At 45.8% G+C, this 57,671-nt stretch carries 52 protein-coding genes and 1 tRNA gene (2 of these 53 cut by a window edge); 9 read left to right on the top strand and 44 right to left on the bottom strand.

The genetic code is table 11. From position 1 onward, the window contains the following. The 4 genes from NC238_07200 to NC238_07185 form a co-directional block, all read right to left on the bottom strand. A protein-coding gene (locus tag NC238_07200) for a DnaA/Hda family protein (GenBank protein ID MCM1565726.1) crosses the window boundary here: on the bottom strand, positions 1–529 show its 5' portion. 446 nt of this gene lie to the left of the window's left edge; only the first 529 of its 975 coding nucleotides appear in the window; its start codon is at positions 527–529; the stop codon falls past the left edge of the window. Between the two features lie 363 nt (positions 530–892). Continuing rightward, positions 893–2,221, bottom strand: a complete 1,329-nt coding sequence (gene glnA / locus NC238_07195; GenBank protein MCM1565725.1) for a type I glutamate--ammonia ligase — start codon at positions 2,219–2,221, stop codon at positions 893–895. Between the two features lie 78 nt (positions 2,222–2,299). Next, the gene (locus tag NC238_07190; GenBank protein MCM1565724.1) at positions 2,300–2,833 is read right to left on the bottom strand and encodes a hypothetical protein; all 534 of its coding nucleotides are present in this window, start codon (positions 2,831–2,833) and stop codon (positions 2,300–2,302) included. Positions 2,834–2,952: 119 nt separating this feature from the next. Continuing rightward, the gene (locus tag NC238_07185; protein MCM1565723.1) at positions 2,953–4,233 is read right to left on the bottom strand and encodes a tetratricopeptide repeat protein; all 1,281 of its coding nucleotides are present in this window, start codon (positions 4,231–4,233) and stop codon (positions 2,953–2,955) included. Between the two features lie 194 nt (positions 4,234–4,427). On the opposite strand from NC238_07185, the gene NC238_07180 reads away from it, so the two are divergent. Together NC238_07180 and pdaB are read left to right on the top strand one after the other, a co-directional pair. Next, positions 4,428–4,679, top strand: a complete 252-nt coding sequence (locus NC238_07180; protein ID MCM1565722.1) for a hypothetical protein — start codon at positions 4,428–4,430, stop codon at positions 4,677–4,679. Positions 4,680–4,821: 142 nt separating this feature from the next. Then, positions 4,822–5,586 carry a polysaccharide deacetylase family sporulation protein PdaB gene (gene pdaB / locus NC238_07175; GenBank protein ID MCM1565721.1) on the top strand — a complete coding sequence of 255 codons (765 nt, stop codon included), beginning with the start codon at positions 4,822–4,824 and terminating at the stop codon, positions 5,584–5,586. 584 nt (positions 5,587–6,170) lie between these two features. On the opposite strand, the gene NC238_07170 is transcribed toward pdaB, so the two are convergent. Further along, a complete protein-coding gene (locus NC238_07170; GenBank protein ID MCM1565720.1) occupies positions 6,171–7,028 on the bottom strand; it encodes a YitT family protein in 858 nt (285 codons plus the stop codon). A gap of 131 nt (positions 7,029–7,159) precedes the next feature. On the opposite strand from NC238_07170, the gene NC238_07165 reads away from it, so the two are divergent. Further along, positions 7,160–7,235 (top strand) — tRNA-Arg (locus NC238_07165). A gap of 132 nt (positions 7,236–7,367) precedes the next feature. Then, the gene (locus tag NC238_07160; GenBank protein MCM1565719.1) at positions 7,368–7,904 is read left to right on the top strand and encodes a spore coat protein; all 537 of its coding nucleotides are present in this window, start codon (positions 7,368–7,370) and stop codon (positions 7,902–7,904) included. 107 nt (positions 7,905–8,011) lie between these two features. On the opposite strand, the gene tmk is transcribed toward NC238_07160, so the two are convergent. From tmk to NC238_07130, 6 genes are all read right to left on the bottom strand, one after another. Then, entirely contained in the window at positions 8,012–8,632 is a 621-nt protein-coding gene (tmk, locus tag NC238_07155; GenBank protein MCM1565718.1) for a dTMP kinase, read from the bottom strand. Positions 8,633–8,734: 102 nt separating this feature from the next. Then, positions 8,735–9,529, bottom strand: coding sequence for a sporulation transcription factor Spo0A (spo0A, locus tag NC238_07150; GenBank protein MCM1565717.1), 795 nt, complete (start codon positions 9,527–9,529; stop codon positions 8,735–8,737). 291 nt (positions 9,530–9,820) lie between these two features. Next, positions 9,821–10,009 carry a ferredoxin gene (locus NC238_07145; protein MCM1565716.1) on the bottom strand — a complete coding sequence of 63 codons (189 nt, stop codon included), beginning with the start codon at positions 10,007–10,009 and terminating at the stop codon, positions 9,821–9,823. 74 nt (positions 10,010–10,083) lie between these two features. Continuing rightward, positions 10,084–10,503, bottom strand: coding sequence for a hypothetical protein (locus tag NC238_07140; GenBank protein MCM1565715.1), 420 nt, complete (start codon positions 10,501–10,503; stop codon positions 10,084–10,086). A 193-nt stretch (positions 10,504–10,696) separates the two neighbouring features. Then, positions 10,697–11,050 carry a recombinase gene (locus NC238_07135; protein MCM1565714.1) on the bottom strand — a complete coding sequence of 118 codons (354 nt, stop codon included), beginning with the start codon at positions 11,048–11,050 and terminating at the stop codon, positions 10,697–10,699. An 83-nt stretch (positions 11,051–11,133) separates the two neighbouring features. After that, positions 11,134–13,851 (bottom strand): DEAD/DEAH box helicase, encoded by a 2,718-nt coding sequence (locus NC238_07130; protein MCM1565713.1) that lies wholly within the window; start codon positions 13,849–13,851, stop codon positions 11,134–11,136. A 141-nt stretch (positions 13,852–13,992) separates the two neighbouring features. Between NC238_07130 and NC238_07125 the strand changes: the two genes are divergently transcribed. Then, positions 13,993–14,307: a hypothetical protein gene (locus NC238_07125; GenBank protein ID MCM1565712.1), complete on the top strand. Its 315-nt coding sequence runs from the start codon at positions 13,993–13,995 to the stop codon at positions 14,305–14,307. Here NC238_07125 and NC238_07120 read toward each other — a convergent pair. After that, on the bottom strand, positions 14,304–14,606 hold the full coding sequence (locus NC238_07120; GenBank protein MCM1565711.1) for an EscU/YscU/HrcU family type III secretion system export apparatus switch protein: 303 nt from the start codon (positions 14,604–14,606) through the stop codon (positions 14,304–14,306). The genes NC238_07125 and NC238_07120 overlap by 4 nt on opposite strands. After that, positions 14,603–16,033: a hypothetical protein gene (locus tag NC238_07115; GenBank protein MCM1565710.1), complete on the bottom strand. Its 1,431-nt coding sequence runs from the start codon at positions 16,031–16,033 to the stop codon at positions 14,603–14,605. The genes NC238_07120 and NC238_07115 overlap by 4 nt, the downstream gene beginning before the upstream one ends. A gap of 82 nt (positions 16,034–16,115) precedes the next feature. On the opposite strand from NC238_07115, the gene NC238_07110 reads away from it, so the two are divergent. Beyond that, the gene (locus NC238_07110; GenBank protein MCM1565709.1) at positions 16,116–16,388 is read left to right on the top strand and encodes a hypothetical protein; all 273 of its coding nucleotides are present in this window, start codon (positions 16,116–16,118) and stop codon (positions 16,386–16,388) included. Positions 16,389–16,637: 249 nt separating this feature from the next. Then, complete coding sequence (locus tag NC238_07105; GenBank protein MCM1565708.1) at positions 16,638–17,150, top strand: flavin reductase family protein; 513 nt, start codon at positions 16,638–16,640, stop codon at positions 17,148–17,150. A 356-nt stretch (positions 17,151–17,506) separates the two neighbouring features. Here NC238_07105 and trxA read toward each other — a convergent pair whose 3' ends face one another. From trxA to NC238_06965, 28 genes are all read right to left on the bottom strand, one after another. Further along, entirely contained in the window at positions 17,507–17,836 is a 330-nt protein-coding gene (gene trxA / locus NC238_07100) for a thioredoxin (protein ID MCM1565707.1), read from the bottom strand. Between the two features lie 59 nt (positions 17,837–17,895). Further along, entirely contained in the window at positions 17,896–18,171 is a 276-nt protein-coding gene (locus NC238_07095; protein ID MCM1565706.1) for a metal-sensitive transcriptional regulator, read from the bottom strand. A gap of 256 nt (positions 18,172–18,427) precedes the next feature. Then, a complete protein-coding gene (gene aspS, locus NC238_07090) occupies positions 18,428–20,215 on the bottom strand; it encodes an aspartate--tRNA ligase (protein MCM1565705.1) in 1,788 nt (595 codons plus the stop codon). Between the two features lie 10 nt (positions 20,216–20,225). Next, complete coding sequence (gene hisS, locus NC238_07085; protein ID MCM1565704.1) at positions 20,226–21,497, bottom strand: histidine--tRNA ligase; 1,272 nt, start codon at positions 21,495–21,497, stop codon at positions 20,226–20,228. A gap of 118 nt (positions 21,498–21,615) precedes the next feature. Then, on the bottom strand, positions 21,616–23,244 hold the full coding sequence (hemZ, locus tag NC238_07080) for a coproporphyrinogen dehydrogenase HemZ (protein ID MCM1565703.1): 1,629 nt from the start codon (positions 23,242–23,244) through the stop codon (positions 21,616–21,618). Then, entirely contained in the window at positions 23,244–23,873 is a 630-nt protein-coding gene (locus NC238_07075) for an MBL fold metallo-hydrolase (protein ID MCM1565702.1), read from the bottom strand. Before NC238_07075 ends, hemZ begins: the two co-directional genes overlap by 1 nt. Before the next feature lie 27 nt (positions 23,874–23,900). After that, entirely contained in the window at positions 23,901–26,069 is a 2,169-nt protein-coding gene (locus NC238_07070; protein MCM1565701.1) for a bifunctional (p)ppGpp synthetase/guanosine-3',5'-bis(diphosphate) 3'-pyrophosphohydrolase, read from the bottom strand. Between the two features lie 18 nt (positions 26,070–26,087). Beyond that, positions 26,088–28,145, bottom strand: coding sequence for a single-stranded-DNA-specific exonuclease RecJ (gene recJ / locus NC238_07065; protein ID MCM1565700.1), 2,058 nt, complete (start codon positions 28,143–28,145; stop codon positions 26,088–26,090). Positions 28,146–28,155: 10 nt separating this feature from the next. After that, positions 28,156–28,503 carry a lipopolysaccharide assembly protein LapA domain-containing protein gene (locus NC238_07060; protein MCM1565699.1) on the bottom strand — a complete coding sequence of 116 codons (348 nt, stop codon included), beginning with the start codon at positions 28,501–28,503 and terminating at the stop codon, positions 28,156–28,158. A 34-nt stretch (positions 28,504–28,537) separates the two neighbouring features. Next, entirely contained in the window at positions 28,538–29,125 is a 588-nt protein-coding gene (locus NC238_07055; protein MCM1565698.1) for a hypothetical protein, read from the bottom strand. A 282-nt stretch (positions 29,126–29,407) separates the two neighbouring features. Continuing rightward, positions 29,408–31,279: a DUF4153 domain-containing protein gene (locus NC238_07050; GenBank protein MCM1565697.1), complete on the bottom strand. Its 1,872-nt coding sequence runs from the start codon at positions 31,277–31,279 to the stop codon at positions 29,408–29,410. Between the two features lie 177 nt (positions 31,280–31,456). After that, positions 31,457–31,954, bottom strand: a complete 498-nt coding sequence (gene ilvN, locus NC238_07045) for an acetolactate synthase small subunit (protein MCM1565696.1) — start codon at positions 31,952–31,954, stop codon at positions 31,457–31,459. Positions 31,955–31,956: 2 nt separating this feature from the next. Next, entirely contained in the window at positions 31,957–33,648 is a 1,692-nt protein-coding gene (ilvB, locus tag NC238_07040; GenBank protein MCM1565695.1) for a biosynthetic-type acetolactate synthase large subunit, read from the bottom strand. Between the two features lie 150 nt (positions 33,649–33,798). Further along, positions 33,799–34,530 carry an MBL fold metallo-hydrolase gene (locus tag NC238_07035; GenBank protein MCM1565694.1) on the bottom strand — a complete coding sequence of 244 codons (732 nt, stop codon included), beginning with the start codon at positions 34,528–34,530 and terminating at the stop codon, positions 33,799–33,801. Between the two features lie 188 nt (positions 34,531–34,718). Beyond that, positions 34,719–35,717, bottom strand: coding sequence for a protein translocase subunit SecF (gene secF, locus NC238_07030; GenBank protein ID MCM1565693.1), 999 nt, complete (start codon positions 35,715–35,717; stop codon positions 34,719–34,721). After that, on the bottom strand, positions 35,718–36,959 hold the full coding sequence (gene secD, locus NC238_07025) for a protein translocase subunit SecD (GenBank protein MCM1565692.1): 1,242 nt from the start codon (positions 36,957–36,959) through the stop codon (positions 35,718–35,720). It lies immediately after the preceding gene. A 195-nt stretch (positions 36,960–37,154) separates the two neighbouring features. After that, on the bottom strand, positions 37,155–37,529 hold the full coding sequence (gene yajC / locus NC238_07020) for a preprotein translocase subunit YajC (GenBank protein ID MCM1565691.1): 375 nt from the start codon (positions 37,527–37,529) through the stop codon (positions 37,155–37,157). A 186-nt stretch (positions 37,530–37,715) separates the two neighbouring features. Next, positions 37,716–38,837 carry a tRNA guanosine(34) transglycosylase Tgt gene (gene tgt, locus NC238_07015; protein ID MCM1565690.1) on the bottom strand — a complete coding sequence of 374 codons (1,122 nt, stop codon included), beginning with the start codon at positions 38,835–38,837 and terminating at the stop codon, positions 37,716–37,718. A gap of 93 nt (positions 38,838–38,930) precedes the next feature. Continuing rightward, the gene (gene queA, locus NC238_07010) at positions 38,931–39,971 is read right to left on the bottom strand and encodes a tRNA preQ1(34) S-adenosylmethionine ribosyltransferase-isomerase QueA (protein MCM1565689.1); all 1,041 of its coding nucleotides are present in this window, start codon (positions 39,969–39,971) and stop codon (positions 38,931–38,933) included. A 6-nt stretch (positions 39,972–39,977) separates the two neighbouring features. Continuing rightward, positions 39,978–41,327, bottom strand: coding sequence for a SpoIID/LytB domain-containing protein (locus tag NC238_07005; GenBank protein ID MCM1565688.1), 1,350 nt, complete (start codon positions 41,325–41,327; stop codon positions 39,978–39,980). A 147-nt stretch (positions 41,328–41,474) separates the two neighbouring features. Beyond that, positions 41,475–42,506 carry a Holliday junction branch migration DNA helicase RuvB gene (gene ruvB / locus NC238_07000; protein ID MCM1565687.1) on the bottom strand — a complete coding sequence of 344 codons (1,032 nt, stop codon included), beginning with the start codon at positions 42,504–42,506 and terminating at the stop codon, positions 41,475–41,477. A 477-nt stretch (positions 42,507–42,983) separates the two neighbouring features. Beyond that, positions 42,984–43,583, bottom strand: coding sequence for a Holliday junction branch migration protein RuvA (ruvA, locus tag NC238_06995; GenBank protein MCM1565686.1), 600 nt, complete (start codon positions 43,581–43,583; stop codon positions 42,984–42,986). Next, positions 43,580–44,077, bottom strand: a complete 498-nt coding sequence (gene ruvC, locus NC238_06990; protein MCM1565685.1) for a crossover junction endodeoxyribonuclease RuvC — start codon at positions 44,075–44,077, stop codon at positions 43,580–43,582. Before ruvC ends, ruvA begins: the two co-directional genes overlap by 4 nt. A gap of 116 nt (positions 44,078–44,193) precedes the next feature. Beyond that, positions 44,194–44,949: a YebC/PmpR family DNA-binding transcriptional regulator gene (locus tag NC238_06985; GenBank protein MCM1565684.1), complete on the bottom strand. Its 756-nt coding sequence runs from the start codon at positions 44,947–44,949 to the stop codon at positions 44,194–44,196. A gap of 402 nt (positions 44,950–45,351) precedes the next feature. Continuing rightward, positions 45,352–46,641 carry a methyl-accepting chemotaxis protein gene (locus NC238_06980; GenBank protein ID MCM1565683.1) on the bottom strand — a complete coding sequence of 430 codons (1,290 nt, stop codon included), beginning with the start codon at positions 46,639–46,641 and terminating at the stop codon, positions 45,352–45,354. Positions 46,642–46,874: 233 nt separating this feature from the next. After that, complete coding sequence (locus NC238_06975; protein ID MCM1565682.1) at positions 46,875–47,543, bottom strand: Crp/Fnr family transcriptional regulator; 669 nt, start codon at positions 47,541–47,543, stop codon at positions 46,875–46,877. Between the two features lie 70 nt (positions 47,544–47,613). Next, positions 47,614–48,450, bottom strand: coding sequence for a (4Fe-4S)-binding protein (locus NC238_06970; protein MCM1565681.1), 837 nt, complete (start codon positions 48,448–48,450; stop codon positions 47,614–47,616). Beyond that, positions 48,447–51,443 carry a molybdopterin-dependent oxidoreductase gene (locus tag NC238_06965; protein ID MCM1565680.1) on the bottom strand — a complete coding sequence of 999 codons (2,997 nt, stop codon included), beginning with the start codon at positions 51,441–51,443 and terminating at the stop codon, positions 48,447–48,449. The genes NC238_06970 and NC238_06965 overlap by 4 nt, the downstream gene beginning before the upstream one ends. A gap of 291 nt (positions 51,444–51,734) precedes the next feature. Between NC238_06965 and NC238_06960 the strand changes: the two genes are divergently transcribed. Together NC238_06960 and NC238_06955 are read left to right on the top strand one after the other, a co-directional pair. Continuing rightward, a complete protein-coding gene (locus NC238_06960) occupies positions 51,735–52,949 on the top strand; it encodes an MFS transporter (GenBank protein MCM1565679.1) in 1,215 nt (404 codons plus the stop codon). Between the two features lie 223 nt (positions 52,950–53,172). After that, positions 53,173–53,835, top strand: coding sequence for a Crp/Fnr family transcriptional regulator (locus tag NC238_06955; protein ID MCM1565678.1), 663 nt, complete (start codon positions 53,173–53,175; stop codon positions 53,833–53,835). Between the two features lie 82 nt (positions 53,836–53,917). Here the strand turns inward: NC238_06955 and nrfD are convergent, their stop codons facing one another. The 3 genes in view from nrfD to NC238_06940 are tightly spaced (at most 18 nt apart) and all read right to left on the bottom strand, a layout consistent with a single transcriptional unit that may run on beyond the window. Further along, positions 53,918–54,997, bottom strand: a complete 1,080-nt coding sequence (gene nrfD, locus NC238_06950) for a polysulfide reductase NrfD (GenBank protein MCM1565677.1) — start codon at positions 54,995–54,997, stop codon at positions 53,918–53,920. A gap of 18 nt (positions 54,998–55,015) precedes the next feature. Next, positions 55,016–55,624: a 4Fe-4S dicluster domain-containing protein gene (locus tag NC238_06945; GenBank protein ID MCM1565676.1), complete on the bottom strand. Its 609-nt coding sequence runs from the start codon at positions 55,622–55,624 to the stop codon at positions 55,016–55,018. A 14-nt stretch (positions 55,625–55,638) separates the two neighbouring features. Continuing rightward, a protein-coding gene (locus NC238_06940) for a molybdopterin-dependent oxidoreductase (protein MCM1565675.1) crosses the window boundary here: on the bottom strand, positions 55,639–57,671 show its 3' portion. The gene runs 652 nt beyond the window's last position; only the last 2,033 of its 2,685 coding nucleotides appear in the window; its start codon lies off the right edge, out of view; its stop codon occupies positions 55,639–55,641.

The raw sequence follows: 57,671 nt of genomic DNA, 5'->3' as shown, positions 1-57,671 counted from the left end.
AGGGCAGGATCTCCTGAAACAAATCTCCGGTAAGACGATACGCGATGAAATGCTCGATCTCCTCGGCTGCCGGGTCCTTTAAATAGAGGAAAAATCCGCTTTTAAGCCTTGATGCAAACCGCTGGTTCAAAAAGTCAAAGTTGGGTGTACTGCCCTGATATGTAATGACCGTCTTTCCGCCTTGTGCCAGAATGGTATCTACGGTATGGAACAGTTCTTCAAGTGTTTTCTTTTTCCCTTGCAGCACATTAATATTATCAAGCAGGAAAAGGTCATTAGAACGCACAGAGCGACGAAAGCTGTTAAGGCTGCCATTTTGGGCCGCAAACGCAAATTTCTTTGAAAATTTATCTGCATCGATCAGGACAGTCTTCACCTTTTGCGGCTTCATCTTTTGCAGGATACAATTCAGTAGCTGGGTCTTGCCCAGTCCTTCCTGGCCGGCAATTATCGTAACCGGGGGCGCCTTTTGTACTTCATAATTCTCTATGTATTGAAAAGCTAATTGGTTGAACTGGCTGATAAACACTGTTTAGAATACCCCCTGCGAGAAAACTTACTCACCGATTTTTTATGTTAATGTCATGGAGGGCCACAGTTCCGCTGTGGGCGGAGCAGGATAGCTAACATAATTCAACGCGGTACCAGGGAAGAATAAGGGTTAAGGAATATATCCCTAACCCTTGCCTAGTACCATGTCAACCCTAAATCTATATATCCTGGCGGCAGATTTCTGTTAATACTGCGTTGTCGTCAATCACCATACGCTCGGTATGCCTCAATCCTCCGCCTTGTCTTAAAAGAAATCTGCTCCCCATTATATTACAGTTTTAAAGTTGACAAGGTACTAGGTTGACAATTTTAGCCATCTATCATTACGCGTGCTCTGCGGCTAATATATTTCGAGATATCTGTCGATTTCCCATTTATGCACGGCGATGCGGAAGCTGTCATATTCTTCGGTCTTTGCTGCAACAAATCGGGAATAGATGTGCTCGCCGAGGGCATCTTTGATGACTTCATCATTGCTTAATAGCGTTAAAGCCTCTTTGAGATCTCCGGGAAGCGAGTCAATCCCCATCTCTTTTCTTTGCCTGTCATCCATGGCAAAAATATTCAAATCAACGGCTTCGGGCGGGTTAAGTTTCCGTTTGATCCCATCCAGTCCGGCCTTAATCTGGACCGCTAAAGCCAGATAAGGATTGCAGGAGGGATCCGGGCTTCTTAACTCAATACGGGTTGAAGAACCCCTCTTGGCCGGAATACGTATCAGCGGACTCCGGTTGCGGCCCGACCAGGCAATATAGCAGGGCGCTTCATAGCCCGGAACGAGCCTTTTATACGAATTGACCGTAGGATTGGTAATCGCTGTGAAAGCCTTCGCATGCTCCATAATGCCGGCAATATAATGATACGCTTCGCTCGAAAGGTTCATCGGTCCTTCCTGATCATAGAAAACGTTTTTGCCATTTTTGAATAAAGACTGGTTGACATGCATTCCGGAGCCATTGATCCCAAAGATCGGTTTTGGCATAAATGTCGCATGCAGTCCGTGCCGCTGGGCAATCGTCCGGACGACAAATCTGAAGGTGACCATTTTATCAGCCATTTCCAAGGCATCGGCATATTTGAAGTCAATCTCATGCTGTCCGGGAGCAACTTCATGATGGGAGGCTTCAATTTCAAAATTCATCTGTTCCAGCGCCAGAACCATATCTCTTCTGGCACTCTCCCCTAAATCAACCGGTGTCATGTCAAAATAACCGGCTTTATCATGGGTAATCAGGGTCGGTCTGCCCTCAGTGTCGACATGGAACAGGAAAAATTCCAGCTCCGGTCCTATGTAGCATTTGAAACCCATTTCTGAGGCTTCTGCCAGTACTTTTTTTAGTGTATTGCGGGGGCAACCGTTGAATGGCGTCCCGTCAGGATTATAGACATCACAGATGAGTCTCGCTACCCCGCCTTCAGCAGGCCTCCACGGGAAGACGACAAATGTGTCAGGGTCGGGTCTTAGGTACATGTCCGACTCCTCAATACGCACAAAGCCTTCAATGGAAGAACCGTCAAACATCATTTCTCCGTCCAGGGCTTTCTCAAGTTGTTCTACCGGAATAGAGACATTCTTTAATACTCCGAAAATATCGGTAAACTGAAGTCTCATGAATTTTACGCCCTTTTCATACGCCTCTCGCAAGACATCTTCTTTCGTATAATTCAATTCTCAGCGCTCCCTTCAATTGTTTAAAACTTTTACTCCTACAGTACCATGTCAACCATAAATCTTATATTTAAAATTTTAGGATTGACATGGTTCTAAATACTTTTTCAATGCTGGGTGAATATATAACAACTGACGGCTTTCCGTAACCGCAGAAAATCTTTGAATATCCTTCCCGTCAAATTGCTGGGAAAAGAACAGTTTAATCGTCGTCCTTTCGTCGTTTGTCCGCAATTCCACCTTATCAGGATAAAATAAGTAATTATACAGTTCATCGCGCCAGCTAAGCTGTAAGTTTCCAGTGGAGATTTTGATAATGCCGAATTTTTCCACACGGATGTCCCCTATTCCAGAAAAACCCTGGGTGATATTCTCAGCTTCCACTGCCATCTGACCGGACTTAAATTTCAGGGACAGGATATGCTCAAGAATAAACCTGGCCGGAACGGAGATTTCCTCTATCATCATCGCATACGCTTTGATCTCATCCTCCCACTGGCGAATTTTTTCAGCATAAGCCGATTTGATCTCCGTTAAATTTTGGGTTTCTTTTTCTAAAAGACAATAAATCCGTTCAAAGCTTTCAAGCAGAACCTGATCATGTTGATTCAAGTGAACATCTCCACCTTATTTTGGCTTATAATCTATTCTAACCTATTCCCAATTTTTTTCACAGTCCTTTTTCGGTATATCAGAAAGTATAATTACATTCTGAAAGTTCTAAGACGATTTTACCGATAAAGTCGGGAGGTCTTTTTCTGATATCTGATAGTCTGGGACAAATCCTGAATCAGCAGCTCAATTTCTTTTGTTTCATCCTGCAGCGACCTGGCGTACACCAGCGCGATCCAGCCGCAGCGCAGCGCTTCCATATTTTTGCCTTTCTTCATCAAAAGATTGGCAAGCTTTAACATCGCTTCTCCTTTCGGCAGTTCCGGCTCGTCATAAAACCTTTTGCCGAGCAGTTTGTACAGATTCTCCTGAAACAAAGTATCCTCGTAGCGGATAAGATATGTTAATTCTTCGCTGATTTCGCCGATCTTGGAGCTGTCACCAAAGAACTGGAAATACTTCAGAGCTTCCAGATACTGTTTCTTCGCCTCCGAGTAATCCTGTTTCATAATCAACAGGATGGCCAGACTGTAATAACGCACAGCAAAGCCGAATTCGCTTCCTTGATGGTATTGAATGGACAACTCAAGGCTGCTGATTGCTTCATCCAGCAATTTCGAACATTGAAGAAGATTACTTAACATGAAATAACTTTCACTGACTTCATGATCACGGCCGTTTTTCAAATACAGCGCAACAACTCTCTGCTGCAAAAGCAGGGCTTCCGGCAGCCTGTCTTTTTCAAAGTACAAGAAGGCGATATATTGCAGCGCATTAGCCAGAGAAACCTGTTCGCCTAACCTGGCATAGATCTTCGCGGCATGATAAAATCTTTCCTGCGCCGCAATTCTCTGCCCCTGACTGTAATACATTTCTCCCAAACAGAGGCTGATCTCTGCCTCCCCACTCAGATAACCATGTTTCCGGCAGAGATTCTCGGCATGCAGAAAAGTCTCTTCTGCAGCCTGCCACTCTTTAATTTTTATATAAACCTGGCCCAGATCGGAGTACAAGGCCGCTAAACGCGGGGATGATGCTTCTCTCGGATAGTCCCTGATAGCCTGCTTATATAAATAAATGGCTTTGGCATTCTTCCCCTGGCTGAAATAAACGCTGGCCAATCCGGCCCTGGCTTCAGCAATCCCCTTATTGTTATGCAGCTGTTTGCAGCAGGCCAGTGCCCTTCGGAATCCGGCTTCGGCATCATTCAATTTGTTATTTTTCACCTGGACCGCTGCGAGCAAGCGCTGGGAAAAAGCAATAATCACCGGTATTTCCAGTGTTTCAGCCTCGATAAGGCTTATCTGCAGACTTTTTTCAGCTTCTTCAGTGTTTCCGTCACCCAAGCATTTGATTCCATTTTCCAGATACTTCCTCCATACTTCCAGTGTGGTCTCCATGGTATCCCTCCTGAATTTTCTTCAAAATATGTGAATTTTCTTCACAATACCTGAATTTTCTTTACAATATATGAGTTGGGGCAACTTCATTTGGTCTATAATATGCTATACTGAATCTAAGGGAGCAAACCGGCGCTATGAATGTTTTTGCTCTTGAAAACAATGAAGTAAATCATCCTGCAGGAGGGATTGTAATGAGCACAAAAAGCCCATCTTCAAAAAATATTCTCTGGATCATCGCCAAAGCCCTGATTTTCATACTCTGCCTTTATCTGGCCTACCTGGTTTTAAAACCGCTGCTCGGCATCATCCTGAGTATCGGCTTTTGGATTATCAAGGTTGCCGTGGTCGTTTTCATTTCTTTATTGGTATTACACCTGCTCCTCAGAATCATTTTCAAGATCGATCTGCTGGAAATCATTTTTGGGGTTCGCTGGCCAAAATAATGCCACCGCGATACACGGTGGATCATACCGGACATTTAAACTTTAAATGCTGAAAGGAGGCGTCTTTATAGACACCTCCTTTTTATATTTAACATGATTTACGGCTCCCCGGAATAAGCATGGTTCTAAGGGGGGATAAACAATGAGCGTCTTTGTGGTGAACAGAAAAAAGCTGGCGGTGGGGACCGTGATCCTGATGCTGATTGCGGTTTTGGCCGTAAACAAAGAACAGGTTGTATCCGTTGTTACCGGAAATTTAAAGCCCATTTACTCCGTCAAGACCGAAACAAAGCTGGTTGCGCTTACTTTTGATATCAGCTGGGGTGAAGAAAATGTGCAGCCGATTTTGGATATCCTAGAAAAAGAAAATATCAAGGCCACTTTCTTTCTCTCATCTCCGTGGGCCGAAACAAAACCGGAGCTAGTCAAGCGCATTGCCGCGGACGGCCACGAAATTGGCTCCCACGGGCGGCGTCATGTTGATTTAAACACCTTGACAGCTGATTCCCTCATGAAAGAGCTCGATACTTCCAAAGAAACCCTGGAACGTTTAAGCGGCCAGAAAATCAACCTGCTGCGTGCTCCGAACGGGGCCTATGACAACCAGGTCATCTTGATCGCAAACGAGAGGGGCTACAAAGTCATCCAATGGAGCGTTGATTCCCTGGATTGGAAAAGACCCGGAGCCGACGCCATCGTCAATTATGTGATGAACGGACGCTCCAAAAATAAAGGAGCCTCCCCCGGCGACGTTATCCTCTTCCACGCTTCTGATTCCGCGCCGGATACGCCCGAGGCACTCCCCACTGTTCTGAAGATGCTCAAAGCGAAGGACTATGAAATTGTGACGGTCGGCAAGCTGCTCAGCAATGCCCAAGAGAGCTGGCCGCCCGGTTCGAGCCTGTAATGAGCACTTGTATCGCGTTCTCAATTTACTCGCTAAATCTGTCGACATAACCCTCTTTACATTACAAGACTAGTATGTTAGGACTAGTCTGCGTGCCACAATACCGCTTTCGGCCGTTGTGTCCTCCTGACACAAAAGGCCGCGCTGCGCCATCCAGGCTTCGCTCGTCGCGGAACTGTGGCACGCAGACTAATCATAGGATTATTAGGAGTATCTGTGGCCCCCAGACTGATCATAGGATTATTCAAGCAGGTCTGCATGCAATAATGTAGCCCATTATTTGAGCGGGCTATTTTAAGAACGTTTTACTAGAATAACGATCCGAAATTGATGCTAGCTCCAAAAGACACTTCCATGACTCCAGATTAGATCTCCGTAATGGATGGCCGGCGCCAAGCGGAGCATGGATTGCGCAGCACGGCTTTTTGACGGCCACGGATGGCCTAATGTCGTGATGCCATGGATGGCAAGGAGCGACGTGCCACGGATGGCACAACAGCCGAAAGCGGCCATCCATTATGGAGACTAACCCGAGTAAACTAATATCTACCTTTATTCGAAAACGGGATGTACGAATCGATCTATTAATGCCCTTTCCAGCTCTGGAACCCTTCGCCGACGACCTCTGAAACATCGCCGATGGCCACAAAAGCGTCCGGGTCATATTTGTGGACAATTTCTTTGACCTGGGTCAGCTGTGCTCTATTTACGATACTGTAGACCACTCTTTTTTGAAAACGTGAATAAGCCCCTTCGGCCTGAAGATACGTTACGCCTCTGCCGACAATATTGATGATATCCTCAGCAATCTCGTCCGGCTTTTCTGTGACGACCATAACGCTCTTGGAATAGTCCAACCCGACCTGGACGAGATCGATCACTTTGGTAGCGATAAACATATAAATCATTGCATACATGGCCATTTCCGGGCTAAAGATCAGTGCAGCTCCGATAAAGACAACCGCATCGAGTATTAAGATGATCTGCCCGACACTAAATTGGATTCTTTTATTCAACACGATCGCCAGGATATCGGTACCGCCTAATGAGCCGCGACAGCGAAAGATGATGCCCATCCCGATACCGGATATAACGCCCCCGAAAATAGAGGCCAGCAGCGTATCTGTTGTTATCGGAGCCAAAACATCTGTAAACTTCAGAGCAGCAGATAATGTCCCTACGCCTAGGATACTCCAATAAAACAGCTGTCTGCCGACTGACTTGTAGCCGAGAATGAATAACGGAATATTCAGAAGGGCCACCAGAATGCTTATATTCCATTGAAACAGATAATGCAGCAGAATCGCGATTCCTGTGACTCCCCCGTCAGCAATCTGGTTGGGCAGGATCAATGTATTAATGCTGACAGCTACAATCACTGCGCCTATAATGATTCCAAAAAATCTTTTGAGAAAATGCCATGGTATTTTTTTTAGGTTCATGTTTTACCTCAAATTAATCTAGTCATCCAAGCTTTCTCCGACAATTTGCTCTAAGCTCTCTTCAACACTCTCTTCAACATTATTCTTGACAAAAAGAATTCTATTTAGTAAAGTAATGTAGCAGTTTTATTGCGCTCGTAGCTCAGGGGATAGAGTGACGGTTTCCGAGGCCGCAGGTCGTTGGTTCGAATCCAACCGGGCGCACCATTAGAAAAAATAGACATTGCAAGTGCTTGCAGTGTTTTTTTAGTATCATATATATTTTACGGCATTTTATTGTTTTCAAGCATAAAAACAGATAAATCGTTAAACCTACTATATAAAAAGGAGGATTTAACGATGAATATTCTAGAAAAAGCGACCGCCAAGAGCAATTCTATTGTTCAAAATATAATTGATCACGAACCTGCTAATTATATTGAGGCGGGTTTGCAATATCAGATTGTCTTGATGGGTCGTTTTCAAGCCTCAATTATTACCACCCTGTATAATCATGCCGAAGATCCGGAGCTCAGAGTACTGCTTAAAGATGCACGCGATGCACTGGTAGAAAGAACTGTCGAAATGAGTGAAGATTTTTTACAATCCGAGGACGTCAAGCTGCCAACCATACAGTTTCCCGAACGGTCCCTGGAAAAATACCAGGATATACCAGACCACTTGCACTTCAGTGATATGGAAATTGCGTTGCTGCTGCTGGAAATGAACAGTTCCAGCCAAATGGCCTTATTGACAGCCATTAATCAAAGCTATCACCTGGAAATTGGGAATCGTCTCCGCAAGGAGCTGAACATGGGATTTGATTGGGCTTACCGGCTGGAGCAGCTGATGCTCCAAAGAAACTGGCTTCCCAAAATTGCAAAAATCGTTCATTAACAATAACGTAAAATTCATTTTTTAGTATTCCATATACATTTAATATGCCAGCCTCAAAGAGACTGGCATTCCTTATACTTTGTGTCCTTTTCAGAATTTAATAACACTTACTCCGGAAAATATAATCGGAAAGCCGCAATGATGTCTTGCTGAACCAGCTCCGGCTCCTTTTCCCCATTGATTTCAACAACCGGTTCCCCATTTTTTTGCCACTGTTTGTACAGCTTTTGGTAATTATCAGCAACGTGCCGCAGCGTCTCGCTGTTTTCAAATATTTCGGTCTGGAATCTGCCTGCTGCTATTCTCTTGAGCGATGTTTCCGGGCTTACCTTTATGAAAAGTGTAAGGTCCGGTTTCACCGCATATTGATTGATTTCTCCAATCCAGGATTCATCATTTTTCATTCCCTGATACGCAAACGAAGACCATATATATCTGTCACAGATCACATAGTTTCCCTGCTCCAGGGCAGGAATGACCAGATTGTTGTTGTGATCAAGCCGGTCGGCAGCAAACAGCAACGCCAGACAGCTGTCATTCACGCCGTTGATCCGGCCTGAAAGTACCTGGCGGATCGTTGTCCCGAGCGGACCCTGGCTTGGTTCTCTGGTTAGAATGGTTTTTACTCCGCGTACTGTTTCAAGATATACCTTCAGACGCTCAATCTGCGTTCCTTTGCCTGATCCATCGATGCCTTCGAGCACAATGAACTTTCCTTTCACCTGCACGATCTTCAACTCCTTCAGGATTCATTGTAATCTATTTCAGCGCAAATAAAAAGATGCCTCCTCTCTGAGACATCTTTATACACTGACTGTTCGTTCGTTCATTTATCCAACCTTACTCATCACCCGAAGCTTATCAGCGAGCAGTGCAATGAATTCAGAATTGGTAGGTTTTTGACGTTCTATGTTCATCGAATATCCGAAGATCCGCTTCAGCGTTTCCATATGTCCGCGTTCCCAGGCCAGCTCAATGGCATGTCTGATGCCTCTTTCCACCCTGCTGGGAGCCGTATTGTATTTCTTAGCAATTGCCGGGTACAGTTCTTTGGTTACAGCCCCGAGTAAAGAAACATCTTCGATTACCATGAGTATTGCATCTCTGATGTATTGATATCCTTTGACATGAGCCGGAATACCGAGCTGGTGCATCATTGTCGTTACTTCTACGTTGATATTGACCCCTCTTCCGACCGACGCAACAGAGGAACAAGTCTGCAGCAGCGGTGGATTTGTGATTTCCAGATCCTGCGTCAGCGTCCTGATGCGTTTTCCCAGAATTTCCAGATCAAATGGTTTCAGGATAAAATAATCAACCCCCATGACCATGGCCTGATGCGTCAGTGTTTCATGCCCGAAAGCCGTTAATAATATGACTTTGGGTTTCCTGACTGATGTTCTAGCATTGATTCTTTCCAGGACTTCCAAACCATCAAGATTCGGCATCACAAGATCCATAATGACGAGATCCGGGTCATGTTTTTGAATCAAATCCCAAGCTTCAAGTCCATTGTAGGCTACGCCAGCAAGCTCAAAGCTATCATCCTTTGAAATATAATCCTGAAGGATCTGACATAGATTTCGATTATCCTCGGCTACAATAATCTTTACCTTTTTTGACATCTCTACATTTCCCCGCTTTATCATATTTTTCCCGGTTCGTTTTTCCGGTAGTATCATTATAAATCAGCGGAGATGTCGAATTCTTAAAAAATAAGGAACACTTTCTAATTTTGGCATTTATTGCAAAGGCCTGTCCCATCTGCAAAAAACGATATTTGAGAATTATTTTTTTTCGTTAAAATAAGCCAATTTATTTTTCGTCCTACATATTATCCCGAACTTCAAGAGAATTTCAGTGTAAATATTAAAGTTTTGTCTTGTTCTGACGAGTTACCGTATCTGCATGATGTTTCAGCTGATGATAATTGCTTCCGTCGGACAACCGTCGGCTGCTTCCTGCGCTGATTCTTCAAGAGTCTCCGGAACCTGTTCCTGACGCGTTACAGCCAATCCGTCATCATCCATTTCAAAAATGTCCGGGCAAATTGCAGGACATACTCCACATCCGATACAGGCTTCTTTTTCTACATAAGCAATCATGATGTTCACCCCAAATTATTTTTGTCAATCGTCGATTGTATTGTTCCCAAGGTGACTAAAGATATGCAAATTTTCTATTCGGGACTCATCTCTACGATTTTCAGACCATCGTCTTGTTGTTCTACTATAATCTGGTATGTAAGTACTTTTCTTTGATCAATGGATGACCCCGTCGTAATTTCAACCAAATAACTATTTTGCGCAGAAGTGTTTTGAATCTCCACGTTTTGAACACTTAAAAATGGATTATCCTGAAACATCTGCTGCAGTATGCTATTCGTAGCTTCGGCCTGTCCTGATGCCAGAGCCGAAGCAAGATCAAATTGCCTGTAATCAAGCTTTTCCCAATAATCTTCAATCACTGCCTTCGGATTTGCATAACTTTGCCCATTGGCTATTGCTGAAACTGCAGTATTCGGATTCTGCCACCATACAATGACGCCAATAAAAAAAATACTGCAGACAAGTATAAAAAAATGACGGTTCAATAACATAATTTCCCTCCTAAACCTTTTACTATAATATAGGAGGGAAATTGGAAATTCATGACACCCGGCAATTATTTGTTGAAGATTTTTTTCAGAAGATTAAGTACGGACTGAGGCAGCTTGATATAGTACATTTTCATAGGATTTTTCCTCCTTCCAGCACTGCTGTCTTGAGAATAATTTATGCGGCAGCCTGATTTTATACGACGTGGTAATTTTTGACAGCATCTTCAAGCTGTTTGACTAGTTCGATTTCCTCCGCAGTTTTTGCCGTGAAATAAAGTTTTCCTACGATTGACGTCAGCATTTTCAAAACATCTTCAAAGGTCAGTTTATCTGTGAGCGCCAATTTTTCACTTGTTTCAATCATGGCAATTCCAAATTGATGTCCGACACCGTCTTTCATCATCTTCGTACAGGATTTTCCCAACAGTTTCATGACAAGTGCAGCTTCCTGCGTATCGAGCTGCCGTACGGCATCAATGGTGGTATAAAATCCCTGGACGATCCTGACGCCAACATTGGACCAATCTACCGGCTGAACCATTTCCATTCCTCCTCAAAAAAATAACCTGTGCCTTACTATATGCACAGGTTAGATGAGGGGTGAAATCAGTTCCCGAATATTCTGCGTCTTTACGCTCTTGAATTGCCGATTACGGGTACCTGAACCGATGAAACCTTTTGGAGGACGCGCTCCGAACTTCCCTGATAGAAAGAAGTAATCGGCAGGGCCTGCAGAAAATATCGGCCATACCTTTTTTTGATAATCCGGTCATCCAGAACAATCACGACTCCTTTATCCTCTCTCGTTCGAATCAAACGTCCAAAACCCTGCTTGAAGCGGATAATTGCTTCAGGCAAATTTAACGCATAAAACGGATCAAGTCCCTGACTTTCCAACAGGCGGGCCTTCGCTTCCAGAATGGGCGTATCCGGCGGCCAAAACGGCAGTCTGACCATGATGACACAGCGCAGCATGTCCCCGGGAAGATCGATGCCTTCCCAAAAGCTGTTCGTTCCAAGCAGGACACTGCTGTTGTTCTGCATAAACTCCTGCAGAAGGTCTTCCCTGGTGCCGTCAATCCCCTGGGCCAGCACATTCAGGTACTGGCAGCATTCTTCATCCCCCAACAAGTGGTATACCCGCTGCAAATACCGGTGGGAAGTAAATAATACCAGTGTACCTCCATTCATCTCTTCGGCAATTCTCCCAATAAATGAAGCAGTCTTTTCTGCGAGCCTATCCTCCGGTAGATTTACAGATAAATCATTGACGACACAGAAAACCATTTGTTTTTCATAATCAAACGGTGAATCCAGCTTCAGGCTGATATAGTCCTCTACTCCGATATCCCTGGTCAAATACGTAAAATCCTCACCGACACTTAAGGTGGCAGAAGTTAAAATCGTACAATTATTTTTACTGAATATTTTTTTATTTAATACCGGAGCAACATTGATCAGCGTGTTTTTCAAATAGACTGTGTTGCTTTTTTCGAGATAGGTTACACGTTCCTCCTCACCTTTACTAACGATCTTGCCAAATCCGTCAACGATTTGGGCAATATCACTTTTTATTCTGCTAATCTCATATCTGGTTTCTTCTAGCTGCTCACTTTCAAGAGCCAGAAAGGCATTAATTCTATCCAGCACCTCCACAATGCCTTTGAACCTGATGATCAGATTTTCCGAGGCCAGCAGGATCATCTGCAGGATATCTTCGCCGACCTTCTCTGGGTCTAAGCGAAGACTGAACTGTCGGCCAAGCACGCTTTGCAGCATGCTGAAAAGTTCCTGGGCCTGATCCGCAGCCGCCCTGCAGCGATCCGGAATCTCTTCAAGATTGCTTTTGAAATAGGTCCAGTTGAAGGCAGGGAAGACCTCTGCCCAAACAGCATGATTTCTTTTCAGATAAGCGAATAGATTGCCTTTCCCACCATAGATACTGTCCGTCAGCCGCAGCATCTGTTCGAGGCAAATTTCAAATCCAAGTTGCTTGAGCGCAGTCTGGTAAATATTATGCGCTTCATCAATGATAAGATTGCTGTATTCCGGCAGAATCTTATAATTCGTTTTGATGTCGGCAAGGAGCAAGGAGTGATTAATCACAAGAACATCAGCAGCCTCGGCTCTCTTCCTGGCATTATAAAGGTAACAACGTGAAGTAAAGGAACACTCTCCGGGTTGACAGGCCGGATTATCCGCGCCAAATTTTCGATAAGTCGGAACGAAGCTTTGATTATTCGGCAGTTCTCCAAAATCCCCGGTTTTCGTTTCAGAAGCCCAGGAAAAGAATGCGGCCTGCCGGAGTTGTTCATCATGGGTTGTATCATCCGTAAACAGCGATTCCTGATAAAGGCATTTCAGACATAAATAATTGCTCTTACCCTTAAGCAGTGCTGTTTCAAATGGGAAAGGCAGGATCTTCTGCAGCAGCGGAAGGTCTTTGCTGAAGAGCTGCTCCTGCAAAGTGATGGTGTGGGTCGCAACAATCACCTTCTGCTGATGCCTTTTGGACCACCAGAGTGCCGGAATCAGATAGGCAAGCGTTTTCCCTGTTCCTGTACCGGCTTCAATCACAACATCTGTCGCTTCGGTAAACCCTTTCAGGATCTCAGCGGCCATGACGGTTTGAATCTCTCTGTTTTCAAACCCCGGAATATTGCTGGCGAGTAAGCCGTCCTGGCCGAAACACTGCACAGCCCAAGCCGGCGAATCAGGAATTTCAGCCAAATCATCCGTACCGGGGCTAAAAAGATTTTGTGTCGTCTCTCCCTGATAAGGTGCAGTACGGATGGGTCTGTCCGGATACGTCCGCACGATTTCTTTTTTCAATTCGGTTAGTACAGGCTGACAAGAAAGGCCTTTTGTATATTCTTCCAGCTTGCTCAAGAAGCCCAGATCAGCCTTCAGCCCCTTTTCCCAGCACTGCAGAAGCAGGTCATGGGTCAGCCGGACTCTTTTCTGGGCCGTAGATATAAACATGTAATGTTTCTTTGTCTTAAGTTTATCGGTTATTTCCTCTAAACTTTGCTGGCTGACTGCCGGGAAAAACACTGCGGCAAGTTCCTGAACCTCAATCACGTTCTGGTTCAGATTAATTTCAAAATATTTTTTCAAATCCGGCAGGATTTTCTTATGCTCATAAACGAATATAAGGGCATCATGGGTAAAATCTTCAAGACTTTTTTTATGCTGCTCCATTCTGCTTGGGGCTTCACCTTCGCCTTGGAACGAAAATACCAGATACTTTGGGAATACCCCTTTTCCCAAGCGCAGAGCTGCCAGGTACCCACGTTCTGAGGGAGTACCCGGACGTATTAGAGATAGGATTACACAAGCCTGATTCAATCAGCCAAGCTCCCTTCAAAAAAAATATACGCACTTAACAATAAATCATAACATTCCTAATAAACTAAATACAGAGAAGATCATAAAGAAACTTGATTGGTGCCAAATCAATCAAATCATACGAATTTCAGGAGGAAAAGGATGAAGCCAATCTATTTGCGAACGGATTTCCCCGACGGCCGCTCTCACATCCTGATCAGGGATCTCACCTCAGCGAATACGGAACTGCATCACTTTATTTTATTTTTGACCAATAAGGGGAAGCTCTGGATCGATGTTTTTTGGCCGTATGACGAGGAATCCGAAAAGTATACGGTCAGTATCTCCGAAGAAAAATTCTGGCATACTTTCCGGGAATGGCGTCTGCATGGACTTGTGCTGGGCAGCAATGAACGCGTGGCTGAAATATTTGCCCAGAGGCATTTGAATAAAAGGACTAAACCAAAATCAGTTTAAGGCGTATCCTTCTTCGTCCCCTTCATTTTATCCAAGCGATAAATAAAAGCCAGTACTTCAGCAACCGCCTGATAGAGCTCAGGCGGTATTTCCTTGGACATCTCTACCTGCATCAAGGCTTCTACAAGGGTGTCGTCATTTTGGACCGGAATGCCCTGCTCTTCCGCCAATTCGATTATTTTTTGGGCCATATGCCCTTCCCCTTTGGCGACAATCCTCGGAGCACCAACATGATCATAGGCCAGGGCAGCAGCTTTTTTCATATTTTGTTTTTTACTATTTGGACTTTCCCTTTTCATCCTTTGATATCCACCCCTGAAAAGTTTTTTCCGGCCAGGAAATGCGCAAACTGGGGGAATTCATCGTAGGTCTTCAGTGATAGTTTTTCTAAAGATAAGCCAATATCCGCGAAGTTCTGCTTGATTTGATCATAGAGATCTTCAATGAGCGGATTCAACTCCTCGGGATGATCGTTTAAGAGGCAGATATGCAGTTTGTTGTCGTAAAGCGTAAGGTCGGCTCCGAGCAGGTCAAGATGTTCCGTCTCGACCTGCAGCGCCAGATGGCAGTGTTCAATATCCACTTTATGGCCTTTGCGGGAACTCTCCACTGCAAGCGAACAATCATAGATTTCACTGTTATTCTGCAGCGGGATATGCATAAGCAAATAGGCGGCATTTTCTTTATTCCCGGTCTGGATCCAGATCTGCTGTCCGGTAATCTCATCCAGAAAACCCTTCAGCGCGCTTCTTTCCGGAGAGGCAGAATCTTCAGCCAGCGCGTTTAAGAGCATTGTTTTTACATTTTCCGTTTGTTCTGCTTCCTGACCGGCATTATTCTTTAATTTGAGCAGCAGCTGATTCTCGTGCTCAAGACCGAGGCTTTTGAAATAATGCAGGATATTTTCAAACTGCTCGCCACTGGTATCCTCCCACTTCGGGATGATCTTCCAGAGCAGGTCTGCAAGCGTACTGAGCGGAGATTTCTGATCTACTGGACTTTGACTCGTTGAACTTTGATTTGTTAAGTCCTGATTTGCAGCATTCTGATCCGCTAGCATCGTTTTAAGAACACCGCTGTTTTGCTGATTCAGATATTTCGCCAGGATGACGGATATCTCTGGAGTCAGGTTGATTCCCCTGTTTAGAATCGTTGTGATCTGCTCCGAGGTCAACCGAAGAGCTTGTCCGGCTGCCTGGCTGGATACCCGCCCTGCGCCGGCATTTGTCTCCTGCGGCGCTGTTCCGAAAGCTGTCTTGCTTAATAAATTACCCTGGCTTTTTCCTTCCCGTAAAATCGTCCACAGCTTATCAGCGGCCTGGTATAGTATTTCAGGCGGAGCACTCTTGCTGCCTGCTGCCGTGTTCTGATTGACCATGCTGTTGACCAGAAAGTCCGCTTCCTCGGCTGAAAGGCCAAATCCTTTGGTTATCATTGAAGACAGTTGTTCCGCAGACAAGCTGCTCAACTGGCCGTTGCTCTGACTAACCCGGCTCAAAACAATGCCTTCCGTATTGACCTCTTTGACAACCGCCAGAAATCTTTCACCTTCCAGAAACTGCGGTTCCAGCTGGGCTTTAATTTTTTGCCCGGAAATGGAGATCAGTCCCTCCTGATTTCCATTTCTGCTGATGATTTCCACCGGAAGAAGCTGTCCGGTTTTCAATTGTGTAAAATCTATCAAAGGAGAAATCTTGCCAATACTCTGGATATTGTTTATGATCATTAGAGACTCCCTCGCAGAAAAAATCTACCAAATAAAATGATAACAAAAATTATCGTAGTCTAGAATTAAAGGAATGATTGTGTTGAGTATTTTTGAAATGATTATGCTGCTATGTTTTGGTTCGGCCTGGCCTTTTTCGATCTACTCGTCCTACAAGGCCAGAACAGCGAAAGGAAAAAGTCTGTTTTTCCTGGTTGTATTACTTATCGGCTATTTATCCGGCATCCTGCACAAGATGATTTATTCGTTCGATTATGTCATTATACTATATATCCTGAATTTTTGCCTGATCGCAGTTGATACGGGGCTTTATTTTAGGAATAAACGGTTGGATACTTTAAGAAATATTGAATAATCCGGGGGAAGTCTGCATGCCACAATACCCGCGTGCCATGGATGGCACAATCCTTAAAAAGTCCGCGCTTCTACATCGTGCTCCGCTCGCAGCGGAACTGTGGCACGCAGACTGATCTCATGCTTAAAGCACGTTTGTTATGTAATATCCCGTTCATTTATGTAGTAGAATATTGAATGTCTTAATTGTAGGTTAAAAACATCTTATTTGGATATAAGACAAAAATAAATATTAATAGGAGATATTGTGATGAATAATGAATTTAAGCTAGTGAAACCTGAGCAGTTAACGGATAACCCCTTTAAACTGGTCGGAAAGGACTGGATGCTGATCACAGCGGGAAATATGGAAAAGTATAATATGATGACAGCCAGTTGGGGTGGATTCGGTGTTTTGTGGAATAAGAAGGTATGCTTTTGTTTCGTCCGGCCTTCGCGTTATACCTATCAGTTTATGGAAGAAAATGATACTTTTACGCTTTCGTTTTTTGAAGAAGACTATCGAAAGGCTTTATCTTTCTGCGGAGCAAATTCCGGAAGAGATGTGAACAAAGCTTCCGCTACGGGGATTACACCCGTTGAAAGCCCATTTGGATCCGTCTATTTTAAGGAAGCTAGACTGGTTATGGAATGTAAAAAACTCTATTATCAGGATTTGGACCCGAGCCATTTTCTTGATCCGGCAATTGAAAGCAACTATAAGCAGGACGATTATCACCGTGTTTATATAGGTGAAATCATCCAATGTTATGCTAAAAATTGAATTTAACTCAATGAGGCGCTTCAATTATCAGGGGCGTCATATCTTTTTCTGGGGTGTTGTAGCCTCGTACAGCGCGAAATGCGCCGCTCACACGTGAGTCGTTAAACAATCCAGTGGAATATTTAACAACTCACCATCTCGCAAACAAGAATCCTCGCTAACATGTCAAAAACTCTGGGCTTTACAATAAGTCATCGCGCCTTGCCATCCATGGCACCGCGACAGTAGGCCATCCGTGGCCTGAAACCGTTGACATGTCTTAACGCGAGGATTCCTTTATGTCTTACATAAAAGGCCTATCCCAAAATCGCCACCGGTGGCGATTTTGGGATAGGCCTGGCCGTATATCTTTCTAATTACAATTTCGCTTCAATAGCCTTTACAAGATCTGGTTTCCCTCTGAAGCCAACGATCTTATCAACGATTTCACCGTTTTTAATCAGCAGCAGTGTCGGGATACTCATTACGCCGTATTTCTGGGAGATTTCCCCCTGCTCATCGACGTTTAATTTGCCGACGGTTACTTTTCCGGCATATTCATCTGCCAGTTCTTCCACCACAGGAGCTATCATTCTGCAAGGTCCGCACCAGGCAGCCCAAAAATCGACCAATACCAGCTGGCTTGAACTGAGTACGTCACTCTGCCAATTCTCAGCAGTAAATGTTTTGACATTAACACCTGCCATCTTAAATCCCTCCGTTTCTTAACGTCACCATAGAAAAAGACTTTTGTTTGTCCGCAAGATTAATGGACAAACCGATTCAACAGAACAATCAGATCATCCAGGGCTTTATCATTTTCCGTTTCGAGCGCATCTTTCAAGCAGGTTCTGGAGTGCTCTTCAAAAATCATAATGCCAACTTTATTGATTGCTGCCTTGACTGCCGCAACTTGAACCAGAATATCAGAACAGCATTTTTCTTCATCAAGCATACGCTGCAATCCTTTGACCTGTCCCTCAATCCGTTTCAATCGGATCATAATATCGTTTCCCGGCCCACTTTTTTTCTTTGGTTCCATCTTACCCCTCGCCTCTATACCCCACAGGGGTATTCTCCAAGATTATTATATGGTCAGTCTGGTTATTCTGTCAAGAGGCTTTGCAGGATATTTCGGTATATCTCAGGATATTCAAGATATTGCATACACTTTGCCGGATATGAAATATATTATGCCTGTTTTTTATGAATAATAAACCGGCAAAGCCCTTATCGAAAGTTCTATTAATGAGATAAGATGAATTAAATTGAATTGATGGGGAATTATTGATGAATGATTAATTAGAAGGCTGTTTTGCTTTCAAGTCCAGTTTAATATGAAGCTCTTTGAGTTGGCTGTCCACGACCGGTGAAGGCGCCTGAGTCAGCAGACATGAAGCACTCTGGGTCTTCGGAAATGCGATGACATCGCGGATGTTGTCCCGTCCGGAAAGAATCATCGTAATTCTATCCAGCCCAAACGCAATTCCCCCATGGGGCGGTGTGCCATATTCGAACGCTTCAAGCAGATAGCCAAATTTTTCTTTAGCCTCTTCACTGCTCAAACCAATCAGGTCAAAGATTTTTTCCTGAACATCCCTTTGGTGAATCCGGATGCTTCCTCCACCGAGTTCCATTCCGTTCAGGACCATGTCATAAGCCTTTGCTCTTACCTTCAGCGGATCGGAATCCAGGAGGGCAATATCTTCATTCATCGGACTGGTAAACATATGGTGAATCGCCACATAGCGTTTTTCTTCTTCATCATATTCAAAGAGCGGGAATTCCGTAACCCAAAGACAGTTAATCACATCTTCCCGAATAAGCTCCATTCGTTTGGCCAGCTCTAGTCTTAAGTTTCCAAGCGCATTATGAACGACGGATTCCTTATCGGCAACGAAGAATAGGATATCTCCGGTTTCTGCTCCCATCGCGGCCAACAGCGCGTTAATTTCCTGTTCGGTGAAGAACTTCAGAATCGGTGATTTCATTCCTTCGGGATCCATCACGATGTAGGCAAGTCCTTTCGCGCCGTAAATGCTGACAAATTTGGTTAGCGCGTCAATTTCTCTCCGCGGCATGCCGGCACAGCCTTTGGCGCAGATCCCCTTAACCCTGCCTCCCTTCGCGATAACGTCGGCAAATACTTTAAATCCGGAATCTTTGACAACCGGAGCCACGTCAATCAGTTCCATGGCAAAGCGGGTATCCGGTTTGTCCGAACCATAGCGTTCCATCGCCTCCTGATAGGTCAGCCGCGGAATGGGAAGCGTAATCTCAATACCTTTGACTTCCCTGAATATCTTGGCAATCAGGTTCTCCATCATCGGCAGAAGGTCTTCAATCTCAATAAAGGACATCTCCAAATCGAGCTGGGTAAATTCCGGCTGGCGGTCCGCGCGCAAGTCTTCATCGCGGAAACAGCGGGCGATCTGAAAATATTTTTCCATGCCAGCGACCATCAACAACTGTTTAAAGATCTGCGGTGATTGGGGCAGCCCATAAAATGTTCCCTGATTCACGCGGCTGGGCACGAGATAGTCTCTGGCCCCTTCCGGCGTTGACTTAGCTAAAATCGGCGTTTCAATTTCCAGGAACCCCTCACTGTCCAGAAAATCACGCATGATTTTCGTGACCCTGTGTCTGATCTTAAAGATGTTCTGCATTTCGGTCCGGCGGAGATCGAGATAGCGGTGTTTCAGCCTGACACTTTCATCGACATCCACATTGTCCTGGATATAGAAAGGCGGAGTTTTCGCTTTATTGAGTATTTCCAGGTTTTCGATCACAACTTCAATTTCTCCGGTAACCATATTCGGATTTTCTGAACCTTCAGGTCTCACCCGGACGAGACCTTCGGCCTTTATCACATACTCCGAGCGGAGCTTCTCAGCCTGATTAAAAGCGTTTGCAGGCATATCCGGATTGAAGACAATCTGGACAATGCCGGACCTGTCGCGCAAATCAACAAAAATGACGCCTCCATGGTCTCTTCTGGTTTGAATCCAACCCAACAATTTGACTTTTTCACCTGCGTTTTTCCTGTTCAGCGTACCCGCTCCGATTCTTTCTGCTAACATGGACATCCTCCTACTTTTACATTTCGCATTTCGTATGATTCAACAAAAAAGCTTTGATTTGATCCAGCGGGATTTCCTGTTGATCTCCCAGCCGCATATCGCGGACAATCACCATTTTTTGGGACAGTTCATCGTCACCCAATATTAATACATAGCGGGCCTGTTCCCTGTCTGCATATTTAAGCTGACCTTTAAGTCCTTTTCCAAGAAGGTCCATAACTGCCGGCAGCCCGGCCTGCCGAAGATCACCTAAAAGCCTGAACCCTTCCTGTCTGGCCGCCTCACCCAGAGCTGCAATCACGACCGGCGCTTCAATCTCAGGCATCATCTCAACATTCTGCTTTTCCATGACGCTCAGGATACGTTCCAGTCCCATGGCAAAACCAATTCCCGGTGTGGCCGGCCCGCCAATTTCCTGGACAAGTCCGTCATAACGCCCGCCTCCGCAAATCGCGTTCTGGGCGCCGATACCTTCAGCCGTGATTTCAAAGGCCGTTTTTTGATAATAATCCAGCCCGCGAACCATTCTGGGATTAATCTGATACGCAACCCCAGCGATTTTTAAATATTCCTGAATCTTCGCGAAATGTTCCGCACAGTCTACACAGAGCGTATCCAGGGTCGTCGGAGCATTCTCCGTCAGCTTTTGACAGGAACTGTTCTTACAGTCTAAAATCCGCATCGGATTTTTGGTAAAGCGGTTTTGGCAATCCGGACAAAGATCATCCTTGCGTTCCTGCAGAAACTCCTGCAGCCTAATCCTGTGCTCAGCCCGGCACGTCGGACAACCCACGGAATTGATCTCAACGACGAGTCCCTTAAGGCCGATTCTGCCAAAAAAATCCCAGATCAGACAGATGATTTCGGCATCGACAAGCGGATCCTCTCCACCGAGCACCTCTGCTCCGAACTGGTGGAATTGCCGGAAGCGTCCGGCTTGGGACTTCTCATAGCGGAACATCGGGCCGAGGTAATACATTTTGACGGGCTGCTGCAGCGCATAAAGCTTGTCCTCGGTATACGCCCTGCAGACGGAAGCCGTCCCTTCCGGACGCAGCGTGATGGATCTCTGCCCTTTATCCATAAAGGTATACATTTCTTTATTGACAATATCCGTTGTCTCTCCGACGCCGCGCTGAAAAAGTTCGGTCGCCTCAAAGACCGGTGTTCTGATTTCTTTATATCCATACTCGGAACAAATCTTCCGGATTTGTTCTTCGAGAAACTGCCACTTTTCTACGGTACCCGGAATGATATCCTGTGTACCTTTCGGCCGTTGAATCGACATGATACTTCCTCCTGCACAACGGTAGATCACCAGATCATCCGGCGTGTCCAATCTAAAAAATAAGCTTATCTATTATAACACAATTATCCTTCAGTCTCATCAGGATTCCTGTATTTTTTCATAAAACAGGCAAAAAATCTGTTAATGATTGCTTTATTTTTTGGTGGGCCTGCATCAGTTGGTCCTCATAACACTGCAGGTCCAGCGGATGATAGATATTCTCATGGCCGGAACCCTTCTTCCGTATTTTGCTGACGCTGCCTGTGCCAAGACCAATGATGTTTTGCTGCTCTTCGATCACCGCGATATTATAGTGGCATTCTTTGCCCTGAAGGGCATAGCCGATATTCTCAAGGTTACCGGCAATATACTTTTGTCGGTACAGATAATACGGAATATATCCGCGCTGTTGAATCCTGCGGTGGACTTCGCGCTGAATATCCTGCCAGTCTATAGACTCTTCGCGGTTTGAAGCTGAATGGTTTTCCCAGGCCGCAGAACCTCGTTTCAGCGCCAGGGCATGGACAGTAATGTTATCCGGTTGCAAAGCCAGTACTTTTTCCACACTGTCCAGGACTTCCTCAGATCCTTCACCCGGCAGTCCAAGGATCAAATCCATATTGATCACCCAGTCGGAAATATCTCTGGCTAGAAGAAAACATTCCCGGATATCGGCGGCCGTATGCCTGCGTCCAATCACGGGCAGCGTTGCCTCCTGCATGGTCTGAGGGTTAATACTTATCCGGTTCACCCCAAAATTCTTCATGACTGTCAGTTTTGTATGATCAATTGTATCTGGTCTGCCGGCCTCAACAGAATATTCACACCGCTCAGCCTGTGGAATCCCGTCACGGATGGTTTCCAGCAGCATCTGCAGGTCGGCGGCGCTTAGCACCGTCGGTGTACCACCGCCGATATAAAGGCTGTCGGCCTTCATACCCAGTCCCCGCATCATTTCCCCGGTTAGTTTGACTTCCTTCTTCAGAGCTTCCAGATAGCGGCAAAGCTGTCCGGTTTGTTTACCGGTCAGGGTATTGGACGGAAACGAGCAGTAGAAACAGCGGGACGGACAAAAAGGTATCGCAAGATAAACGCCGGCAAAATGCTCGGCTTCTTTCATCATTTGACGGAAAGGCTGCTGAACCTGTTCGATCTGGTGAAGCAGGCTCACCTTTTCCTGGTCAACGAGGTAAAGTTCTCGCAAGACTTTATTCTTTTGTTCTTCGTCATATCCGAGATCGGTCATTTTGCCAATGATTTTACCAGGCCGTATCCCGGTCAGACTTCCCCACGGAAGCTTTTTTCCGGTATATTCGGATAAAAATGTACATAATCCTCTCTTTAAAATGATCTGGGACAGCGGTTCTTTGCCGGGAAGCTTCAGTCTGTAGAAATCATCCGCTGATCCCGTCTGCACTGTCTTCGCATATTTTTTTCCGGTCGTTCTGTCGGTTAGGCAGATTTCATAAACCTTTCCCGAGACAGTATTCACGGATTCGATGTCCATGCAAAAACCTTTAGCATCAGACCGTCCATTATCAGCGGCACACCGTATTATTCCAGCATCCGATCGAACGGCGGCTGATCGCATGTCATCCGGTAGTACGTCGGAAGATAACTCTCCTGGCATGAGATTTCTGCCTGTTCTAAACTTTTTACCCGGAAAAAAAGCTGCTATAATTTGTGAGCAGCTGGCCAGCATTTTCGGATCGATTGTGGAACTGCAAAGAAGAATACTTTCCTCCATCAGGCCAGGTCTCCACTGATATATGGATTTCTGACCCTTTCCCGGCCAATGGATGTAAAGGATTCATGTCCGGGATAGACCAGGATTTGGTCGTCCAAAATCATCAGCTTATCATGGATGCTGCTGAGCAGTTTATGAAAATCTCCCCCTGGAAAATCCGCTCTGCCGATGGAGCAGTCAAAGAGCGTGTCCCCGCTGAACAGCACACCGTCCGTCAGCAGGCAGATGCCGCCCGGTGTATGTCCCGGTGTATGGATAACTTTTATTTGAACTTCACCAATAAAGAATTCCTGACCGTCTTCCAACAGTATTTCAGCCGGAGACATGACGTAGTCCCTGCTGAACATTCTGGAAAGGTTTTTCTGAGGATCCGTCAGCATCCCTGCATCCTCCCTGTGGACGGCGACTTCAGCATGCAGCGTTTTTCTCAATTCTTCAGCTGCCCCGATATGGTCATAATGTCCGTGCGTCAAGATGATCCGTTCAACCTCGAGGTTATGCCTCCTCAGCAAATCCTTGATCATCGCACTGCCCGATCCGGGATCGATGATTGCAGCCTTTTTGGTCTTGTCACAAGCCAGCACGTAGCAGTTCACACCCAAGACAGGCGTAATTATTCTTTCAATCACGCGATATCGCCACCTCTAAATCATATTTTAATTATTTCCTCCGCCCTGAATTCTTTCGACCACGGTAACATCTTTGACTTTGCGGAACTTGTTAAGAACAAAGTTTAAATGGTCGAGGTTTTTCACTTCGATTCTCAGACGGATATGGGAGACGCGGTCTTTGCCTACCCGGGCACTCATTCCGAGCATATGGGTCCGTGTTTCGGTGATCACGTTCATGATGTCGCTGACCAAACCCACGCGATCCAGACCGATAATCTCGATGTCTACAGGATAGATTGACTCGACAGCGGCTTCCCATTCAACCTCAACGATCCGCTCCTGCTCTTCTGCCGTAAGGCCAACGAGCTCCGAGCAGTCCGCCCTGTGGATTGATACGCCGCGGCCTCTCGTTATATAGCCGATGATCGGATCTCCGGGAAGCGGATTGCAGCACCGGGAAAACCGGATCAGGATATTGTTTACCCCCTTGACCGATACTCCCTGAGAATGCTTCACCAGGTGCTTGTGTTCTGCCTGAATCGGAAGAAGCGGCGTTTTCAGCTCTTCTTTCAGAATTTCTTCCTTCAAACGGCCCAGGGCCTTTTTAAAAGTAATCGCACCATCACCCATTGCTGCATATAGATCATCAATGTTGTTAAAACTGAAGCTCTTGGCTAATTTGATCATGTTTTCTGATTTTAAGGCTGTTGACGGTTCAAGCCCAAGTTTCCTGGCTTCACGCTCGAGGCCTTCACGTCCTCTGATAATATTCTCTTCTCTTTTTTCTTTCTTAAACCACTGGCGGATCCTGTTTTTGGCCTGAGAGGTCTTTACGAGACAGACCCAGTCCCTACTCGGTCCGGTGGGTGTCTTGGTTGTCAGAATCTCAACAATATCCCCGTTTTTCAATTTGGTGTCAAGTGGAACGATTCTTCCGTTGATTTTAGCACCGATACAGCTATGTCCGACATCCGTATGAACCCGGTACGCAAAATCAATCGGACAGGAATCGGCAGGCAATTCAACGACATCGCCTTTGGGTGTAAATACAAATACAGTATCCGCAAACAAGTCTATTTTCAGCGATTCCATAAATTCGCCGGCATCATCCTTGGAGTCATGCTGTACCTCCAGGAGCTGGCGAATCCAGGATAGTTTCTGTTCGAAATTACTCTCAATTTTTTTGCCTTCTTTGTATTTCCAGTGGGCAGCAATCCCGTATTCAGCCGTCCGGTGCATTTCCCAGGTCCGGATCTGGATTTCAAACGGGTCCCCGTGGTTTCCAATTAATGTCGTATGCAGTGACTGGTACATATTCGGTTTCGGCATCGCAATATAATCTTTAAACCTTCCGGGAATAGGCTTCCATAGGGTGTGAATAACCCCCAGTGCTCCGTAGCAGTCATTCACGGTTTTGACAATGACCCGGACTGCCGTCAAATCAAATATTTCACTCAGATCTTTGTTTTGATCGAGCATCTTTTTATAGATACTAAAGAAATGCTTCGGACGGCCGGCAATATCGGCTTCAATTCCGACTTCATCGAGCCTGACTTTAAGCTGCTCGATCACCTCATCGATCTGTTCCTGTCTTTCTTTTCTCTTTAAAGAAATACCTTCAACTAAATCGTAATATTCCTGCGAATGCAAATAGCGAAAGGCGAGATCTTCCAGCTCCCACTTGATCCGGAATATCCCGAGCCTATTGGCTAAGGGCGCATAGATCTCGATCGTCTCCTGCGCAATTTCCTTTTGTTTAGATTCAGACTGATATTTCAGGGTCCGCATATTGTGCAGGCGGTCGGCCAGCTTGATTAAAATAACCCGAATATCCTTGGCCATCGCCAGAAACATTTTCCTTAAGTTCTCAACCTGAACTTCAACCTTGCTCTTGTACGAAATTTTGCCGAGTTTGGTTACCCCATCGACGAGCCCCGCAACTTCATCGCCAAAATTCTTACGGATATCTCCAAGCGTTCTGTTCGTATCTTCAGCGACATCATGCAGCAGCGCAGCAATGATCGTCGAATCGTCCATCTCCAATTCGGCAAGAATCGAAGCGACTTCCAGCGGATGATAGATATACTTTTCGCCGGAATTGCGGAGTTGGCCGCGATGGGCAAGTTCCGCATATTCATAGGCCTCTTCAATTTTTTCCAGATTGTATTGCGCATTATTGGAAATCAATGTTTCCTTCAGTTGTTGAAAATTCATTAAGCCACCTCTGGGTTCCTATTCGCTCCAGACTCTGAAACGCAAAGAAGTCTGCAAGTAGGTTTTCTCGATATTGTTTAATTTAAATAAATACGGGCCTGTTCCGCCATACCAGCTGATGATGCCAAGTTCCTCAAATATTTTCATGATGTTGAGCTGCATTTCAGGTTTTTCCGCAGACGGTTCCCACCGAATAAAACCGCGTTCATCCATTACGCTCTTAAGGTTTCGATAGAAATCCGCCAGTATCTTCCGGGAAAGACGCGGTGCCGGAATCTTTTCTTCGGGGGCGGCAGTCTTAAAATCTGTCAGGTTCCCGCTAAAGGCCAGCTCCGTTTCGGAATATCCTTCAGACGTACAGGCGATTTCCTGCTCGGCTCTGACGCCAGAAGGACGGAAATCCTTGATGACGGCCTGGATGGTTTCGACATTACCGTAGCTGTTCAGCTCAAGATTATAAATAATATCGATCATATCGATGTTTTTGACCAGATCAAATTCTTGTCCCTTTTTAAACGCCATAGCTTCCCGTTTAAGCTTTGCTGCTGCGAGCGTCATTTTCAAATGTTCCCGGCCTTTACCGACAACAGAAACGTTTTGGACGGCAAGGCCGTCCGTTCTTAAGACAGGTGCTGGATTTCCTGCCCCGAACGGAGCCATCTGTTCCAGCTCTTCCAATAACTGAACATTCAATTCATCCCACGATATAATAGAATCAATCTGAAAACGTTCCTTAAAGATGATCCCAAGTTCAAGAAAACTGTTGTTAAGTCCTTCCCGGAGCTGCGGGATCTGGTCAACAGGAAGCGTAAATCCGGCCGCCTGTTTATGACCGCCAAATTTGCTTAAAGTATCCGCCTGTTTTTTTAATTCGTCGAGAACATGATAGTCCGAGATTCCTCTAGCTGAGCCTTTCCCAGTATCTCCTTCCTCGGCAATAAGGAAGACCGGCCGCTTGTAGCGCTCCACGAGTCGCGAAGCGACAATGCCAATCACCCCGTGATGCCAGTTCGGTGAGGACAAGACAATGACATTGGGTATTGGGTCTTCAGCCAGTATACGTTCAGCATCACAAAGCAGCTCCTTTTCGGTAAGCTGTCTCTGATTGTTTTCCTTGCTAAGTTCCCTGGCCATCTCCAACGCATCATTATAGGTCTCTTCAAGCAGTAAGTTCAGTGCCAGCCTCGCCGTATCCATCCTCCCGGCGGCATTGATTCTCGGAGCCACAATAAACGAGATCTGACCTGCCTTAAGCTTCTTGCCGAGAAGGCCGCATTCCTCCAGCATCGCCCTGATCCCGGAGTGCCTGGTATTTTCCATCACGGTCAGCCCGTTTTTGACGAGGATTCTGTTTTCCCCGACGAGCGGTACAATATCCGCAATCGTTCCGAGCGCAACCAAATCGAGATAATCATTCTCCGTGCCAAATGCCGCCTCAGAATAACCTAAACGGGCATATAAGGCCTGCAGGAGTTTAAAGGCTACCCCGACACCGGCCAGATGCGGAAACGGATAACCTGAATCCGCTATTTTGGGATTTAATATTCCGACTGCACAAGGCAGCTCATCCGGTGGTTCATGGTGGTCCGTGATAATCATATCGATGTCCAGAGTTTTGGCAAAGGCCGTTTCTTGAACTGCTGAGATTCCGCAGTCCACGGTAATCATCAACGAGACATTGTTATGGCTTGCTTTTTCGATCGCTTCCGAGTGCAGGCCGTAGCCTTCTTCCCGGCTCGGGATATGGACAACGACCTGATACCCAAGACTGGTCAGTCCTTTATACAGTAAGGCTGTTCCTGTTACACCATCGGCATCGTAATCCCCGTAGATCAAAATCTTTTCCTGATCTGCCCTTGCCTCGGCAAGCCTTTGCAGGATGACCTCCATATCTTTAAACAAGAACGGAGAATGCAGGTCGAGCAGAGATGGCTTCAAAAATTCCAAAACACTGTCTCTCGAAGAATAACCGCGATTATGAAGAATACTCAGGGTACTGCGGGAGAGTCCCGCTTTTTCTAAAAATGCTTCCCCCGAATACGTCTTTTGTGATAAAACCCACAAGTTGTTTTCCATTAATTAATTCCTATTTCTGATCTTCAGAAGCGCCGGCAGTATTTTCTTTGGCAACAGTTTGACCGTCTTTGTTCTGACTATCTCTTTGCGGTATATCGATCGGATCAGCATCCGAAGCTGCAGCTCTTTTGCTGGTAAATTTTTTATTGACTTTCGTTTCTTTCCTGCACTTCAATTCCCGGCGGAGTGCAAGGCAGAACATCAGTAAGGCACCTGCGAAGACCGAACAGAAAATAACGAGAACCAGCGGCAAATCTGCTGTCCAGAATAAGAAATGGATTGGAACAACTGCTGCATTTTGAACCGCAAAAATCACCACAATGAGCGCAATAATGATTGAAACTAACAAAATGACCATACTTTTCCCTCCTTTGTATCATTAATTCGTATCATTAATATAGTATATTTCCTATAATAAGCCAACCTGTGCAAAAAATAAACTTAAAAATTGCTTGAAGCACAATCGCTCTTGAAATACTCCGATAGTTGAAAACGAGCGGGATGCCTATAATAGCAGTCCAAATCAGGATCGCCGGTATAAACGGCAGTAGCATTCCAAACAGGAACAGCGAAGTAACACTTCCGCCAGCTACCTTGAGGACACGAAAATTGTGTGTTTTCCTATTCAACAGATACGCCGTAATTAATCCAAAACACATATAGGCAAGAATGATGATTTCCCAGAACAGAATACTGCCCGGTTCATTCACCGCAAAATTGACTGCAGATACAATTAGGCCCGCAATCACGAGACCGGAGTAATTACCAAGAAGCGTTATGCCCGCCGCACAAATCAGGATTAACTCCAAACCCAGCAGATTCCAAAACAACAATCCGTCACCCTGCTTTTTATCAATGTCTACTACCTTAACAACCCTATCATATATCTCAGCAGGATATAAAGGCTTTAGGGTTGATATGGTACTGTTCCTGTATAGTATTGCCCTGTTCTCACTGGAATAATTATACTCTCTGGCCAAATCTTATAAACTCTTGATGAAAAAATAGTCCCTGCCACTATTCGAGCAAGAACTACATTAATTTAGAAATCAATTTAAAACTTTATATAATGAGCTGCATTCTGACATGCAGACCTGCTTCAATAACCCTATGATCAGTCTGGGGGACACAGTTCCGCTGTGAGCGGAGCACGATGCGGAGCGCGGCTTTTTGCGCCAAGGATGGCGCAACAGCCGAAAAGCGGTATTGTGACCCACAGACTTACCCGATAAAATTAAAAAATATTCTAGGGATACCCTGTCTTACTTCTCTTTCAGGTACAACTCATCAAGGTTAAGCCAATAATTGATCCGATCTTCACGGGGGTCCAAGCTGATATCAATATTGCTGAAAACAAGCAGCACGCTTATTTCCGGTGTCTCCAGCTTCAGGCACATATCATCCAAAGCTGCCTGATAAGTTTCCGCCTTACCCGGCGGGAACTTATCAGCAATCTGATCGAGATAACCGTTCAACTCCTGTTCGAGAATCACACGGTCATCTTTCATAATCTTCAAAGACGGGATATTGTTATTGGCAGGGTACGTCCAATAGATGCGATAGGTACCTTTGTCGCCGTCAATCGTGATATATTCCTTCCCATTTACATTTCCCATCTGCTTTACAGATTCCATCTGCATATTAATAGCCCAGCGGTAACCGCTGATATCTACGGGTTCGGCCGGTAACATCAGGGATGTTGCGATATAATTGTCTTTTCCTGGCATATCCTCAGGTTCCGGCCAGGTTTTATCAAAACCTAGTTTGTCTTTGAAGACATCGCTCTGGGCAAGACGTCGATCAAACCAGGACGGCAGCTTTGCCTCACTGGCACTGGCCAGATAGTCAACTGCATCGGTAATCGATTCACGTACTGCGCGTTCCGGTTGGACAGCTGAAGGAGTCAGCTGGTTATCCTTCAGTATTCCCTGGCTGACCAAGATCTTTTCCAGTCGATTTACCTGCGCAGTGACCGGAAGTTCCTGATAGCCAACGACTGGCAATACGGAGAATACCGCAAGCACACAAGTCAGGACAGCAATTACAGCATGTGACCTAGCCTTTCGTATCATCAGCAGGACAGCCGCTGCTAAGGCCACAATCCAGATCAGTATGAAGGAATATTCAATCGTTTTAAGTCCTGACTTGCCCAGCTGGATCACGACTGCCCAGGCTTCGAAGGCGAGAATCACCAGGGCGGCGATCGGATAAACGCGGCGATAGAATTTTGCCAGTGCGGATTCGTAATTCGTGACCATCATATGGAGCCAAATCCCGCCGATGGTATAAGCTGAGGCAATGCCGGAAAGCTGGACGAAAGACGATGCGCCTATGCCGCTCATAGTCGTTTTGCCCGCCCAAAGAAGCAGAACTGCGGTCAACGCCAGGATAATCGGAATCATGATGCTGCCAAACAGAATTTCAATAAACCGCGGCTGTTTCTGGGCAACTTCACGGTGTTCGTCAACTTCTCCTTTGCGGAAATCCGGAAAATAACCCACAAAAATCGTAAAGACTAAAAAGCCGGTCAGGGTCCCGATAACCATATAAACCTTGCTGCTCATACCGTGATACAATAGGGCTTGGACAGCACCTGCAACGCCGGAAGCCCCGCCCATAATCACTGCTCCATAAATGATAGCGATAAAGAAGGCCTTTTGCGTCATGAATAAGGACCTGGAAAAATCAGACTGTTCTTTGGGATACCCTGCCAGCACAGTAAAGACAAGGAAGCTGACCAGCATAGCCATACTCACCCGGGCAGCAGCCAGGACTGTAACTACAGCATAGTGGGATCCCTCCGGGGTCGTTCCTCCAAACTGGTAAAGCGCCAGGAAGGTTACAGCTGCGGCCATGACACCGAGCAGGTTGGCAGCCAAAAAAGTTTTTTTCTGGTTAATCCGGCTTTGGGCAGCCGTAATTACGGTCAGACTGAATACCGCACCCATTGCAAAAGCCCAATGCAGACTGTTAAACAGAAAGTTATAAGGTTCTTGTTGCGGCCAGTCAAGCTGAATCCTGATCAACGTTACGACGGCAAAACCGAAAGCACAGGCAATTGCAGCTGGGAAAGTTTGAAAGGCCTTCGCTGACCCACGAAAAACCTGGACAATCGACCGGGTAAAAGCATTCATCCATATACCTCCTTGCTGAAAAATTCTATTCCAGAGTAACGAGTCCATTTTGAGTTAGTCTTAACAAACTTTCGACATACATACGCTTATCCTTCTTCATCGCTGGGGCTTCGTTTATTACGAATATAACAGCAACTGCCGAGCATCTAAGACCCGTGTCACACTTCAAATATTATGTTAGAGATCTTTGGCAGCCTTGGGTCCCCGGCAGATCGCAATCTTGCCGGTCCTGACGATTTCAATGATTCCGTAGTCATCAAGCAGTTCGCAAATCGCATCAATTTTGACATCTTCACCGGTCAGCTCAATGATCATGGTCTCTTTATTGACATCGACAATATGGGCCCGGAAAATTTCGGCGAGGTTTACAATTTCCGCCCTGTTTTCCGGCGAAGCCTTCACCTTGATCAGAGCAAGGTCTCTGTGTACCCTGTCCTTTCCGGTAAGATCAATGATTTTGATCACATCAATTAGCTTGGAGAGCTGATTGACAACCTGTTCCAATTCATATTCATCATCGGCATCAACCTCAATGGTGATTCTGGACATGTCGGCTTCCTCGGTATAGCCGGCGTTAATGCTTTCAATATTAAAGTTCCTCCGACTGATCAACCCGGAAACGTGGGTCAAAACACCCGGTTTATTTTCCACCAATACGACTAAGGTATGTTTCATTTTCAGCCCCCCAATATCATTTGGTTTAAACCGGCCCCGGTCGGAACCATCGGCAAAACGTCCTCTTCTTCAGGAATGCGGATATCTACCAGGAACGGGCCTTCCGAGAAGATTGCTTTTTTCAGAACAGCTTCAATTTCTTCTTTCTTATCAAGACGGACGGCAGGAACACCCATCGCTCTGGCGATCTCGACGAAGTCTGCTTTCGTTCTCATACAGGAATGTGCATAATGGCTGTTGTAAAATTCCCGCTGCCATTGGGCAACCATCCCCAAAGATTGGTTATTTAAGATCATGACTTTGACAGGCAAATTCAAGTCGGCAATCGTCATCAGCTCCTGGCAATTCATCATGAAGCCTCCATCGCCGCATATGCAAATGACCTTCTTATTTGGTTTCCCGACCTGGGCTCCCATGGAAGCTGGAAGGCCGTAGCCCATCGTTCCAAGTCCCCCGGAAGTCAGCAGTGACCTTGGGTGTTTAAAACCGTAGAACTGGGCGGTCCACATTTGATTTTGGCCTACGTCCGTAACAATAACAGCGTTACCTTCTGTGATTTCACAGATCTTTTCAATTACAGGCTGCGGCAGTATTTCATCCGTATCTTTTTTATACGTGAGCGGCTTTTCCTTTTTCCAACCAGACAGCTTTTCCAGCCACGGCTTAAACTGATCCTGCCATTCTTTGGCAGGTTTTTCCTGCAGTTTTTGATAGAACTTCTCAAGTGTCCATCGCAGATCGCCAATCACCCGGATATTTGCCCGGACATTTTTATTGATTTCTGCCGGATCAATATCGAAATGCACGATCTTAGCGTTAGAAGCAAATTGATCCAACCGTCCTGTGACCCGGTCATCAAAACGCACGCCGATTCCAATCAGCAGGTCCGTCTCGGTGGTGGACATATTCCCAGCATACGTGCCGTGCATCCCGATCATGCCAAAAAAATGAGGATCATCACTCGAGATGCAGCCCAGCCCCATCAGGCTCGAGACAGTTGGCACCCCGGTATAGGCTATTATTTTTTGCATGATTTCAGAAGTGTCCGACAGATTCAAGCCGCCCCCGATGAAAAACAAAGGCTTTTTGGCGAATTTAAGCTCGTCAAATACGGCATTCATCGTCTGGCTGTCTCCCTCGCAGATCGGGGTATAGCCTCTTAGATTAACCTCTGCGGGATACTCAAAATCTATTTCTTCCGCAAAGATATTTTTCGGAATATCAATTAAAACAGGGCCCGGACGGCCTGTACGTGCAATATAAAAAGCTTCTTTTACAATCTTCGGCAAATCCCTGACATCCCTAACCAGGTAATTATGTTTGGTAATCGGGGTTGTGATCCCGCGTATATCCGCTTCCTGAAAGGAATCCCGCCCTAAAAAAGATACTGCAACCTGACCGGTAATCAGCACCAGCGGGATAGAATCCATATAGGCTGTGGCAATTCCAGTGATAAGATTCGTGGCCCCAGGGCCGGAAGTCGCCATACACACGCCGACCTTGCCGGTTGCTCTGGCGTAGCCGTCGGCAGCATGGATTGCGCCCTGTTCATGTCTTGGCAGAACATGAGGAAATCCGGACATATACAGCGCATCATACAAAGTTAAGACCGATCCGCCGGGATAGCCAAAAACGACTTGTACATCTTCCTTTTTGAGACATTCAATGATTGCTTGTGCTCCGGTCATTTTCATTCTGCTATCTCTCCTCTCTCTTGTATGTATTATAGTACAGAACGCAAATAAATGCACGAACTATATCAGTTCAGTCTATCCATTGTTCTTGTTGTTAATTAACTTACTTGTTGTTAATTAACTTAAATGAAAGACGCATACTGTCTCCCATTAGAATTCTACTGTAAGATTGGTTTTCGCCAGATAGATTTTGCCGGCATAACATTGGGAAGCTTCCTCTGCCAGCTTTGCTGTTTCACCAATATGCGGAAAATGAGTCAGCAGAAGTGCTTTCGCCCCAAGTTGTTTTGCCAGGGCCGCAGCTTCGGTAGAGGTCAGATGCCCCTGGAATAAGCCGGTTTCATGGGCATACAGGCTTGATTCAGTAATCAACAGATCTGCTCCGCTCTCAAACCGGCTTAAATCAGATGCAGGCCCAAGATCACCGGTATAGACCAGGACTTTGCCGGCATATTCAAGCTTCATTGCCAGGTTGTAGGCATCATGGACGGTTGGAGCAAAGGATATTTTTAAGCCGTCAAGATCGAGAACCGCGTCCGGCTTTATTTCGATACCGCTGCTGTATTCACCGAAGGTCAATTCCTCAAAACGTCCCGGCTGATTACTCGCATAGACCGGAAGCGGCTGCGTTCTTTTCTTAAATGCAAACGCAAATTTGCTCGCATACAGAAGGCAGCCGAGGTCTGCCGTATGGTCATGGTGAAAATGGGAGATAAAAACCGCGTCGATCTGCTCGTGGGAAACATGCTTCCATAAATTCGCCAATACCCCGCTGCCGCAGTCCAATAGGACCGTATGCCTGCCTGTCTGCAAGAGATAACCTGCTGTTGCCTCTCCTGCTTCGGGATATGCTCCCCAGCAACCTAGAACAGTTAGCTTCATTTTCCTCGTCCTTTCTAAGTGTCATATATTACTTGGGCTGGTCTCCATAATGTATAGCCGCGCTGTCTATACATTACGGAGACTGATTATCAGTTATTGATGTATATCAGTAAGTAGTCCCGCCCTTTGCTCCATGAATGTCAAAAAGGACCCCGGAAAATCCGGGATCCTTGAATGATAGCATGAATTTAGCTTTCAGCCGGATTATCTTTTTTATTGTCTTCGCTGGTTCTCTTTTTAATCTCAACGACAAGCTGGCTGGCAATGCAAATGGAAGAATAGGCGCCGAAAAATACGCCGATAATCATTGCCAGGGAGAATGATCTGGTCGATTCTCCGCCCAGGAAGAATATTGCGAGCAGAGCGATCAGTACAGTGCAGACAGTCTTTACGGAACGACCCATCGTCTGCCAGACAGATTTGTCGACCATATCCTCGAAGCTGTCTTTCTTTTTCATGCGTCTTTCATTCTCTCTGATACGGTCATAGATGACGACGGTATCATTAATTGAATAACCAAAGATGGTAAGAATTGCCGCGATAAACGCTGCATCGATTTCCCACTGGAATAAGGAGAATAAGCCCAGCGTAATAAGTATATCATGCAGAAGCGCAATGACGCTCGAGACAGCATAAACAAAACGGAAACGGAACGAAACATAAATCAGAATCAAAAGTGAGGCAACTGCCAGCGACTTGATTGCACCTGATTTTAGTTCGTCGCCAATTGCCGGCTGAACAAGCTGTTCTTCAACATTTTTCATATCGAACGTTCCAGCCTGTTTCTGAATTGCCGCCAGAAGCTCGTCCCTCTTGGTCTGATCCAAAGCTTCCGTTCTGACGATAGCCGAAATGTCACCATTCGTCAGCTGTACGCTACCGGTCAGCCCGACAGAATCCATGGCCTGATTGATATCTGCCTGCGTTACTTTTTCATTAAACTGAATATTGAACATCGAACCGCCTTTATAGTCGATACTAAGATTCAGTCCCTGCGTACAAAGCGAAATAATACCAGGAATCATGAGAAGTAAAGAAAGTGCAAACCAGATATAGCGTTTTTTTACAATATTAAAATACAGTCTATGTTCATGTTTGACATCATCATAACTGGCCTCACTGGCGGCAGGGGTAACGACCGGGGCCGTATTTTTGAGTGTCTTTTTGTCTTTATACTTGTCAGCCACTTATTTTACCTCCTTTACGCCAAACAGCCATTTGCTCATACGCGGGTTAATGCCGACAATCCAGCGCATAACCCAGCGGGTAAACGTGATGGCCGTAAACAGGCTCGCTACGATACCGACAATCAGTGTAATCGCAAAACCTTTGATCGAAGCAGACCCGAGCAGAAATAGTGCCAAGGCAGCAAAAATGGTCGTAATATTGGAGTCAAACACAGTAATGAAGGCCCGGCTGAATCCGGCATCCACGGCAGCCCGCAGCGATTTGCCAAGCTTTAGTTCTTCCTTGATTCTTTCGTAGACAATAATATTCAAATCGACGGCCATTCCAATGGATAAGACAAACCCTGCTATACCTGGCAAAGTAAGAACCGTCCCGATTCCATATAAGCCCCAGAGTACAATCACTGAAAAAACCACAAGAGAAAAATCAGCGACCAGCCCCGGTAAACGATAGAGCAGCAACATGAATAAGAAAATAAAGATAAGCGCAATGACGCACGCATTTAAACTTTTATTCAAAGAATCCGCACCCAGAAGCGCACCCACCTGATTCTTTTCAACAATGCTCATGCTGACCGGCAATGCACCAGAACGGAACATAACAGCATACTGGGCTGCTTCTTCCAGCGACGAATAGCCCTGGATCTGACCTTGCCCGTCCACAATCGGCACAGAAACTTCCGGATCTTGAATCTTCCTCTCATCCATATAGATACCAATCTTTTGACCGAGATATTTCGTTGTGATATCCGCAAACTTTGAGGTACCCTCAGAAGTAAACGATATTTGCACAACATAATCCGTGCGGCCTCTGGAAGTATCAACCGCTGCCTTCGCATCCTTCAGCATGGAGCCGTCCATCAGGATATTTCCATCCGGATCCCGGAAAGTCAGCTTAGCCGTTGTCTGCAGAACTTTAACAGCCTCATCGGGATCAGCGACTCCGGCCAGTTCAATAATAATTCTCTTTTTATCATAGTTTGTCTGAATATAGGGTTCGGACACTCCGAGCCCGTTAACACGTTCTTCGATGACAGCCCGTGCTTTATCCATATCGTCTTTGGTAATCTCTGCGCCGTCTTTACCCATTTCAGCCTGTAAAACCAGATGAACGCCACCGCGTAAATCAAGTCCTAACGGAATCCCGGTTTCAGAATTCGTCAGCGGCTGAATCGAAAAGAAAACTACAACAGCAACGAGAATGACAGTTACTGCAAGTTTTAAAGTATTTCCCCGTTTCATTCTTTTTCCTCCTAGTAGAATAAAGGGACTTGCCCATACAAGCATCATTATATCCCTTTTGCATTTGAGGTGTCAATTTCAAAGCAATAAGCAAGTGTTATGGCACTTGCTTATATTTGGATTATATGCAATAGATTTCAAACTACGCCGATAACAACTTTCCATAAACCAACATAACTGGTTTTCTAACACAGTTTATTTATCGCCCTCAACCTTGGCATCATCATCTTCATCAATTTCTTTAGTTTCTTCATTCTCTTCTTCAGGTTCAGGCTTATTCTTCTTATTACTCTTGACAGGTGTATCCTTGCCGCCTTCAGCACTTTTGATCGCGGTCTTAAGTATTTCAATTTCAACGTTATTAGCGATCTTGATGATAAGCGTATCTTCTTTTATTTTGGTAATGGTGCCCAATATTCCGCCAATCGTTGTGACTTTAGCCTTCATTTTAATGGACTCCATCAGTCTCTGCCGCTCTTGTTTCTGCTTTCTGCTCGGCAAAACAAACATAAAGATAATCATAACTACAAATAGTACAAAATACATCATCGTTGTCGTGCTTTGATTCATAAGTAAAGAATCCCCCTTAATTGTAAATTACCTAAATATGCCTACTTCATTTGATTATATCATCTTTATTCCGCAAATTCAGCATGTATTTAGATTATTTTTCTATTTAAATTTTTCTATTTCAACTTAATTTCTAAGCTAGTTTTCAGAACTTTATTATCTGTACATACATTTCATATTATTGTCTTATTTTTCATAACCGTAGTCGGCAAAGAATTGTTTCCGGTATTCCGGAAGCCGGTCTTCGGCAATCGCCTGGCGGACCTCTTTCATTAAATGGGTTAGGAAATGCAGGTTATGAACCGTCATCAGCCGGTGTCCGAAAATCTCATCCGCTTTGATCAGGTGCCGGATATACGCCCGGGAATAATTCTGACAGGTATAACAGCTGCAGGTAGGATCAATCGGCGTAAAATCATCGGCATATGTGGCATTACGGACCACGACCTTGCCGAACCTCGTCATTGCCGTCCCATTTCGGGCAATACGTGTCGGCAGCACACAGTCAAACATATCAATACCACGCATGACACCCTCGATTAAATCATCAGGTGAACCCACACCCATCAGATATCTTGGTTTGGCTTCGGGCAGCAGCGGAACGGTATAATCCAGCACTTCGTACATCAGTTCTTTGGATTCCCCCACGCTTAAGCCCCCCAGTGCGTACCCAGGCAGATCAAGTTCGGTAATTTCTTCAGCACTTTGTTTGCGGAGATCCTCATACATTCCTCCCTGGACAATGCCAAAAAGGGCCTGATGATCGGTGGAAGCCAGCGTATTTTTGCAGCGCTGCAGCCAGCGGAAGGTCCGTTCAGCGGATTTTTTCGTGTACTCCCGGGTCGCCGGGTAAGGCGTGCACTCATCAAAAGCCATTACAATATCCGAACCAAGAGCGATTTGGATTGCCGTCGCTTTTTCCGGACTTAAGAATTGTTTGGAGCCATCAAGATGGGAGCGGAATTCCACGCCCTCTTCGGTGATTTTCCGTAAATCCCCGAGACTGAAAACCTGGAACCCCCCGCTGTCGGTCAAAATCGCGCCATCCCAGTTCATAAATCTATGCAGGCCGCCTGCGCGTTTAATCAGTTCGTGACCCGGACGCAAAAACAGATGATAGGTATTGCTTAAGATCATGTTGGCTCCGAGAGCCTTCAGTTCTTCTGGGCTGACCGATTTTACGGTAGCCTGAGTTCCCACCGGCATAAACACAGGCGTCTCTATCATGCCATGAGGCGTATGAAGTCTTCCCAGACGGGCCTTGGTACGGGTGTCTTTCTTTAGTATTTCCAGTTTAACGGCAGCCAAAACATTTCTTCCTCTCTTTTTTGTGAAATCAACCCGGAAACATGGCATTCCTCATGTGTTAACGGGAACTAGAATGCGTGCATCTTTCCCATGTTAAACTAAAAACATGGCGTCCCCAAAACTGAAGAAACGATATTCCTCACGGACTGCAGTCTGATACGCTTCCAAAATCAATTCCCGGCCTGCAAAGGCACTGACCAGCATCAGCAGTGTCGAGCGCGGAAAGTGGAAATTTGTGATGATGGCATCGACAATTTTGAATTGATATCCGGGGTAGATAAAAATATCCGTCCATCCTTCGGTCTCGGACAGCACATTCCCGGAAGCATCTTGACAAAGTCCCGCTGCGGATTCCAACGTCCGGACTACGGTTGTCCCAACCGCAATCACCCTGCGGCCTTCTTTTTTGGCCAGAGAGATTCTGGCGGCAGTCTCAAAATCGATGCTGAAATATTCCGTGTGCATTTGGTGCTCGGTGATTTCTTCCGTCTTTACCGGCCGAAACGTTCCCAGACCGACATGCAGCAGGACTTCAAGAACCTCGACTCCTTTGTCCCTAATCCTCTGCAGCAGCTCTTCCGTAAAATGCAGGCCTGCAGTAGGTGCCGCAGCCGAACCGTTTTCTTTGGCATAAACAGTCTGATACCGCTCTTTATCGTTTAATTTTGCGGTGATATACGGAGGCAAAGGCATCTCGCCGAGACTGTCCAGGACTTCCTCAAACAAGCCGGAATACGTAAAATGAATGATCCTGTTTCCGTCGTCAAGAATTTCGATCAATTCCCCACGCAAAAGTCCTCCCCCGAAAACAACGGTTTGACCCTGTTTCAGCCTTTTGCCGGGTTTAACCAGGACTTCCCAGCGATCCCTGTCTATTCTCTTCAGCAGGAGTACCTCAATTTTTGCTCCGGTGCCTTCTTTTTCCCCAATTAATCTGGCCGGAATCACCCTAGTCTTGTTCAGGACAAGTACGTCTCCCGCATTGAAGAATTGCACGATATCCTGGAATAAATAATGAAATATTTCACCTTTGGCTTTATCCACCAGCATCAGCCTTGATGAATCCCGTGGTTCCGCCGGTGTTTGGGCAATGAGCCTTTCCGGCAAGTCGTAATCAAAATCCTCCAACCTCATTCTCTGCTACTCCATTTTCACCAAATCAATATTTTTGTAGTAATAGTTTAGGATATCCTGATAAGAATAACCTTGCATTGCCATATCATAGGCACCCCATTGGGACATCCCGACGCCGTGTCCCCAGCCCCTGCCGTTGAAAACAAATACACCGTATACTCCAGGTTTTTCTGCTATACCGTCATTGGAGCTTTTGATCCTGGAGAGCAGCGGACCACTGCCTTCTTCCGTAGAGATCCCTGCCAAAGAATTCCCAGTCAAAGAAATCTCCGGGGTATTTTTCTGAAATACAGGCATGATATATTCTACCTGAAATAGTCTTCCAAGGAAAGAATCATTTGAAAGAGATCCTTCGGGATAAAACTTGCGGACAAAGTCCCCGCCGGATACCGATTTTTCGTTGCCTAACCAGTCTTGAAGCACGACACGGTATACGCGGCCCGATACATATTTTGCCAGTTTTACCTGTCTTACCGGGGCAAGATCAAAAGCTTCTCCAAGAACATCCGCGGCAATTACAAACCTCCAGTGATTGGTATAGCCTCCAATGCCGTTGGAAAACGGATCTGGCATGGACGTATAATGAACGTCCTGATTCTGCCAGACATTCTGGGGGGCCTCCGTATAACCGCCGTTATGTGAAGAGTAGAAAATGGAAATGGGTCTGCCGGTATCCTGATCAGTCAGGACCTCTCCCGTCGTTGCTGTCACCGCCTGGCTGGCTTCCCCTTCCACTGATCTGCCGAGGTAAGCCTGATGGATATCGGGTGAGTCCGTGATAACACCACCGTTTATATTTTTCAGCAAATATGTCCTTGCGGCGACCGCCTGCGCTTTCAAGGCTTCAAAACCCTTTGCTGCCCAGGCATTGCTCATCTCGATCGGAACGACTCCTTTCAAGTAGTCTTCCTGCTCAAGTGAATTATACAGCTTCCAGCAACCGTTTTCTTTCACAATAGAAAGATTTCCGCGGTAGCTGATCCAATCCTTTTCGGGTTCTCTGACCCGAAAAACGCCCTGATTCTCGGAAGTAAGCTTAACTTTATTTTTCTCCAGAATCACGAACTGGTCACCCACAGCCAGGAAATCTGCCATACTGCTCTGGCCGATCTGGCAGCGGTCCCCGGCTGTTAAGCTGACGCTGAAATCATTATAGTCAAGAGTATAACTGCCCTGTCTGACTTCGATTTCCAACCAGCCGGTTTCAGGGAACTGCCAGACAAGCTTCACAGTTACCTCCCTTGCAAGCGCTGCATTCGGTGTCAGGGTAATCAAAAAAAGCATTACAGCAAATAATAGGCAAAAAGCTTTAGACAAAAAAGCGCTCTGTTTAACACCGCAGCCATGGAAAAACATTTGAATCGACTCCTTCACTATCCGGCTGTTAAACAGATTGCCCAACTATCGTTCAGTATATTCAATTATTTTCCTATAGAAAACCTGGCTTACGCCAAGCCTTTGGCGCTGGCTAAAGTCTTAGTTGCCCTTAGCTGAATCAGAAAGCTATTTACTTTCTGGTTCACAAAAAAGTCCCGTCTGTACATTCGCTGGAAGATCCAATCCAAAATAGCTGTAGACCTGGTTCGTTACCATTCTGCCTCTTGGTGTCCGCTGCAGGAAACCTCTCTGCAGCAAAAATGGTTCCACAACATCTTCCAGGGTCTCGGCCTCTTCACCTACAGTAGCAGCCAGCGTTTCCAGACCAACCGGTCCTCCGTCAAAATTCCGGATAATGGCCAGCAGAATTTTCTGATCCAGACTGTCCAGGCCCATCGGATCAACTTCGAGCTTATCCATTGCTTTGGCTGCCGTCTGAGAATCAACAATCCTGCTTCCCCAGAACTGCGCATAGTCCCTTACCCTTTTGAGCAACCTGTTGGCCACCCGCGGTGTCCCTCTGGAACGCTTGGCAATCTCCTCCGCTCCGTCCGGTGACAAATCCACTTTCAGGATCCGGGAAGCCCTGACGACGATCTGCAGCAGTTCCTCCGTCGTATAAAATTCCAGCCGGCTGATGACCCCGAACCTGTCCCTCAAAGGAGACGTCAGCTGCCCGGCTCTGGTCGTCGCCCCGATCAGCGTAAACGGAGATAGGGACAGCCTGATGGAACGAGCGCTCGGTCCTTTACCAATCACGATATCCAGACAATTATCTTCCATCGCGGAATACAAGACTTCTTCCGCTGTCCTGCTTAGACGGTGAATCTCATCAATGAACAGTACATCGCGTGGTTCGAGTGAAGTCAAAAGTGCCGCCAAATCTCCCGGCCTTTCAATCGCCGGTCCGGAAGTCGTCCGGATATTGACTCCCATCTCGGCCGCAATAATATTGGCCAGCGTGGTCTTGCCGAGTCCGGGCGGACCATAAAGAAGGACATGGTCGAGAGCCTCTCCCCTGTTCTGGGCCGCCTGGATAAAGACACTTAAGTTTTCTTTGATACTTGCCTGTCCGATATATTCCATCAGCCTGCCCGGTCTTAAGGCTTCGAAATCCCGGTCTTCAGGACGCTCCAGGGAAGTGATGACTCTTTCCAAGTTGGTTCCTCCTTTAGTGAATGAAGTTACTATCGACTTGCTCGGGTTTGTCTCTGTAATGGATGACCGCTTTCGGCAGATAGCGCCCTCCATGGCGCTAACAGCCGTGCTGCGCAATCCATGCTCCGCTTGGCGCTGGCCATCCATTACAGAGACCTAGTCTGGAGTTAGTGAAAGCTTAATTTCAAATTACTTCTGAATCGTTGTAGTAGTTAAACGTTTTTTACTACACAAAGAATGCGCTACATTCCGACATGCGGACCTACTTGAATAACCAGTAGATCAGTCTGTGGGCCACAGTTCCGCTGTGAGCGGAGCAGGATAGCGCAGCGCGGCCTTTTGTGCCATGGATGGCACAAAAGGCCGAAAAGCGGTATTGTGGCCCACAGACTTGCCCTGATAATGGTTTTAGATATAGAGATAAGCAACAATTTGTGTAAGTAATTTGAGAATCATGTGCGAGTATATCAAAGGGTATCACATATGTTCTGATGGTCCTGCCAATAAGCGAAGCGCTTCTTTGAGCTGATCCTCCATGGAAGACAGTCCTCTCTTTTCCGCCCTGGTCAGGGCGTCACGCGCTTCATAGCGGGAAAAGCCCAAAGCCAGCAACGTCTCAAGTGTATCATTTGGCGGAATGAACGATCCCAAATCTTCCGTTCCGGCTTTAATATCGACATCCTTGATCTTTTCTTTCAGTTCAAGAATGATTCTCTTCGCAGTTTTGCTGCCGATTCCAGGAACTTCGGTTAATAAAGAAACATCCTCACAGGCAATTGCCGTCTTAATCCTGCTGACTGCAAATGACGATAAAATCGCCAGTGCAGCTTTTGGACCAATCCCTGTAACGCTGAGCAGCTGCAGAAACAGCTCTTTCTCATCGCGGGTCAAAAAACCGTACAAAGAGAGGTCATCTTCCCGCATGATTAAATGGGTATGCAAGACAGTTTCTTCCCCCTGCCTGATCTTTACCATTGAACTTACCGGAACATGGAGTAAATAGCCTACGCCGCCGACATCAAGCACCAGGCGGTCCGCTTCGGCTGTCCACACAGTCCCCCGCAGCATTCCGATCATTTTAACATTCCTCCATTTATCCGGCGTCCCATGCTGTGCGCATGACATATGGCGATGGCCAGCGCATCAGCTGTATCATCAGGTTTTGGTGTTTCCTGCAGCGACAGGATTGCCCTGACCATATACTGTATCTGTTTTTTATCTGCTTTGCCGTATCCGACCACAGCCTGCTTGACCTGCAAAGGTGTATATTCGGATACTTCAATATTCCGGCGTGCAGCGCTCAGCAGAACGACTCCCCTGGCCTGTCCGACCGTAATCGCTGTCGTGGTGTTGCGGTTAAAAAACAACTCTTCGACAGCCATCACATCCGGTGAATATTCTCCCAGGAAATCCTCCAGCGATTCGTAAAGCATTCTGAGCCTGTCCGGCATCGGCAAATCTGACGGAGTCCGCCAACAGGAATAAGTGACCGGGGAAAGCTTTTGGCCATTTTTTTCGATCAGTCCGTACCCCATGATGGCGGTTCCCGGGTCAATGCCAAGAATCAACATCTTCTTGCTCCTTCTGTGATCCGCATTCCATTCTTTCAGTAGCCTGTCAAGCTTATCATCCTATACTCATACCATGTTCAATTCTAAATCTTATCTATCCAGGCGGAAGATATGATTTAGAGATCAGCATCTTCCAGTGATTCGGCAAGGTCAAAGTTTGTATAGACCTTCTGAACATCATCATGGCTCTCCAACGAATCAATCAACTTAATGATCTTTTTCGCTTGTTCGATATCGGCGATCTCGACGCGGTTGACTGGAATCAGATTGATGGCCGCATTTTCAATCGGTATCTTACTGTCCAGCAGCACTTGTCTGACTTCCTGCATGCTGCCCGGCTCGGTGAAGATTTCGTAGCTCTCATCTTCAGACGCGACATCCTCTGCACCTGCCTCAAGCGCCAGAAGCATGATTTCATCTTCATCCATTTTTAAATCTTCTTTCGGTACATCAAGCTGTCCTTTTTCCGTGAACATCCAGCCGACACTGCCGGTTTCTCCAAGGTTGCCGCCGTTTTTCGAGAAAAGATGACGCATCTCTGATGCTGTCCGGTTCCTGTTGTCTGTCATCAGCTCCACCATGATCGCAACTCCGCCGGGACCATAGCCTTCGTAACGCAGTTCTTCATAATTGGCGCCTTCTCCTGCTCCGGCACCCTTTTGGATCGCGCGCTGAATATTGTCATTCGGCAGGTTGGCTGCCTTGGCATTATCAATCGCAATTTTTAACCTAAAGTTCCCGTTCGGGTCTGCACCGCCGGCCCGTGCGGCCACCATGATCTCTCTGGCTAATTTTGTGAAAATCCGGCCTTTGATAGCATCGGTTTTGGCTTTCTTATGTTTAATATTGGCCCATTTGGAATGACCTGACACAATGATTCCTCCCTGATACATTATAGCCTATATATTTTACCATGTAGCGGAAGCTCAGGCAAAAAAAAGATTGTTATTGTCAGATTATTTCTTCTACATATCAAGCAGGGACTGCCTAACTGTAATAATAAGTTGGTTTTGCCTGATCCCAGAAATCCTCAGAGTACTATGATTTTCATGTATTTTCTCCTCAATACGTTCTGCGTTAAAATCCAGCAATGCCCCAGTAAAATAGATGAAGATGCTTCACACTGACGTTTTACTGGGGCATCAGGAGATTACGTTTTTCGGCAAGTCTTGTGACTGTATTTTGCCGCTTCATCAATAATCGGCATTATAACAGCCATAATTTCATTTGGATCCAATGTATTGAACAATACGTGGCCAAATGAAATATAGATCTTACACTTGCATTGATCCAAACAAATCTTGGGCAAGTTTGGAAAGTTTTTTACTCGATGAAGATAATTCCTCCATAAATGCCAACTGTTCCTGAGTCGCTGCGGAAACCGTTTGGATTTCCTCTGACGTGTTCCGGCTTGCATTTTCAATCCTGGCAACAGAATCAAATATCAACCGGTTGCCGCTGAGGGCCTGCTGCAGGATAGAAGATACTTCATTAATCTGAACAAAAACCTGATTAATCATTTCCACAATTTTGGTAAATGCTTCACCACTGTTATTGACTGTTTCAATGCCATGCTTCACTTCTTCATTCACAACATCTATCGCCGAAGAAGCAATATGGGAATCTGTTTGTATCGCATTGACAATGGATGCAATTTGTTTTGCAGCTTCTTGGGATTGGTCGGCCAATATCCGGACCTCTTCCGCAACCACAGCAAACCCTTTCCCTTGCACCCCCGCACGTGCCGCTTCAATCGCTGCATTTAAAGCCAACATATTCGTTTGATCGGCAATTCCAGAAATATCGTTCACAAAGTGTTCGATTTCTTTTGACCTTTCTCCGAGTTGCCTAATAATCGCGGCAAAACTCATGACCGATTGATCTATACTGTTCATCTGACTGACTGATTTCCCAACCGTGTCCTGGCCTTCTTTAGCTTTTTCTACCGCTTGGGAAGATTGACTGACCACTTCATTCGTATTTCTGGTGATTAGCTCCATACCATCCGACATTTGCTTCATAAAGGCCGATAATTCAACCGTAGATTCGAGCTGTTTATCGACCCCGCTTGCAATACTGGTAATGGAACCGACGATCTGATTGGATGCAGAGGCCGTTTGCTCTGATCCTATATCCAGTTGCTTAGCCAACTTCGATATTTCTTCAACACTAAGTAAAACTGCACCACGGTTTTCCATCGCATCCGCTAAAAGCTTATTGTTAATATAAGCAAGCTGCCCAACCTCATCTTTCCCCAAAAAGTCAGATGACAAAGCTTCTCGTTTTTGGGCTGCAGCCGCAAGGCCTTCTTGCAAACGAACCACAGGTTTGAGAATTAACGTATGTACCAGAATCCCAATAATCAATGCCGTAATAGAGAATGCCAGCGCGCAAGCAATCATGACATACTTGATTTTCGTGGCAACATCCGTTATTCCGGCTGCCCCTTGCCCGTTGCCGATCAAAACATAATAAGCGAAGCAAAGCAGTGTGATAAACACAACAGTCACAAACAACAATACGCCGATTAGTTTGCTTTTAATGCTTAAATTTTTAAATCCCATACTCTTCTCCCCTGTCAATCTTGCTAACATAATGATAATTTGAGAATATATATCATGATTCTATATTTGAATTTTAATTTTTTATTCGTGAAATACCATGTATCATATGATACATTAATTTTATTTGAATATACTTTACCATCACAGTCAAATATTTTGCACTATCCGATATGTCCTCCCAAAAAAACAAGCCGTTCCGATTTTTGTCCGAACGGTTTTATTGCACAAAAAGACTACTGCATGACTTTATGATTATCATCGACAAAAACGACAAACCTGCCATTCTTTTTCGTCACTAGCCCTTTATTCTTTAAATTTTTAATACTTTGTGTTACCCGTACGCGGGTTGATCCTACGATATCCGCGATAAATTGGTGCGTGAGCTGTTTTTCGAGATAATAAGTATTTCCGTTTTTTATGCCGTATTTTTTGGCCAAGTTGATCAGAAGAAAATAAATTCTGTCTTCCGCATCTTCAAATGTCTGTCCCGCCAAGTAAAAAGACAATCCTTGCAACTTTAAAATGACTGATTTTAACATGCAATCCAAAATGCTGGGGTCCTCATAACCGGCTTTTGTCAGTACACGCTGTTCAAATACCGCGATATCAACAGGTGTAAGACACGTAATTGTCACGGCATAATAAAGCCCGTCAACAAGTACGTCGTCAATGAAAGTGCGCGCTTCACGAATCGCAACGGTACGCTTGCGCCCTCCGGCACTTGTAATGCTGACTTCCACCTTGCCGGACAACAGCAGGAAAAGTCTATTGTCCAGTCCTTCCCAATAGATGACCTCCCCTTTTTCATATTTTTCTACTTTTGATAACTTTAGCAGCTTCTGTACCATTTCATCGTCAATCATATTTTCTGTCCAAGGAGACCACGCTTCCCACTGAGCCATATCATCACAACCTTTCATTGGAATTTGAAGAAGATGCCAGGCAATGTTTGATTACCTGGCATCTTCAGTTTTAGAAATGGATTTCTCCCATGTTGAGACTCGTCGTAAGATCGACCTCTTTGACTATTTTATTGTAACCATCCAGATAAAATTCTAATTGATATTTCCCGCTCTTTTCATCAAGTTGGTCGAACTTAAAGTCTCCAAAGTTATCCGTCGTCTGTTCGGCAATCTTTTGCTTGTCCTTAGACAGGACGACTTTACATCCTTCGGCGCATCTTTCAATACCGTCGCGGGTATACGCTACGCTCCCGCTGATAAAGCACTTTGTATAGCGGTACAAGTTTTTGTACAGGCCGCCTGGTTTCGTTTTCAGCTCAGGCTTATAAGCTTCAAGCTTCTCTGCCTTAACCATTTCTTCAAAATCCGCGTCTTCCATATAAACAACTTTGATCGCTTCAAGCGGGCAAGCCTGAGAACAACGGGTTTTTGTCCACCCTTGATCAATCAGATGTGCACAAAACGTGCATTTTTGAGCGACATTGGCTTCTTCGTTCCAAGAGATCAGGCCGTAAGGACAGGATTTGACCAAATCTTTTTTGCCCTTCGCCTTCACCGGGTCAATGAGAACAATACCGTCCTGTCTCTTTTGAATCGCCCCGCCCGAGGCTTTAACACATGGCGCATTAGCGCAATGCATACAAACTTTTGGCAGATAAGCCATATCAATATTCGGGTACTGCCCTCTCTCTTTCGGAACCGGGTCGATCCATTTTTGCCCGAACCGGGGCTGGGGAACCGAATAGCCCGGGAACGTATTGTCATCAAATTCATCTTTGCAGACGACAAGACAGTTAAAACACGCAAGACATTTTTCGATATCAATTACAAAATGCCACTTCTTCATTTTGACTGATCTCCCTTCCATAATCTAATTTCGACAAGACAAGAATTGGCAGCCATCGAGTGCGACTGTCGGATTTGGGTTCTGGAAGGCGTAAGGATGTTTATGAGTCCGCCTCTATCGGGTGATTTTCCGGGGAGCCCGATCGGATCGTACTTAGCGGCAGACTCATAGGCATGCACCGTGCCCGGATTTAGGCGCTGCGTAACCACAGCGGCACAGATAACCGAACCGCGGTCATTGTAGACTTCCACCAAGTCATGGTGTTTGATACCGCGTTTTTCCGCATCCTCAGGGTTAATCCGGATCGGCCAGTAATGATAGCCGTTGATGGAAATTCTGTGGTTGGATATCTCGTTAATAACCGTTCCTTTGCCGTCGCTCATGGTATGGTGACTGTAGCGCGGATGCGGTGAGATCAGTTGCAACGGGTATTTTTGATACAGTTCGCTGCTTCTGCCTTCCCAGGACGGAACATACTTATTAATTACAGGTCTCTCGGGATCATTCGGATCAAAACGCTTAAGGCTTGAGCATTCGAATTCGAACAGGCCGCTTTGGGTTTGCAGCCCTCTCCGGTATTCCTCTTTATACTCCGAAGGCAGCGGCGTCAGTTCCGGCGCATCCTTCAGGCGTCCTTCATAGAACCAATTGTAAGCGACAGGGTCACGATCCTTTTCATCATAAATCGGCGGAAGGATATAATATCCTTTGGTCAGGAATTTACGCCAAGAGATCACCTTGGGCAAATCGGTCGCGTCAAACATCCTCTTGACCCAGTCAAACTCTGTATTGCCTTCACTGTACGGGACACCAACTCCGAGTCTGCAGCAGATATCTGTATAGATCTGGAAATCCGATCTTGATTCGCCCAGTGGTTCAATACATTTATGCTGAATAAAGAACGTCCGGTGATTACACTGCAGGAATGTTTTGTCGATGATACCGCCGCTGTGGGCAAATTCGCCAATGTCCCAGCGCTCAAAGTTCGTGCAGACCGGCAGAATGATATCGGCAAACCTTACTTCGCCTTCATTCCAAATTGACTGATTAACGACAAACTCAATGTTGTCGGTCTGGTAAGCCAGCGCGTACCGGTTGGACTCCGGTTGGGTGCTCATGTAAGCGCCGCCGTATTTATAGTAGAGCTTAACCTGCGAATGGCCGGGAGACGGATAAGGCGCAGGGAAGAACTGTCCCTCAAGTGAGTAAGGGTTCATCGGATAACCCATTGCATGTCCTTCAAGAAAAGCTTCCGGTATTCTTAAGCGGGGAACAAACTGCGTAACCGAGCTGACGCTTGGCGTCGACGGCATACGCTGGTACAGGTTAACGGGCGAACCGGTGAAGTTATAGTCACCGGAGAAACCGCCTTCCGCATAACCCGGGAAGAAGAAGCGATGGTTCAGCGGTGTTCCGAACTGCATAGCGCCAAAGTTTACGCCGGGTTTGCCAAAACCTTGCAACGCCATCAGACAAAGCATTGATCTGGCCCATTCTCCCCCGTTTGATCCGCGGCAGGCGCTGCCTACACCGGCCATGCCGCCAGGGGACATATAGGTTTTTTTGGTCCCCCATTCCTCGGCCAAAGCCCGGACATCCTTTGCTGGAATACCGGTTTCTTTTTCCTGCCATTCCGGGGTCTTCGGTATGCCATCTTCCTTACCAAGGATATAATCGCGCCAAAGTTCAAAACCTTTGGTGCGGTTTTCAACAAAGAATTTATCATAAAGATCCTGCGTCAGCCAGACGTAAGCGATTGCCAGCGCCATTGCGGTATCTGTTCCCGGTCTCGGCGAGAACCATTTTCCGCCCATCCAGGCAGCCGTATGGTTATAGAAAGGATCAATATGGACAATCTTAATGCCCAGGCTCTTCAGCCATTCACGACGGATAGCGCCTTCATAGGTTCCATAGGCCCCTGAGGTTGACTCCGGGTCACTGGACCACATGACAAGCATTTCGGAGTTTTTAAGCTGGTCTTCAACCGTGGAATACTGATCCGGCGAACCGAGTTTGGCCGTGTTTCCCCAGTGGTGCATTCCGCCCCAATAAAAACCCTCCCAGCTGTCCGGATTCATACAGATGCGTGAAAAACCAAGCGTGTTGATAAACCGGTCCGAAGCGCTTAAGTGGTAACCGATATTACCCCAGGTGTGGTGGGAGCTCCCTGCAAAAAAAAGTGATCCCGGGCCATACGTCTTTTTAACCCGCGCAATTTCACTGCTTACGATATCCAGGGCTTCGTCCCAGCTAATTCTCTCATACCCCGATATCCCGCGGTTTTGTGTATTTCTGTTGCCCTTGGGATCAAAATCCACCCGCTTCATTGGATAGAGAATACGGTCCGGCGAATAAACCATGGATTTCCACGTCAGCCCGTGAGACGTACAGGTAACTCTTTTTGGCGGCGTAAATTTCCGTCCCCTGGCGTTAATTGTAAACGGTTCCGGATCCTCGCTATCAAGGTCGATCGGCGTCGTTCTTAAAATTTTCCCATCCTTGACATAAACAAACATCGGGCCGCCGTTTGACCCTGTGGTATACCTTTTGACCCCATTCCCCATGTCCGTTCCGTAATTGCCGCCGAAGATCGTCGACATATTCGTGATTGCGGTCAGCATATTTGCGACATACACACACAATTCGTCCGGACCGTTAACCGTTAAGGAAAAGTCCTTTCCGGCAGAGATAAAATCCAGTTGGCTCCTGTTAAATTTCATGAGATGGCACGCCAGCGCCGCATCCTCAAAAGCCATGACAACATCGGCGCCGGGATTAACCCCATTTTTTGACGACACGCGTCCATTTTTGAAGGTAAAAAACCTTCCCTGTGAATCATCCCTAATTTTAATTTGCAAAGTAAAGTCTTTCTTTTTGAGGTGTGCTGCGAAACTGGGATATCTCTTTGCAGAAAAATTTAAAAGTTTTTCGAGACCCAATAACGTAGTTGAGAACTGTATCTGTTTGTTTGTCGATACTTTTCTAAATGACACTTTTTACCCTCCTAATAAAATAATAATTAATCCTTTTCAGCTAAGATTATAAGATAACACCTTGATTTTTTTTTGTATTACTTGATACATCCTTTTGTGTTGTCTCCTATCAAAAATAAATCGTTACGTTGCACAGAAAAAAAATTGTATTATTAGATACAAAACATTTCTCAAATGGTATCACATAATACAATCTCATTTTGTCCTCCCATCTTATAATCGAAAATGAAAAAGGAGGTGAAACTAATTTCGTTGTTTCATTTTTAAAAATAAAAAATAGGAGGTATTCTGATGTCTGAGCCAAACAGATCTTACAAATGGGTTGTACTGTTGCTCATGTGCTTAACGATGATTGCTTTCAACTCTTCCCAAATTAGTATTGCTCCCAACGTTGGATTAATTTTGAAAGATATCCCGATGAACAATACCCAAGTCGGATTTGCGATGTCTGCTGCTACGCTTTGCGGAATTGTATTTGCGTATTTTATTTCCTTGCTGGCAAATAAGGTTAACCGCAAAACACTTGTATTAATTGCACTTTTGTTAATTGGCGCCGGGGTTGCACTTACCGGAACTGCCACTGATTTCTGGACAATCGTTATTGGCCGGATTATTGCCGGTTTAGGTAGCACGACATTAATTATTGTCACGCCCCTCTTTGTTACAGGTTACTTCGATGAAAAAAATATGGGCATGGCCATGGCCCTGTTTACGGCAGCTCAACCACTCGGAATGATTTTTGGTTTAAACGTTTTCGGTCGCGTCGGAGCTGCAGTGGGATGGCGCAATACGATGTTTATGATCGCATGTCTGGAAATCGCCGTCTTCTTACTTTGTCTTCTTTTCCTGCGTCTTCCGAAAGCAAATGCTGAAGTTTCGGCAGCATCGCACAGCCTTAAAGACACACCCAAAAGCATCAACATGTGGCTCCTTGCCGTCATCTACGCAGTCTTTACTTTGTCGGTCTCCGCTTATGTAAACTTTGGTCCGACATATTTCGGTATGAACGGCACCCCGCCGGCACAGATCGGTTTGTTTGCAAGCCTGATTATGATTATCCCGCTTGTACTTTCCCCGTTCTTCGGAGCCGCCTTGGATAAAGGTCTGAAAAATTACAAGCGTCCGATCCTGATTTTTGGTGCTGTTCTTATGGCAGCTTCCTATTGTGCGATTGGATTCCACTTCATGAATACGTTCTTCATTTGGGCCGTACTACTTGGTTTAGGATTCACAGTCGTTGCTCCCGTTTGTTATTCCGCTATGCCTGAAATGGTCAGCGAGAAAAACCTCAGCATCGGAATGGGTTTATTGATCATTTCGTTTGACGTCGGCGGCTCATTCGGTGCCATTTTATTCGGAACAGTCCTTGATGCCAGTCACGGTGTTTTCTCCGTTGCATTTAGTGTCGTAAGTGTCCTGCTGTTGGTTTTAATTCCCTTAATTCTGGTTCTCAAGCTCAGAGAGAACTCCCTTAATAAATCTGAACAACGCTCATTGTCTTCCTGACATTCATTCGTTACTTATCACAGGCAATGTTCTGAAGAATACTATACTGTAAACAATAATAACGCATGTCATTCAGTATTCCTAAACGACATGCGTTATTTATATCTGAATACGTATGCATAATATTAATGACATAAGGTATAATTGAGGTGTGTCAAATTTATACTAACCGAAACTAATATCGTTCATTTACGATTTTGTTAAACAATAGGTGGTTATCAATATGGGACAGTGGGAAGAATGGTCTCCTTGGACTGGAAACATGATCGCCGATGAAATGGTGCAAAAATTATTAACGTTATCAAAAGCCGCAAAATATGCCAAAGGAGATATTATCTACGGGGAAGGGCTCGATAATAAACTTTCCCTACTTTTATCCGGAACTGTAGAAATTAGTATAACAAGTGCCGGCGGACGCAAGAGAACGATTGCTATTCGAGAAGCAAGGGCATTTATAGATGACGTACTCGTAGATGGCATTTACTATGCTTTGACTATAACCTGTCTTACACCCGTTGAAATTGCCATATTCGAACATGATGTGCTTGCAAAAGCCGGATATGAGGATCCCAGTATTTTGGACTGTATGCTGCGATCCTTAATTTTGAAGCTGCAAGGATTGTCTTTTTACCTGGCTGGTCAGACCTTTGAAGAAGTCGAAGACAGGGTATATTTTCTCTTGGTGAATTTAGCCAAAAAATATGGTATGAAAACAGGAAATGGCTATTTAATTGGAAAACCCCTTACCCACCAGTTTATTGCCGACATTGTCGGCTCGACGAGGGTAAGAGTTACACAGATTCTGAAAAATCTAATAAGTGAGGGGTTATTGGATAAGATAGATGGAAAATTTATAGTCTTTTTAGATAATATTCCGAAAAGGTAGTATGAGATATGGGATCAATCAATAAAAGAGGCCTTCGTTGCTATTATAGTAACGAAGGCCTCTTCTTACATAATACTCTCCTCTATAAACCCTTTTTTACCGGTAGAACAAGTATACCTAGAATATACAAGAAAGCCGCAATTCCTAACCCTCCAATAAATCCTCCCCACTCCACCAACGACGGTACGTAGGTGACCTGGAAATTTTCAAACGGCAATGCTTGCCCCGCCACCAGCAAATTCATCTTGGCTACAAATATCCCCGCAAAAGCCAAGATTGAGGCCGCTTTCACGTTATTGCCGCTCTTGTATTTTACCAGCAAAACGAAAGGCAATAGGATGCCCAGAAGGATCTGTCCCCAGAAAAACGGCGCTAAGTTTCCGCTCAGGAGAAGCTGAAAACTCGTTTTGGCTTCTGCATGCATTCCGAGAAGGCTTACAGCAGCAATTTCGACAAGGCTGACTGCCAAGGTTGCCAGTAATAAAACAGCTAATGTTTTCTCCAAACGGCCATCGCTTTCCTTTGTATCTCTTATAACCAAAGCAACCGCTGTCGCCGTTACAAACGCCTCGACCACAAACAACAAAGGCGTCAAAACACTGGTCCACATGGGGTTTCCGGTACTGACAGTCAAAATTAATCCTTCAACAATTAACAAAGCCAAGGCGACCAACGTTGTTAAACTAGCGAGAATTTTGCTTGGTTTGCTAAAGAGGCAAACAATGCCTAGAATCAAAGACAGACCCAGAGAGTAAAAATCCCATATAAACATAGACGAGAAATTGGGAGAAAAAAGCATGTTGAGGACACGCTCCGGCCTGCCAATATCCATCAGAATCGTAAAACCGGCAGCGATGAAACAAGCAATCGCAGCGATCAGCAACGAACGGCGCTGCATTTTAACGGCAGAAAGTATTCCGAAATCTCCCAAAGCTGAGAGAATCAGCAATCCGCCTCCGGTGCCGGCCAGCAGAAAGAAGGATGCAATGTAAACGCCCCATGCCATGCTCTTCCCTGCTGCTAAGACATCTAATCCTACAGTAAGCTGAATGATCCAGGCGGCTATGCCAATTAAAGCCAAAACACCAAAACCAATTATTTTTTTATTGCCCGGAGAATTTCTAAATTTTTCTATTGTTGTCACTTCATTCAGTGTATCCATATTTTTTCACCACCCCTTCTATCCTTTGATATAGTACACTCTTGGATTTGTACCGGCTTCAGGCAAAAGTGTATACGCTTTTCCGGAACTCACCAATTTTGCAGCTTCGCTATTCGGATCATCAAGATCCCCAAATATTCTGGCAACAGCCGTACAAGCCTGGACACAGGCCGGTTGCTTGCCCTCGGCCAATCTGCCTTGACAAAACTCACATTTTTCGACAGTGCCCTCCTGATGAAGCGGGTACATGGCCTTTTCAAAAGTCGAAAGCCCTTTTTCCGGATAATATCCTTTAGAAGTTGACGTAACAAAATGCCTGACATCATACGGGCAAGCCGCAATGCAGTACCTGCAGCCGATGCATTTGTCCGCATCAACCGCAACGATACCATCTGCCTGTTTTTGTGTTGCTCCTACCGGACATACTTTTTTACAGGGCGGATTATCACAATGGTTGCAAAGTACAGGAGAATAAACCGGCCGGGCATCCGGGTATTTCCCCTCCTGAGTCTTATACACCCTGCACCAGAATTCGCCAGGTCCGGTTCCATTTGTCTGTTTGCAGGCAACAGTGCAGGCATCGCAGCCGATACACCGAGTTAGGTCAATTATCATACCATATCTCATGGGTAATCATCCTCCTATGCCTTCGTTATTTTCATTCTAGGGCTGTTTTCAATACCCCCGGTTATAACCTCAATGCTCTCCCATGTTGAGGCAAGCAAGCGGTTATACGGAATATTTTTCTTTGACAACGGATTCATTGTCGAGACTAAACGCCCTATACCTGATGCAACGCCCATGCAATCGGGATGCAGCAACTCAGTGGTTTTAACGGGATAAGGCCCGATTTTCCCACCGAATTGACTTTCGACATAGACCATATCCCCGTCTTTTAATCCTTTTTTGTCCGCAGTTGCCGTATTCAGCAGAATTTTGCCGAAATCGGGGTTTTGTTCTGCTGTTTCGACAAGCCAGGGGTTGGTCCCAACGCCGCTGATATCAAACAGGAATTGGGGAATTTTCCAAACGACGCCGTAAAGATCATATTCTGCCGGCGCACTTTGCGTTGGCGTCGGCTTCCAAGCCGGCACACCCGTATAGTAAAACTTAATCTCTTCGTCACTGAAGCCCGGATGTTTAACTCCTGCTTTTTCCATGCCGGCCAGCAACTGTTCTCCCGCTCTCTTGTAATAAACATTGTAAAGCGGGTGACGTGTCGTTTTGCCAGGAAAAGCGGTGTAGTTGTAGACATCCTGCGGTTTCATCTCATCATAGACAAAACCTTTTGCGGCCAAAGCATCAAGCGTGATTTGCGGACCGTATTGCCCTTTCAAGTAACGCTCGACAACATCCGCCGCCTTGTGTTTCTTGCCCAGATCAAGCCAGAATTGGGGCGGAATGCCCAAAATAATGTTGGTCATAAAATTCAGTTTGTCCGGTCCCGGCCCATAGAGCATTCCCATCCGTTCCGCGATATCGGTGAACACTTCGTCCATAATCCGCACATTATTGACAGGTTTAATGATCTCTCTGTGCCCGATATGGATGTTGCCTAATCTTGCTGATCCCGGTCTGTACATTTGGAAGTAGAAAGCTGTCGGCATCTCCAGATAAGATGCTTCCGGCATGACCAGATCGGCGAAGGCTGTGTGTTCATCAACATGGTGAGCAATCGATACAACAAACGGTATCTTGGCTAAGGCTTCCCCGATCCGTTCCGGATTTCCGCCCTTCGTATAAAGGTTTGCGGCGAAACTAATGAACATTTCCGGGGTATAGTTAGCATAATAGGGTTTCGGGTCGAGAATCAAATCGATCATGCGGTAGGTGATGTCAAAACAATACGGCTGGAACTCTCTGGCCTCCAGTGCTTGCGGCGGCCATTGCCAAGGTGTGAATTTGCAATGGAAATTCTCCGGAATGACGACACCGTCTTCACCCGGCGTAAGCGCCTTCGGATCAGGGGCCACAATATTTCCTCCCGGCACGGCTACAGCACCGATCAACTGGTTAACGACCATGGACATCCAGAATGCATGGTGACCGTCACGATGACTGGTCAATCCGCGGCTGACGCAAATTACAGCCGGGCGAAGCGGCAAGGTAACCCCGTTGATGTTAACGGTACTGCCGATCTGGGCATTCTCGATAAGGTCCTTCGCAATTTCACGAATCTTAGCGGCCGGAATCGTCGTCAGTTCCTCAGCCCATTCCGGCGTGTATTTAACCATTCCCTGTTTCAGAAGTTCAAAAGCAGGCTGTACCTTAACACCATTGACTTCATAGGAACCTTCAAGCGCATAATCTCCAATGCTCGGATCATCAAAAGCCTTCGCGGCTTTGGCCACGGAATCCCAGACGAGCGGCTTGTTGGCGGCATTCTTCAGGTAATCCCCTTCAGGACTGATCAGGTACGGTCCGGTTGTACGGTTCTTTACAAACCAAACATCAAATGTGTTCAGTTCATGCAGGATGACATGGGCCAATGAAAGCATAAACGGAAAATCCGATGCCGGTCTAATCGGAACCCATTCCCCAAGCTTGGCCTCGGGTGAACAGCGCGGATCGACAACGACTAACCGTGTGCCACTTTTCACTTTATCAACAATATAATTTGCAGCTCCGTCTCCAGGCCCGATGTTTGGTGCTGTCGTATTCCCTACCGAGAGAA

Source organism: Dehalobacter sp., from assembly GCA_023667845.1.
In the GTDB taxonomy this organism is placed as follows: domain Bacteria; phylum Bacillota; class Desulfitobacteriia; order Desulfitobacteriales; family Syntrophobotulaceae; genus Dehalobacter.
The sequence above is the reverse complement of the archived record's forward strand: the minus strand, read 5'-3'. Positions and strand labels throughout refer to the sequence as shown.

Bases quoted from the DNA above. Each gene is read 5' to 3' on its own strand.
- NC238_07185 (MCM1565723.1), bottom strand. From the start codon at position 4,233: ATGGAGACCACACTGGAAGTATGGAGGAAGTATCTGGAAAATGGAATC.
- NC238_07180 (MCM1565722.1), top strand. From the start codon at position 4,428: ATGAGCACAAAAAGCCCATCTTCAAAAAATATTCTCTGGATCATCGCC.
- pdaB (MCM1565721.1), top strand. From the start codon at position 4,822: ATGAGCGTCTTTGTGGTGAACAGAAAAAAGCTGGCGGTGGGGACCGTG.
- NC238_07170 (MCM1565720.1), bottom strand. From the start codon at position 7,028: ATGAACCTAAAAAAAATACCATGGCATTTTCTCAAAAGATTTTTTGGA.
- NC238_07160 (MCM1565719.1), top strand. From the start codon at position 7,368: ATGAATATTCTAGAAAAAGCGACCGCCAAGAGCAATTCTATTGTTCAA.
- spo0A (MCM1565717.1), bottom strand. From the start codon at position 9,529: ATGTCAAAAAAGGTAAAGATTATTGTAGCCGAGGATAATCGAAATCTA.
- NC238_07145 (MCM1565716.1), bottom strand. From the start codon at position 10,009: ATGATTGCTTATGTAGAAAAAGAAGCCTGTATCGGATGTGGAGTATGT.
- NC238_07140 (MCM1565715.1), bottom strand. From the start codon at position 10,503: ATGTTATTGAACCGTCATTTTTTTATACTTGTCTGCAGTATTTTTTTT.
- NC238_07135 (MCM1565714.1), bottom strand. From the start codon at position 11,050: ATGGAAATGGTTCAGCCGGTAGATTGGTCCAATGTTGGCGTCAGGATC.
- NC238_07125 (MCM1565712.1), top strand. From the start codon at position 13,993: ATGAAGCCAATCTATTTGCGAACGGATTTCCCCGACGGCCGCTCTCAC.
- NC238_07120 (MCM1565711.1), bottom strand. From the start codon at position 14,606: ATGAAAAGGGAAAGTCCAAATAGTAAAAAACAAAATATGAAAAAAGCT.
- NC238_07115 (MCM1565710.1), bottom strand. From the start codon at position 16,033: ATGATCATAAACAATATCCAGAGTATTGGCAAGATTTCTCCTTTGATA.
- NC238_07105 (MCM1565708.1), top strand. From the start codon at position 16,638: ATGAATAATGAATTTAAGCTAGTGAAACCTGAGCAGTTAACGGATAAC.
- trxA (MCM1565707.1), bottom strand. From the start codon at position 17,836: ATGGCAGGTGTTAATGTCAAAACATTTACTGCTGAGAATTGGCAGAGT.
- NC238_07095 (MCM1565706.1), bottom strand. From the start codon at position 18,171: ATGGAACCAAAGAAAAAAAGTGGGCCGGGAAACGATATTATGATCCGA.
- aspS (MCM1565705.1), bottom strand. From the start codon at position 20,215: ATGTCCATGTTAGCAGAAAGAATCGGAGCGGGTACGCTGAACAGGAAA.
- hisS (MCM1565704.1), bottom strand. From the start codon at position 21,497: ATGTCGATTCAACGGCCGAAAGGTACACAGGATATCATTCCGGGTACC.
- hemZ (MCM1565703.1), bottom strand. From the start codon at position 23,244: ATGGAGGAAAGTATTCTTCTTTGCAGTTCCACAATCGATCCGAAAATG.
- NC238_07070 (MCM1565701.1), bottom strand. From the start codon at position 26,069: ATGAATTTTCAACAACTGAAGGAAACATTGATTTCCAATAATGCGCAA.
- recJ (MCM1565700.1), bottom strand. From the start codon at position 28,145: ATGGAAAACAACTTGTGGGTTTTATCACAAAAGACGTATTCGGGGGAA.
- NC238_07060 (MCM1565699.1), bottom strand. From the start codon at position 28,503: ATGGTCATTTTGTTAGTTTCAATCATTATTGCGCTCATTGTGGTGATT.
- NC238_07050 (MCM1565697.1), bottom strand. From the start codon at position 31,279: ATGAATGCTTTTACCCGGTCGATTGTCCAGGTTTTTCGTGGGTCAGCG.
- ilvN (MCM1565696.1), bottom strand. From the start codon at position 31,954: ATGAAACATACCTTAGTCGTATTGGTGGAAAATAAACCGGGTGTTTTG.
- ilvB (MCM1565695.1), bottom strand. From the start codon at position 33,648: ATGAAAATGACCGGAGCACAAGCAATCATTGAATGTCTCAAAAAGGAA.
- NC238_07035 (MCM1565694.1), bottom strand. From the start codon at position 34,530: ATGAAGCTAACTGTTCTAGGTTGCTGGGGAGCATATCCCGAAGCAGGA.
- secD (MCM1565692.1), bottom strand. From the start codon at position 36,959: ATGAAACGGGGAAATACTTTAAAACTTGCAGTAACTGTCATTCTCGTT.
- yajC (MCM1565691.1), bottom strand. From the start codon at position 37,529: ATGAATCAAAGCACGACAACGATGATGTATTTTGTACTATTTGTAGTT.
- queA (MCM1565689.1), bottom strand. From the start codon at position 39,971: ATGAGGTTGGAGGATTTTGATTACGACTTGCCGGAAAGGCTCATTGCC.
- NC238_07005 (MCM1565688.1), bottom strand. From the start codon at position 41,327: ATGTTTTTCCATGGCTGCGGTGTTAAACAGAGCGCTTTTTTGTCTAAA.
- ruvA (MCM1565686.1), bottom strand. From the start codon at position 43,583: ATGATCGGAATGCTGCGGGGGACTGTGTGGACAGCCGAAGCGGACCGC.
- ruvC (MCM1565685.1), bottom strand. From the start codon at position 44,077: ATGTTGATTCTTGGCATTGACCCGGGAACCGCCATCATGGGGTACGGA.
- NC238_06980 (MCM1565683.1), bottom strand. From the start codon at position 46,641: ATGGGATTTAAAAATTTAAGCATTAAAAGCAAACTAATCGGCGTATTG.
- NC238_06975 (MCM1565682.1), bottom strand. From the start codon at position 47,543: ATGGCTCAGTGGGAAGCGTGGTCTCCTTGGACAGAAAATATGATTGAC.
- NC238_06970 (MCM1565681.1), bottom strand. From the start codon at position 48,450: ATGAAGAAGTGGCATTTTGTAATTGATATCGAAAAATGTCTTGCGTGT.
- NC238_06960 (MCM1565679.1), top strand. From the start codon at position 51,735: ATGTCTGAGCCAAACAGATCTTACAAATGGGTTGTACTGTTGCTCATG.
- NC238_06955 (MCM1565678.1), top strand. From the start codon at position 53,173: ATGGGACAGTGGGAAGAATGGTCTCCTTGGACTGGAAACATGATCGCC.
- nrfD (MCM1565677.1), bottom strand. From the start codon at position 54,997: ATGGATACACTGAATGAAGTGACAACAATAGAAAAATTTAGAAATTCT.
- NC238_06945 (MCM1565676.1), bottom strand. From the start codon at position 55,624: ATGAGATATGGTATGATAATTGACCTAACTCGGTGTATCGGCTGCGAT.